The organism is Kitasatospora sp. NPDC048722 (assembly GCF_040650235.1).
Lineage (GTDB): Bacteria > Actinomycetota > Actinomycetes > Streptomycetales > Streptomycetaceae > Kitasatospora.
Genome location: NZ_JBEZGX010000066.1, coordinates 1 through 47,026, shown reverse-complemented (window position 1 = coordinate 47,026; position 47,026 = coordinate 1). Strand labels below are relative to the sequence as shown.

Here is a 47,026-nt window from a genome sequence, read left to right as displayed (position 1 = left end):
GAACCGAAGTGACCGTGTCAGACGTGGCCGAGAACGTCCCGGAGCTGGTGATCATCTCCGGCATGTCCGGAGCCGGCCGCTCCACCGCGGCCAAGGGTGGCCGGCCTCGATGCCGGGCGCCTGCGGTGCTGTGGCCCCGCTCCTGGTGGGAGGCGGGCCGGGCACCGGCCCCGAGACCGCGTCGTGCGCGGCTGAGTCTGCTGCCGTGCCCCCGAGTAGGACGGCTGCGATGACGGCAGGGGGTGCGGCCCCGCCGTCGGCGGGGCGTGACCGCCTCCGGGCGGGATCAGCTTTCGGCGAGGATGTGGGACAGCTCCCGGTCGAGGTCGAAGTGGCGGTGTTCGGTGCCGGGGGGCACCGCGGCGTCCGTCCGCTTGAGGAACGACTCAAGCGCCCGGGCAGGGGCCTCCAGCAGGGCTTCTCCTTCCGGAGAGCTCAGCGCGATGCAGACCACCCCTTGCCCGTGGCTGCGCGACGGCCACACCCGGACGTCGCCGGTACCGGTGGGTCGGTGCAGCCCCTCCGCGAGGAGATCTCGGGCGAACACCCACTCCACGGTCTCGTCGGCGCCCGTGTGGAACGTGGCGTGCACGGCGTAGGGGTCGGCGGTGTCGTAGCGCAGGCCCGCGGGGACGGGCAGTGAGGACTCGCTGGACACGATGAGGCGCAGGTGCAGCTCGCAGCTGACCGTGGTGTTCATAAGCGCCATGGCCTTTCGCTCAGTGTGCGCTCGGGGAATCGCACGTCGGCGAACGGACCATCCCACCTCCAAGCCCGATGTAAACCCCTCTGTCCCGATTCGGGGCCGAGTCGTACCCCTTACGGCGCATTGCGGAATCCTCCCCGAGCGCCCCGGCCCGGCATTACCGGGCCGCTTCTCGGATACTTTCCCCACAGGACTGTGCGAAACGACGAGACCGGCGGGAACACGGGAACGGGTGAATCGATCATGTCGAACGGCACGGCTCGCGGGACAACCCCCGAGGGCGGCCGGGTGCCCGGCTCGCGGGCGCCCGCGTTCATCCGCCGTTCCCGCCCGCTCCACCTCGCCTGGCGGGCGGTGATCTTCCTGGCCGGCCTCGCCGTCGTCGTCCTCGGCGTGGTCATGCTGCCGCTGCCCGGCCCCGGCTGGGTGGTCATCTTCCTGGGCATGGGTGTGTGGGCCACCGAGTTCGCCTGGGCCCAACTGGCCCTGCGGTGGACCCGCCGCAAGGTCCACGAGGCCGCCCAGCGCGCCCTGGACCCGCGGGTCCGCCGCCGGAACCTGACGCTCACCGTCCTCGGCCTGGCCGCGCTCGTCGGGATCGGCGGCTGGTACTTCGCGCGCTACGGCCTGGCCGTCCCCTGGGCGGCCGACGAGAGCTGAGCCGGTCCGGGGAGCGGCCCCCGCCGGGGAGCGTGTTCGGACCACCCCCCGGGATGCGGTAATGTTTTCCCTGCACCCGGGCGATTAGCTCAGCGGGAGAGCACTTCGTTCACACCGAAGGGGTCACTGGTTCGATCCCAGTATCGCCCACCGGAATGCATTGTGATATGTGAGGCCCAGCCGATTATCGGCTGGGCCTCACATGTATTTCCGGAATCCCGCCGGAAGTGCCCGGGTGAATGCACCTGAGCCCCAGTCACCTTCCGCGCGGAGCACCGGTTCTGCGGTTCGGCCAGGCCGGCTCCGGAAGGGGCGAGTTGTACGACCGGCTCCAAATGGTGCTACAGTTCTTCTCGTTGCCCGGGCGATTAGCTCAGCGGGAGAGCACTTCGTTCACACCGAAGGGGTCACTGGTTCGATCCCAGTATCGCCCACCGGACAGCACGCAGGCCCTGATCGGGATACCGGTCAGGGCCTGCGGCGCGTTCGGGGTCGGCCGCTACGCCGCCGCCTCGCAGCCGTGCTCCGGCTCCAAGCGCCTGCCGCAGCCGCACCTGGCCGGCCGGAGCGGCCAGGAGAGGTCCACCCGCTCCGGCGTTCCGGACCGGTCGAACCAGTTCTGCAGCCCCCGCGCCTGCGCCGCGTGCCAGATCGCCTGCCGCAGGTGCAGCTCGGCCGCCGTGAGCCCGCCCAGCGCCGCCGGGTAGCGGGCACCGATCGTCCGGGTCAGGGCCAGCGCCGCCGAGGCGTCCGCCGCCGCGTCGTGCGCGCCGGCCAGCTCGACGCCGTAGTGCGCGCACAGGTCGGTCAGCGTCCGGCGGCCCTTGCGGTAGCGGTCCACGTGCTTGTCCAGCACCCGCGGATCCAGCACCACCAGCCCGGCCGCGCCCAGTCCGCCCGTCAGCGGGAAGCCGTGGTGGCGGCGCAACTCCCGGTCCAGCAGCGTCAGGTCGTAGGGCGCGTTCATCACCACCACCGGCCGCCCGGCCCTGGCCTGCGCGGCCAGGGCCCGGGTTATCTCCGCCACGACGGCGCGGGCCGGACGGCCGTGCGCGCGCACGTGGTCGTCGGTGATGCCGTGCACCGCCCGGGCGCCGTCCGGGATCGGGACCCCCGGATCGGCCAGCCAGGTCTCGGTCTGCACGGGTGCGCCCGGGGCGAGTTGGACGACCAGGGCGGCCGAGACGATCCGGTCGTGCTCGACGTCCACGCCGGTGGTCTCGGTGTCGAAGGAGGCGAGTGGGCCGGTGTACCAGTAGTGCTGCATGACTGCCCCTCAGACGTGCGGTCCGCACCCCGGTGATACCCGGTTCTGACGCCTGCTCAACCGTTTGGCGCAGGCCGGGCCGGGGATCCTGGCCTTGGGCCGCTTCCCAGGGGTGGCGGGCCCGGGGGGAGGCTAGGGGCGATGGCGCTGACACAGCCGCAGCCCGACGAGGCGGCGGCGGTCCTGCGGGGGAACCTCGCGGTGACGGCCTGCATGGAGACGCTGCAGGTCGGCTACCTGCACGCGGTCGCCGCGGCGGCCGGCTGCTCGCTCTCCCAGCCCTTCCCGGACAACGGCATCGACTGGCAGGTCAGCCACGGCTCCCGGGCGCACGAGGTCGACGACGAGGTCACCATCAAGATCCAGCTCAAGGCGACCCAGCAGATCGCGCCCGACCCGGCCGGGCCGTTCTTCAGCTTCACCCTGGACAACGACCACCTGCGCAAGCTCGCCCGGGCACGCGTCGCGGTGCCCCGGATCCTGGTCGTCATGCTGCTGCCGCGCCGGGTCGACCACTGGCTGGCGGCCCGGCCGGACGCGCTCGAACTGCGGCACTGCTGTTACTGGGTCAACCTGGCCGGCCACCCCGTCACCGGGCAGCGCCGCACCAACGTCCGGGTGCCCACCACGAAGGTCTTCGACGACCGCGCGCTGTGCGACATTATGGCCAGGGTCGGCGCGGGCGGCAGCCCGTGACGGCCCGGCCCCGGCCAGGAGGAGCCGCACCCATGACATCACCCCACGCCCCGGGCGAGACCGACGGTGTCCTGCCCGACGGCGGCCTGCCGGACCCGGCCACCGTCGACCCGGCGGTGCTCGCCACCCTGCTCGCCCGGCACGGCTGGGTGCGGCGCGGCGGCCCCGCCGCCCGGTACGGCCGCTGGACGCCCCCGGACGACGACCCCGGGACCAGCCTGCTCGTCCCCGCCGGTGACGGCTTCGACGACGCGGTCGACCTCCTCGCCGACGCCGTCACCGCCCTCTCCCGCTCGCACAGCCCCTCCGCCCGCTCGATCCTGCTGGCCCTCGCCGTCCCCGGCGACGAACTGCGCTGGCACCGCGACGTGCCCGGACCGGCCGGCACCGCGCCCTGGGAGGACGCCGAACGGCTCGGGCAGGCGGCACGTGCCATGCTCGCCGCCGGGGCCAAGGCCGGACGGACCAGGGCCGCCTACTTCGGCGCCCGGCTGGACACCTGGGCCGACGACTTCCTGGACCGCGTCCTGGTCGTCGAACAGGGCGCCGGCCTCACCGCCTACACCCCCGCCCCCGAGGGGCGCGCCGCCGTCACCACCCTCGTCCGCGCGCTGGAGGCACTGCGCGACGCCGTCGACTACCGGCGGGTCAGCGGTGGGCCCGAGGCCTTCGAGAACGCCGTCCAGGCCGGGGTCAGCCGCGAGCTCGTGCAGTCCGTCGAGGAACTCGTGCGCGGCACGACCGCCGCGCGGCTCGCCGTCGCATGGTCGGCCGCCGCCGGCACGCCGGGCGGCTTCGGGGAGCGCCGCGTCGTCCTCGACTTCTCACCCGGTGACCTGCCGGCCCTCGCCGAGGCAGCCGAACTCCTGGAGCGCATCGAGCCCGCCGTCGCCGTCACCGTCGTCGGTGTCGTCGTCCGCCTCAAGCGCGCCGACCCGACCGGCCACGGCACCGTCCGCCTGCGGGTGCTCGGCGGCGCCGAGGTCCGCGAGCTCAAGGTCCGCCTCCCCGACCCCGACTACCGGCTCGCCGCCGAGGCCCACCTCGCGGGCGTCCCGGTGCGGGTCGCCGGCCGGCTGGAGAGCCGCGGCGGCTTCCGCCGGCTCACCCGGCCGCAGGGCCTGGAGCTGTGCGGATGGGACGAGGGCGACCGGGAGCGGCTGCTCAAGGGACTGACGGACGGGGGAGAAGGCGTCTAGATCGCCGTCGGTGGACGGTGGGGGCGGCGCTCTCGGTACCATCGTCACGCGCAGCGCAGTGTTGCGTCCTCTAATCCAGCACGTCAGGAGAGACCGGTGACGGACGTCCGGGTAATCATCAACCGCGAACCCGATCGGGAAGAGCGCGTGGTGACCACGGGCACTACGGCCGCCGAGCTCTTCGCCGACGACCGTTCGATCATCGCCGCCCGCGTCGGCGGCCAGCTCAAGGACCTCGCCTACGCCGTCCAGGACGGCGACGAGGTCGAGCCGGTCGCGATCGACAGCAAGGACGGCCTGGACATCCTGCGCCACTCCACCGCGCACGTCATGGCGCAGGCCGTGCAGCAGCTCTACCCCGAGGCCAAGCTGGGCATCGGCCCGCCGGTCAAGGACGGCTTCTACTACGACTTCGACGTCGAGAAGCCCTTCCACCCCGATGACCTCAAGGCCATCGAGAAGAAGATGCAGGAGATCATCAAGCGCGGGCAGAAGTTCTCCCGCCGCGTGGTCACCGACGAGTCCGCCCGCGAGGAGCTGGCCGCCGAGCCGTACAAGCTGGAGCTGATCGGCCTCAAGGGCTCCGCCGCCACCGCCGGCGAGGGCGCCGACGTCGAGGTCGGCGCCGGCGAGCTCACCATCTACGACAACCTGGACGCCAAGACCGGCGACCAGTGCTGGGGCGACCTCTGCCGCGGCCCGCACCTGCCCAGCACCCGGCACATCCCGGCGTTCAAGCTGATGCGCAACGCGGCCGCCTACTGGCGCGGCAGCGAGAAGAACCCCATGCTCCAGCGCATCTACGGGACCGCCTGGCCGAGCAAGGACGAGCTGAAGGCCCACCTCGACTTCCTGGCCGAGGCCGAGAAGCGCGACCACCGCAAGCTCGGCAACGAGCTCGACCTCTTCTCCATCCCCGAGGAGATCGGCTCCGGCCTCGCCGTCTTCCACCCCAAGGGCGGCATCATCCGCCGCGCCATGGAGGACTACTCGCGCAAGCGGCACGAGGAAGAGGGCTACGAGTTCGTCTACACCCCGCACGCCACCAAGGGGAAGCTCTTCGAGAAGAGCGGCCACCTCGACTGGTACGCGGACGGCATGTACCCGCCCATGCAGCTCGACGAGGGCGTGGACTACTACCTCAAGCCGATGAACTGCCCGATGCACAACCTGATCTTCGACGCGCGCGGCCGCTCGTACCGTGAACTGCCGCTGCGCCTGTTCGAGTTCGGGACGGTGTACCGGTACGAGAAGTCGGGCGTCGTGCACGGCCTGACCCGGGCCCGCGGCTTCACGCAGGACGACGCCCACATCTACTGCACCCGCGAGCAGATGGCGGAGGAGCTCGACTCCACGCTGACCTTCGTGCTCAACCTGCTCCGCGACTACGGTCTGACCGACTTCTACCTGGAGCTGTCGACCAAGGACCCGGAGAAGTTCGTCGGCAGCGACGAGACCTGGGAGGAGGCCACCGCCGTCCTCGCCAGCGTGGCCGAGAAGCAGGGCCTGCCGCTGGTTCCGGACCCGGGTGGCGCGGCCTTCTACGGCCCGAAGATCTCCGTCCAGGCCAAGGACGCGATCGGCCGCACCTGGCAGATGAGCACCATCCAGCTGGACTTCAACCTGCCGGAGCGCTTCGACCTGGAGTACACCGCGGCGGACGGCTCGCGCCAGCGGCCGGTCATGATCCACCGCGCGCTGTTCGGCTCGATCGAGCGCTTCTTCGCGGTGCTGCTGGAGCACTACGCCGGCGCCATGCCGCCGTGGCTGGCCCCGGTCACCGTCACCGGCATCCCGATCACCGACGAGCACGTGCCGTACCTGCTGGAGGTCGCGGCCGAGCTGAAGAAGCACGGGATCCGGGTCGAGGTCGACACCTCGGACGACCGCATGCAGAAGAAGATCAGGAACGCTCAGAAGAGCAAGGTTCCGTTCATGCTGATCGCCGGCAACGACGACATCGAGGCCGGGGCCGTCTCCTTCCGCTACCGCAACGGGGAGCAGAAGAACGGCGTGCTGGTCGCGGACGCCGTCGCGGAGATCGTGGACGCGGTGGAGAACCGCGTCCAGGTGTGACGTCGCAGCTCGGTTGACCCCGGCGCGGGGCAGGCTCCTGAGGAGTCTGCCCCGCGCGGCTTCGCACGGGGCGTCGGGCGAATATGCTGATCAGCATGACGACTGAGCCGGAACTGCAGCGGGGCGTCGGTGAGCCGGACGGCTTCCGCCGCCTGTGGACCCCCCATCGGATGGCGTACATCCAGGGTGAGAACAAGCCCACCGGCCCGGCTCCGGACGACGGTTGCCCGTTCTGCTCGATCCCGTCGCTGAGCGACGAGGACGGGCTGGTCGTCGCGCGCGGCACGTCCGTCTTCGCGGTGCTGAACCTCTACCCGTACAACGGCGGCCACTTGATGGTGGTCCCGTACCGGCACGTCGCGGACTACACCGACCTGGACGCGGCCGAGACCGCCGAGCTGGCCGGGTTCACCAAGAAGGCGATGACCGCGCTGCGGGCCGCCTCGGGTGCGCACGGGTTCAACATCGGGATGAACCAGGGCGCCGCGGCCGGTGCCGGGATCGCGGCGCACCTGCACCAGCACGTGGTGCCGCGCTGGGGCGGGGACACCAACTTCATGCCGGTGGTGGGGCACACGAAGGTGCTGCCGCAGCTGCTGGCGGACACCCGCAAGATGCTGGCCGAGGTCTGGCCGCAGGACTGAGCGGACGCACGCGATCGAAGGGGCCCGTCACCGGGAGTACCGGTGACGGGCCCCTTCGTCATGTCGCTCAGCCCGCGTCGAACTGGTCCACCCGGTACGGCCGGGTGCCCTGCGCCTCGGACTTGATGATCGAGGCGCGACTCTTGAAGAAGCGCTCGGTGTCGAGGTCGTGCTCCTCCAGGAACTCCAGCGTGGCGGCGTGGACCGCGCTGAGCACCGGGACGGAGGCGTTGAGCGCGTTGTCCGTCATGAAGCGGCTGCTCCACGGCGGGTTCGCCCAGGCGTGCCGGAAGCCGAAGGGCTCGGGCAGGCCGATGCCGCCGCCGAGCCAGGCGAGCAGCCCGGGGATGCGGACCAGGGGCGCGCGCAGGGCCTGGCGCACCACTTCGTCGTTGTCGATCAGGGGGAGCTGGACGGTCCGCTCCTCCCAGAACTTGCCGGTCTTCTGGATCGTCTTCTCCTTGGGGGCGGGCTTGTCCCCGAAGACGCCGGCGACCGGGCCGAGCGCGTAGCCGGCGACCGTCACGGTGAGGGTGTTGGCGAGCAGGGTGACGGTGACGGTGAAGGTGATGATCAGCTTGCCGTCGAAGGTGATGAACTGGGTGGCGAGGTAGTGCCGGGCGCCGCCGCCGGAGAAGGTCTGCTTGTCGGCGATGGTCTGGACGGCGAAGTCGCGCATCCGGTCGCCGTCCATGTCGGCGCCCGCGGGGCGGGAGATCTCGTCGGCGTTCTCGCCGACTTCGAGCACCGCCCACTGCTTGATCGAGACGTTGGTCATGCCGCTGTTGGCGACCTCGCTGATCGAGAGCCCCTTGAGGTGGGCGCCGATCTTGCGGACGAGGTCCCAGGGGTGGAAGGCGCGGAAGTCGCTGTGGCCCTCGGCGGGCCGCAGCACGTCGACGAGTCGCCATTCGCCCCAGCGGCGGCCGACGCCGAGGATGCCCTTGGGGCCGGCGTAGTGCTGGACGTTGGTCTCCTGCTCGGCTTCGAGGCGCCCGAGCTTGTCGCGCAGGTCGACGGCCTTCTTGTCGAGGTCGTCGCGGGGGACGGCCTTGGCGACGGTGGCGGCGACGGCGTTGCCCTCGACGAGGGCCTGCCAGCGTGCGCGCAGTTCGCGGGTGGAGCGCAGGACGATGCGTTTGGCGAGGAACCAGCCGATCACCGGGGCGATCATGGTGATGCGCAGGTAGAGGCCGAGGAGTCCGGCGGCCGGGGGACGCAGGGCGAGGAGGACGGCGACGGCGCCGGCGGCGAGGAGGGCGAGACCGCCGTAGACCTCGTTCTGGCGGGACTTGTCCTTGAGGAGCCAGGTGCGGAGGTAGAACGCGGCCAGCCAGATCAGGGTGCCGGGCAGCGCGAGGAGGCCGAACACCACGGTGATGGTGGTGAGCTGGCGGTCCCGGTTGGCCCGGAACTCCTGGGCGGCCAGGCAGTGTTCGACGATCTGGCGGGTGTCGGTGCCGAAGGAGGGCACGATGGGCTTGCGGGTCGCGCCGAGGGCGCGGGCGATGACGGCGGCGCTGAAGGCCTCGCCGAGATTGGCTCGGAACAGACGGAAGCGGGGCTTCTTGTAGGTGGCGGCGCCGACCTTCTCGACGAAGGGTTCGATCTCGCCGTCCCGGTAGGCGGCGGAGGAGAGCGCCTGGGTGACTGCGGTCTGCGGGCCGGCGTCGGTCCGGGGTATCTGCGCACCCGGGGTCATGTCGAGTGTGGTCACGGTGGCGTCCCCTCCTCCCCTTGTCAGCGGCAGGTTACCGTGCCGTGGCGGTGCTGCGCGGATGATCGTCTGAAGTACCGTCACGATCGGGCCGCGTTGGTTCGAGAGGCATGATGCCCAGCTTCGCCGGTGTCGATACCCGGTGGTCCCGGTCCGGTGGGGCGGGTGCAGGATGATCGTGACTGCGATGGAAGGAGTTGCCGTGAAGGATCCGGTGCTGGTCTTCGACGGGGACTGCGCGTTCTGCTCGTCGTGCCTGGGATGGGCGGAGCGGTACCTGCGGCAGACGCTGGCGTCGGGGGGCTGGGAGGCGGTGCCGTTCCAGTTCGCCGATCTGGCGGCGCTGGACGCACGGGCCGGTGGCGCGGGCGAGGTCACCCGGGAGCGCGCGGAGCGCGAGGTCCTGTGGGTGACTCCGGCGGGGCGGGTGTACGGAGGTGCGCAGGCGGTGGCGCGGCTGCTGATGCGGTCGGGCGGCGCGTGGGCGTACCTGGGTGCGCTGTTGACGCTGGCTCCGGTGCGGCCGGTGGCGGGCGTGGTGTACCGCTGGGTGGCGAAGAACCGGCACCGGATGCCGGGTGGTACGCCGGCGTGCGCGCTGCCGAACCGGCAGGCCGTTCAGTCGTCGTAGCGCTCGGCGACGGCGGGGGGCATGGGTTCGTGCCGCAGGTAGGCGCGGCTGAACTCGGCGGTGCCGTGGGTGAGGGAGCGCAGGTCGAGGGGGTAGCGGGTGAGTTCGAGCTCGGGGACCTCGGCGCGCAGGAGGGTGAGTCCCGGGCCGGCGTTGTCGCTGCCGAGGACGCGGCCGCGGCGTGCGGAGAGGTCCCCGAGGACGGCGCCGAGGTAGTCGTCGGGGAGCAGGACGCTGACGGCGGCGACGGGTTCGAGCAGGCGGATGACGGCGTGTTCGGCGGCGTCGCGCAGGGCGAGGGCGGCGGCGGTCTGGAAGGACGCGTCGGAGGAGTCGACGGAGTGGGCCTTGCCGTCGGTGAGGGTGACGCGGACGTCGACGAGCGGGTGCCCGGTGGCGACGCCCTTGGCGAGCTGGGCGCGGACACCCTTCTCCACGGAGGGGATGAAGTGCTTGGGCACGGCGCCGCCGACGACGTGTTCCTGGAACTCGAAGCCGGAGCCGGCGGGGAGGGGTTCGACCTCGAGGTCGCAGATGGCGTACTGGCCGTGGCCGCCGGACTGTTTGACGAGCCGGCCGTGGCCGGCGGCGGCGCTGCCGAAGGTCTCGCGCAGGGCGACCTTGGGTTCGACGGTGTCGACGTGGACGCCGTGGCGGGTGCGCAGGCGGTCGAGGACGACGTCGGCGTGGGCCTCTCCGGTACACCACAGGACGAGCTGGTGGGTGTCGGGGTTCTGTTCGAGGCGCAGGGCCGGGTCCTCGGCGGTGAGGCGGGTGAGGGCCTGGGAGAGCTTGTCGTCGTCGGCCTTGCTGTGGGCCTCGACGGCGATGGGCAGCAGGGGTTCGGGCAGGGTCCAGCCGTCGAGTTCGACGGGGTGGCCGGGGTCGTGGACGGTGTCGCCGGCGCGCGCGGTGGTGAGTTTGGCGGCGCAGACGAGGTCGCCGGCGACGGCGTGCGGGACGGGGCGCTGGAGCTTGCCGAAGGGGCTGCTGAGGCCGGTGACGCGTTCGTCGCCGTCCTGGTCGGCGGGGTGCGCGGGGCCGGTGAGGTGGATGCGGGTGTCGGGGCGCAGGGTGCCGGCGTAGACGCGCAGGAGGCTGACGCGGCCGACGTAGGCGTCGCCGGTGACGCGGACGACCTGGGCGGCGAGGGGGGCGTCGGGGTCGCAGGCGGGGGCGGGGCGGGTGCGTTCGGTGGGGTCGGGGAAGGTGTGGGCGATGAGGTCGAGGAGTTCGGCGGCGCCGAGGCCGTTCTCGCTGGTGGGGACGGCGGGGTGGAGGGTGCAGGCGAGGACCTCGCGGCGCATCCCGGCTTCGAGGGCGTCGGTGTCGAGGGTGTCGCCGGCGAGGTAGCGCTCCATGAGGGCGTCGTCCTGGCCGGAGATGGCCTCGACGAGGCTCTCGCGGGCGGGGGCGGTGTCGGGCAGGGGGGTGGCGTCGCCGTAGGTCTGTCCGGTGAGCAGGTCGACGCTGCCGTCGGGGTGGCCGTCGTGGTGGACGGGCAGGAACAGCGGGCGCAGGGTGTCGGGGCCGAGGTCGAAGGCGTCGTGGCAGGCGGTGAGGATGTCGTCGAAGCCGGTGCGGGCGAGGTCGAGCTTGGCGACGGCGACGGCGCGGGGGATGCCTTCGGCGGCGCACTCGCGCCAGAGGGCGCGGGTGGGGGCCGTGACGGGGTCGGTGGCGGAGACGACGAAGACGGCGGCGTCGGCGGCGTGCAGGGCCGCGCGCAGGTCGGCGGCGAAGTCGGGGTGGCCGGGCGGGTCGATCAGGTTGATCTTGGTGCCGCGCCATTCGAGGGGCAGCAGCGCCAGCTGGACGGAGCGCTGCTGCTGGTGCTCGATGTCCTCGTGGTCGGAGACGGTGGTGCCGTCGGCGACGCGGCCGGCCCGGCCGGTGGCGCCGGCGGTGAGGGCGAGGGCTTCGGCGAGGGTGGTCTTGCCCACACCGCTGCAGCCGATGAGGACGACGTTGCGCAGGTCGCGGGGGCCGGTGACGTTGGGAGCCTGGCCGGCTCGTGCGGTGCTGCGGTCGGGCATCGGGGTCTCCTCCCGTGGCGCCGAGGCTGTCTTTCGAAAGTCTAGGGTCGGGTCCCGCCGGGGCGCGTGTCGTGCGGGCGTCCGATTGTGGTGCGCGTGTGCGGGGCGGTGGGTGCGCCGTAGGGCGGTGCGTGCGCCGGAGCGTGTCGTCAGCGTGGCTACGATGGGTGCGCCGGGCGGGCTGATCCGTCCGGCCGTCTGCCGCGCGTGTTGCGCCAGGCGGGTACCAGGGAGATCGGAGCGGTCGGGAAGGCCATGCTCAACAAATACGCGCGTGCCTTCTTCACACGTGTCCTGACCCCGTTCGCCGCGTTCCTGATCCGGCTGGGCGTGAGCCCGGACGCCGTGACGCTGATCGGTACCGCCGGTTCGGTGGCCGGTGCGCTGGTGTTCTTCCCGCGCGGGGAGTTCTTCTGGGGCACCATCACGATCACGCTGTTCATCTTCTCGGACCTGGTGGACGGCAACATGGCGCGCCAGCTGGGCCGGAGCACCAAGTGGGGCGCGTTCCTGGACTCGACGCTGGACCGGGTCGCCGACGCGGCGATCTTCGGCGGTCTGGCGATGTGGTACGCGGGCAAGGGCGACAACAACCTGCTGTGCGCGGTGGCGATCGTGTGCCTGGCGAGCGGTCTGGTGGTGTCGTACACGAAGGCGCGGGCGCAGAGCCAGGGCCTGCCGTGCGACGTGTCGGGGCTGGTGGAGCGGGCCGAGCGGCTGGTGGCCAGCCTGGTGGCGGCCGGGGTCGCGGGCCTGCACGAGTTCGGGGTGCCGTACGTGGAGTGGCTGCTGCCGGTGGCGCTGTGGCTGGTCGCGGTGGGCAGCCTGATCACGGTGCTGCAGCGGATGCTGACCGTGCGCCGCGAGGCGTTCGAGGCCGACCGCGTGGCGGCCGGGAGCTGATGGGGGGCGTCCTGCGGTGACGGACAGACTGGTGTACTGGGCGTACGCGCTGGGCTGGGCGGTGCTGAAGCACCTTCCGGAGCGGGTGGCGCGGGCGCTGTTCGACCGGCTGGCGGACTACGCGTGGCGCAAGCGCGGCAAGCGGGTGCTGCAGCTGGAGGCGAACCTGCGGCGGGTCCGTCCCGGGCTGGACGAGGCGGCGCTGCGGGCGCTGTCGCGGGCGGGGATGCGCTCGTACCTGCGGTACTGGATGGAGTCGTTCCGGCTGCCGGTGTGGAGCCGGGAGCGGGTGGCCAGGGACGTGCGGGTGGACGGTTTCGAGCACCTGCGCGCGGCGCTGGAGGCCGGCCGGGGCGCGGTGATCGCGCTGCCGCACATGGGCAACTGGGACCTCGCGGGCACCTGGGTCGCGCAGCAGGGCCACCCGTTCACGACCGTCGCCGAGCGACTGAAGCCGGAACGGCTGTTCGACCGGTTCGTGGAGTTCCGGGAGGGGCAGGGCATGGAGGTCCTGGCGCTGACCGGCGGCGGGGTGAACGTGATCGGCACGCTGGCGCGGCGGCTGCGCGAGGGGCGGCTGGTGTGCCTGGTGGGGGACCGGGACCTGTCGGAGGCGGGCATCGAGGTGTCGTTCTTCGGCGAGGCGACGCGGATGCCGGCCGGTCCCGCGGCGTTGTGCCAGCGGACGGGGGCGGCGCTGCTGCCGGCGACGCTCTGGTACGACGGGCCGCTGCTGCGGGCGCTGATCCACCCGGAGGTGCCGGTGCCGGCGGAGGGCGACCGCAAGGAGCGGACGCTGGCGATGACGCAGGCGATGGCGGACGTGTGGGAGCGGGGTATCGCCGAGCACCCAGAGGACTGGCACATGCTGCAGCGCTTCTGGCTGGCCGACCTTCCCGTCCGTGAGACGGTTGGGGAGACAGCGGGGGAGCAGGCGGGGGAGCGGGTCCTGCCGGTGCGCGGGGACGCGCCGGAGCCGGCCGGTGAGCCCGCGGCGGAGGCGACCGGGTCCTGAGACGCCGGGCCCCTGCCGTACCGGAGCACGCGAAGGAGCATGAGGAACCCGTGAAGATCGGCATCGTCTGCCCGTACGACTGGGACGTCCCCGGCGGGGTGCAGTTCCACATCCGGGACCTGGCCGAGCACCTGATCGGCCTCGGACACGAGGTGTCGGTGCTGGCGCCCGCGGAGGACGACGAGGCGCTGCCGCCGTACGTGGTCTCGGCCGGGCGGGCGGTGGCGGTGCCGTACAACGGCTCGGTGGCGCGGCTGAGCTTCGGGATCCTGTCGGCGGCGCGGGTGCGGCGGTGGCTGCACGACGGGCGGTTCGACATCCTGCACGTGCACGAGCCTGCCTCGCCGAGCCTGTCGATGCTGGCCGCGTGGTCGGCGTCCGGGCCGATGGTGGGGACGTTCCACACGTCGAACCCCCGCTCGCGGGCGATGATCGCGGCCTCGCCGATCCTCCAGCCGGGGCTGGAGAAGATGCGGGCCCGGATCGCGGTGTCGGAGTACGCCCGGCGCACGCTGGTCGAGCACCTGGGCGGGGACGCGGTGGTGATCCCCAACGGCGTGGACGTCGGCTTCTTCGCGGAGGCCGAGCCGGACGAGCGCTGGACCGGCGGCGCGGCGGCCGGCCAGCCGGGCACGATCGGCTTCATCGGGCGGATCAACGAGCCCCGCAAGGGCCTGCCGACGCTGCTGGCGGCGTTGCCGCGGATCCTGGCCGAGCGGCCGGGGGTGCGGCTGCTGGTGGCGGGCAAGGGCGACGAGGAGGAGGCCGTGGCGGGCCTGGCGCCCGAGGTGCGGGCGCAGGTCGAGTTCCTGGGCATGGTGAGCGACCGGGAGAAGGCGCGGCTGCTGCGCAGCGTCGACCTGTACGTGGCGCCGAACACCGGTGGCGAGAGCTTCGGGATCATCCTCGTCGAGGCGATGTCGGCGGGCGCGCCGGTGCTGGCGAGCGACCTGGACGCGTTCAAGCAGGTGCTGGACGGCGGCGACGCGGGTGAGCTGTTCCCGGTGGAGGACGCGGACGCGCTGGCGAAGTCGGCGCTGCGGCTGCTGGGGGACCCGGCGCGGCTGGAGGAGCTGCGGAAGGCGGCCTCGCGGCACGTGCGGCGCTTCGACTGGGCGACGGTGGGCGCGGACATCCTCGCGGTGTACGAGACGGTGACGGCGGGCGCCGCGGCGGTCGTCGAGGAGGACGTGCGCAGCGGGCGGCGGGGCCGTTTCGGGCTGGCCAGGGACTGACCCGGGTGTGAGCGGGGTTAGGGTCGGTCGTCCGTATTGCCGTGACCCATGGGGGCAACGATGCCGCAGATCTCCGTCGACTACTCGGCCGGCCTGGCCGGTTCCTTCGACCCCCGGGCGCTGGGCCTCGCGATCAACCGGCTCGCGGTGAGCACGATCGACGCGAAGCCGGAGGCGTGCAAGACGCTCTTCCGGGCCAACGACGAGTTCGTGGTGGGGGAGAGCGAGGGCGCCGACGCCCAGGTGTACGTCCAGTTCCAGATCTTCCCGGGCCGCACGCCGGAGGCGAAGGCGGCGCTCAGCGAAGGCGTCCTGGCGCTGCTGGCCTCGCACGTCACGCCGCCGGCCGGCACCCGGCTGTTCACCGCGGTGAACGTCGAGGACATCGACCGCGGGAGCTACCGCAACGCCACCGCCGGCTGACGGACCGGTGACACCCGGTAACGTAGCGGCCCGTGACTACGTGGATCTGGGCCGGCGTGGCCGTGGTGCTGTTCGGCATGTACCTGAGTTGGACGGCCGGTCGGCTGGACCGGTTGCACGCCCGGATCGACGCCGCACGGGCGGCGCTGGACGCGCAGCTGGTCCGCCGGGCCTCGGTGGCGATGGAGCTGGCGACGTCGTCACTCCTGGACCCGGCGGCGTCGCTGCTCCTGCTGGACGCGGCGCACGCGGCCCGGCAGGCGGACGACGAGCAGCGCGAGGTGGCGGAGAGCCAGCTGAGCCTGGCGCTGCGGGCGGTGCTGGCCGAGCCGGAGCAGGTGGCGGTGCTGGTGGCGGAGCCGGGCGGCGAGGAGGCCGTGAGGGACCTCACGGCGGCGGTGCGGCGGGTGCCGATGGCGCGCCGGTTCCACAACGACGCGGTGCGGGCGGCCCGGGCGGTGCGCCAGCACCGGCTGGTGCGGTACTTCCGGCTGGCGGGCAAGGCGCCCTTCCCGATGGCCTTCGAGATGGACGACGCGCCGCCTCCGGCACTCACCCCGGAAGGTGCTCCGGCCTGACGCCCGGATAGGGCCTGTTTGTCGCATCCGGTGGGGCGGGCTGGACTTGGTGGCGCATGGATGCGTCAATTCATGCGCCTACCATAGGGCGATAGCACTGGTTCATCTTCGAGTGAGGTCTCACGTGTCCACCACCCCCACCACCGCAGACCAGCCGCAGATCGGCACCGCCCGGGTGAAGCGCGGCATGGCCGAGCAGCTCAAGGGCGGTGTGATCATGGACGTGGTCAACGCCGAGCAGGCCAAGATCGCCGAGGACGCCGGCGCTGTCGCCGTCATGGCGCTGGAGCGGGTGCCGGCCGACATCCGCAAGGACGGCGGCGTCGCCCGCATGTCGGACCCCAACATGATCGAGGAGATCATCGAGGCGGTCTCGATCCCGGTCATGGCCAAGTCCCGCATCGGCCACTTCGTCGAGGCCCAGGTCCTGCAGTCGCTCGGTGTCGACTACATCGACGAGTCCGAGGTCCTGACCCCGGCCGACGAGGTCAACCACTCCGACAAGTGGGCCTTCACCACCCCCTTCGTCTGCGGTGCCACCAACCTGGGCGAGGCCCTGCGCCGCATCGCCGAGGGCGCGGCCATGATCCGCTCGAAGGGCGAGGCCGGCACCGGCAACGTCGTCGAGGCGGTCCGCCACCTGCGCCAGATCAAGAACGAGATCGGCCACCTGCGCGCCCTGGACCACAACGAGCTGTACGCCGCCGCCAAGGAGCTGCGCGCCCCGTACGAGCTGGTCAAGGAGGTCGCCGAGCTCGGCAAGCTGCCGGTCGTGCTGTTCTCCGCCGGTGGCGTGGCCACCCCGGCCGACGCCGCGCTGATGCGCCAGCTGGGCGCCGAGGGCGTCTTCGTCGGCTCCGGCATCTTCAAGTCGGGCGACCCGGCCAAGCGCGCCGCCGCCATCGTGAAGGCCACCACCTTCTTCGACGACCCGAAGATCATCGCGGACGCCTCCCGCAACCTCGGCGAGGCCATGGTCGGCATCAACTGCGACACCCTGCCGGAGACCGAGCGCTACGCCAACCGCGGCTGGTAATCGCTTCCCCCCGCACCACCGAGCCGGCCCGCCGCAGCGCCTCGGCGCGCGGCGGGCCGCGCCACGCATTCCCCCAGAAGATCGAACGAGGTTGAAGACCGTGAGCACTCCCGTCATCGGCGTCCTCGCCCTGCAGGGCGACGTCCGCGAGCACCTGGTGGCGCTGGCCGAGGCCGACGCGCTCGCCCGTCCGGTGCGCCGCGCCGAGGAGCTGGCCGAGGTCGACGCGCTGGTCATCCCCGGCGGTGAGTCCACCACCATGTCCAAGCTGGCCCTGCTGTTCGACGTGATGCAGCCGCTGCGCGAGCGGGTCGCCGCCGGGATGCCGGTGTACGGCACCTGCGCGGGCATGATCATGCTGGCGGACAAGATCCTGGACGGCCGTGAGGACCAGGAGACCGTGGGCGGCATCGACATGACCGTGCGGCGCAACGCCTTCGGCCGCCAGAACGAGTCCTTCGAGTCCGGGGTCGCCTTCGACGGCCTGGGCGACACGCCGGTGCACGGCGTGTTCATCCGCGCGCCCTGGGTCGAGGCCGTCGGCGCCGGCGTCCGGGTGCTGGCCGAGCTCCCCGCCGCGGACGGCCCGGAGAGCCGGATCGTCGCGGTGCGCCAGGGGAACCTGCTGGCCACGTCGTTCCACCCGGAGCTCACCGGCGACCACCGGGTGCACGCCTACTTCGTACGGATGGTCGAGGAGCACCTCGCCGCGTAGCCCGCGGGGCCGTGTGCTGACCGTGTGCTCCTCACCGGTGACGACACCGGTAAGATCTCATCTGTTTCATTTCCATTTGGCGACGTAAAGGAGCTGGCGATGTCCGGCCACTCTAAGTGGGCTACCACCAAGCACAAGAAGGCCGTGATCGACGCCAAGCGCGGCAAGCTCTTCGCCAAGATGATCAAGAACATCGAGGTGGCGGCGCGCACCGGTGGTCCCGACCCGCAGGGCAACCCGACCCTCTACGACGCCATCCAGAAGGCGAAGAAGAGCTCGGTCCCGATCGACAACATCAACCGCGCCGTCAAGCGCGGTGGCGGTCTGGAGGCCGGCGGCGCCGACTACCAGACCATCATGTACGAGGGCTACGGCCCGAACGGCGTCGCGGTCCTGATCGAGTGCCTCACCGACAACCGCAACCGCGCCGCCTCCGACGTGCGCGTCGCGATGACCCGCAACGGCGGCTCGATGGCCGACCCGGGCTCGGTGTCCTACCTGTTCACCCGCAAGGGCGTCGTGATCGTCCCCAAGGCCGACGGCGTGGACGAGGACAAGCTCTTCGAGGTCGTCCTCGACCAGGAGCCCGAGGAGATCAACGACCTCGGCGACTCGTTCGAGATCGTCTCCGAGGCCTCCAAGATGGTCGCCGTGCGCACCGCGCTGGTGGACGCCGGCGTCGACTACGACTCGGCCGAGGCCAACTTCCTCCCGAGCATGCAGGTCGAGCTGGACGTCGACGGCGCCCGCAAGATCCTCAAGCTGATCGACGCGCTGGAGGACAGCGACGACGTGCAGAACGTCTTCGCCAACTTCGACATCTCCGACGAGGTCGGCGCGCAGCTCGACGCCGAGTGAGTCGCCCGGTGACCGGTCCGGCGTGACCGTTCTCACTTCCCGGCCCGGTGGTCCCTGGACCACCGGGCCGGTGTCGTCGGTCGGGTTGTCCGACCGGGACGGTAGCCTTCGCAGGTCGAGGACGAGAGGCGGGGCGTGACGTGCGGGTACTGGGCGTGGACCCGGGGCTGACCAGGTGCGGTGTCGGTGTGGTCGAGGGCACGCCGGGGCGGCCGCTGCGGATGGTCGGGGTCGGCGTGGTGCGCACGCCCGCGGACGCCGAGATCGGGCCGAGGCTGCTGCTGGTCGAGCAGGGCATCGAGGCCTGGCTCGACGAGCACCGGCCCGACCTGGTCGCCGTCGAGCGGGTCTTCGCCCAGCACAACGTGCGGACGGTGATGGGCACCGCCCAGGCCAGCGCGGTCGCGATGCTGTGCGCCACCCGGCGCGGCATCCCGGTCACCCTGCACACCCCGAGCGAGGTCAAGGCCGCCGTCACCGGCTCGGGCCGGGCCGACAAGGCACAGGTCACCGCCATGGTGCAACGCCTGCTGCGGCTGGACGCCCCGCCGAAGCCGGCCGACGCCGCCGACGCGCTGGCGCTGGCCATCTGCCACATCTGGCGCGGCCGGACGACGAACCGGCTGGAGGCCGCGATCCAGGCGGCCCGCGCCACCCCCCAGAGAGGAAGCATCCGGTGATCGCCTTCGTGCAAGGACCCGTGGCGGCCATCTCCACCGGGCTCGCGGTCGTCGAGGTCGGCGGGGTCGGCATGGCCGTGCAGTGCACGCCGAACACGCTGGCCGGCCTGCGGCTGGGCGAGCCGGTCCGGCTCGCGACCTCGCTGGTCGTCCGGGAGGACTCCCTGACGCTGTTCGGCTTCGCGGACGACGACGAGCGGGCCGTGTTCGAGATCCTGCAGGCCGCGCCGGGCGTCGGGCCCAAGCTGGCGCAGGCGATCCTCGGCGTGCACAGCCCGGACGCGCTCCGGCTGGCGGTGGCGAGCGGGGACGAGAAGGCCCTGGTGGCGGTGCCCGGCATCGGCAAGGCCAAGGCGGCCAAGCTGCTGCTGGAGTACAAGGACAAGCTGGGCGCCCCGCACGGCAGCGTTCCGGCGCAGAAGCCGCTCGCCGCCGGGCCCGCGCCGTGGAGCGAGCAGCTGCACTCCGCGCTGGTCGGCCTCGGGTACGCGCCGCGGGAGGCGGACGAAGCGGTCGCCGCCGTCGCGCCGGAGGCGCAGGCGCAGGCCGTCACCGATGTCGGTGCCCTGCTGAAGGCCGCGCTGCGCACCCTGAACCGCGCCCGCTGAAGCCCACCTGACGATCTGTCCGTTTGTCGACATTGGAGCCCCCGCTGATGACCCCGTACGACTCCGACCCGGCGGCCGACCGGCTGGTCACGGCCGCCGCCGACGGCGAGGACCAGGCGGTCGAGGCGGCGCTGCGGCCCAAGCTGCTGGAGGAGTTCATCGGCCAGGAGCGGGTGCGCGAGCAGCTGTCCCTGGTGCTCCAGGCCGCCCGAAAGCGCGGCGCCGCGCCGGACCACGTCCTGCTGAGCGGCCCGCCCGGGCTCGGCAAGACGACCCTGTCGATGATCATCGCGGCCGAGCTGGGCGCGCCGATCCGGATCACCTCCGGGCCGGCCATCCAGCACGCGGGCGACCTCGCGGCGATCCTCTCCTCGCTCACCGAGGGGGAGGTGCTCTTCCTCGACGAGATCCACCGGATGTCCCGGCCGGCCGAGGAGATGCTCTACATGGCGATGGAGGACTTCCGGGTCGACGTGATCGTCGGCAAGGGCCCGGGGGCCACTGCCATCCCGCTGGAGCTGCCGCCCTTCACCCTGGTCGGCGCCACCACCCGGGCCGGCCTGCTGCCGCCGCCGCTGCGGGACCGCTTCGGCTTCACCGGGCACATGGAGTTCTACGCGCCGGCCGAGCTCCAGCGGGTGGTGCACCGCTCGGCCGCGCTGCTGGACGTCGAGATCGACCCGGCCGGCGCGGCCGAGATCGCCGGGCGCTCGCGCGGCACCCCGCGCATCGCCAACCGGCTGCTGCGCCGGGTGCGCGACTACGCCCAGGTCCGGCACGACGGCGTGGTCGACGTCGGGATCGCGGCCCAGGCGCTGGACGTCTACGAGGTCGACGCCCGCGGCCTGGACCGGCTGGACCGCGCGGTGCTGGACGCGCTGCTGCGGCTGTTCGGCGGCGGACCGGTCGGCTTGTCGACATTGGCGGTCGCGGTCGGCGAGGAGGCCGAGACGGTCGAGGAGGTCGCCGAGCCGTTCCTGGTGCGCGAGGGCCTGCTCGCCCGCACCCCGCGCGGCCGGATCGCCACCCCGGCCGCCTGGCAGCACCTCGGGATGACCCCGCCGGTCCAGACCACTCGCGGTGCCGTCCCGGCCCAGACCGAACTCTTCCGGTCCGACGAGGGCTGAACGGGTGATGGGCGGCCCCCGGTTCCCGCAGGGCCCCGGTGCCGCGCCGGGCGGAGATGCCGGGGGAGACGTCCGGGGAAACTGTGCAGGCGGAGGGTCGCCACTTTCGGCGGCAGGATGCGATGCTTGGCGTTGTCCGATCAGTTCGGGGTCGCCTAGACTCCGCCGGACCGCCCCTCTCACCTGACGGGCCGACCAATACCACACAGGCCGCCGTCCGGCGACCCGTAAAGGACCCTGGCTGCAGTGAACTTCATCATCCTTCTCCTCCCGATCATCGCGATCGTGCTCATGTTCCGGTCGCAGAAGAAGCGCCAGCAGCAGATGCAGAGCATGCAGACCTCGCTGGAGCCCGGAGCGGGAGTGCGCACCATCGGCGGTCTGTACGCCCAGGTGAAGGCGGTCCACGACGAGACCGTCGAGCTGGAGATCGCGCCCGGCGTGTTCACCCACTTCACCAAGAGCGCGGTCGCGGCCGTCCTGGACCCCCAGGAGTACGACGCGATCATCAACGGCCGCCCCGCCGAGGACGAGCTGTCCGAGCCGGAGGACGCGGACGCCGACGCCGCGCCGGCCGAGGACAAGCCGCTGACGCTCACCAAGGACAGCGCCGAGAAGGGCGATGTCGAGGGCGGGGCTCCCGCGAGCAAGTAGTACGGACGGGCAACCCGCCCGGCCGCGCGGCGCAGTGCCGCGAGCCCACAGGACCTCAGGGCCGCAGAACCGCCATGCCCCCGTTCCGCCACGAGCCGGACGGGGGTCCGGTCGGCGAAGTGGCATGGACAGGGAGAAACGAGCAAGGTGGCAACACCCAAGTCGCGCCCGCGCGACGGCTACCCAGGGCGGGCGCTGGCCCTCATCCTGGTCGTCACCGTCGGACTGGTCGCCCTCATGTTCGGGACGGGCAACACCAAGCCCCGCCTCGGGATCGACCTCGCCGGCGGTACCAGCATCACGCTGACCGCGAGGTCGACCGACCCCAAGGCGATCAGCAAGTCCAACATGGACATCGCCACCGGGATCATCGAGCGCCGGGTCAACGGGATGGGTGTCTCCGAGGCGGAGGTCCAGACCCAGGGCTCGGACACGATCATCGTGAACATCCCCAAGGGCGGGGACAAGGAGAACGCGGCGGACCAGATCGGTACCACCGCGAAGCTCTACTTCCGCCCGGTCCTGGCCGTGGCGCCCAGCGGTCTCCAGGTCCCGGCGCCCACCGCCACCCCGTCCGCCGGCACCTCCGGCACCCCGGCCGCGGCTCCCTCGGCCACCGGTTCGGCCGCTCCCGGTGCCGCAGCCTCCGGCACGCCGTCCGCGGCCGCCGGCACCCCCAGCGCGAGCGCGAGCGCCACCAAGCAGGGCCGCGCGGTCGGTGAGGCCCTCGCGGCCGACGCGAGCCCCTCCACCGCCGCCACCGGCGTGACCGCCGCCGCGAGCGGTGCCGCGAGCGCCCCGGCCTCCGGCGCGCCCTCCGCGGCCGCCTCCGGCGCCCCGAGCGCCCCCGCCACGGCCCCGAACCCCGCGGACCTCTCCGCCGCGATGACCCAGGGCACCGTGCCGCCGGAGCTCCAGGACGCGTTCGCCAAGATCGACTGCACCAACCCCAGCGCGCGCCAGCAGCTGGGCGTGGCGCAGCCCGAGGACAAGGCGGTCGTCGCCTGCTCCCAGAAGCCCGAGAAGGGCGGCGCCTACTCCAAGCTCGTCCTCGGCCCGGTGGCCGTGAAGGGCTCGGACGTCTCGAAGGCCTCGCCCAGCCTGGACACCCAGCAGGGCAACGGCTGGCAGGTGCAGCTCCAGTTCAACGGCAAGGGCACCGACGACTTCGCCGCCGTCACCGGCAAGCTGGCCGCCCTGCCGGACCCGACCAACCAGTTCGCCATCGTGCTGGACAACGAGGTCGTCTCCCACCCGTACGTGCGCAGCGCCATCCCCGGCGGCACCGCCGTCATCTCCGGCACCTTCAGCCAGGCCGAGGCCCAGGACCTGTCCAACGTCCTGAGCTACGGCGCCCTGCCGCTGGAGTTCAACAAGGGTGACGTCACCACCGTCTCCCCGCAGCTCGGCTCCGACCAGCTCAAGGCCGGTCTGGTCGCCGGCGCGATCGGCATGCTGCTGGTGGTCGCCTACTCGGTGATCTACTACCGCGGCCTCGGCCTGGTCTCGATCGCCGGTCTGATCGTCTCGGCGATCCTGACCTACTCGATCATGAGCCTGCTCGGCGGCGGGATCGGCTTCGCGCTGAACCTGCCGGCGGTCTGCGGTGCGATCGTCGCGATCGGCATCACCGCGGACTCGTTCATCGTGTACTTCGAGCGCATCCGCGACGAGGTCCGCGAGGGCGCCCCGCTGCGCCCGGCGGTCCAGCGGGCCTGGCCGCGCGCGCGGCGCACCATCCTGGTGTCGGACTTCGTGTCGTTCCTCTGTGCCGCGGTGCTCTACATCGTCTCCGTCGGCAAGGTGCAGGGCTTCGCCTTCACCCTGGGTCTGACCACCGCGCTCGACGTCGTCGTGATCTTCCTCTTCACCAAGCCGCTGATCACCCTGCTGGCCCGCCGGAAGTTCTTCTCCGACGGCCACCCGTGGTCCGGCCTGGACCCGAAGCGGCTGGGCGCCCGCCCGCCGCTGCGCAGCAGCCGTCGCCGTAGCCCCTCCTCTGCCGCCGTGAAGGAGGCCTGACACCGTGTCACGCTTCTCCAATCTGGGCCACCGGCTCTACCAGGGCGAGATCAGCTTCGATTTCGTCGGCCGCCGCAAGATCTGGTACTCGATCTCCGGCGTGATCGTGCTGGTCGCGGCGATCGGCCTGGCCATGGGCCTGCACCTGGGCATCGAGTTCAAGGGCGGCTCGGTCTACACCGTGACCAAGCCGGGCCTGACCGTCTCGCAGGCGCAGACCACGGCCGATGAGGTCGTGGCCTCGCACCCGTTGGTGCAGTCCACGGACAACAACAAGATCCGCATCCAGGTCAGCACCGACGAGGCGAAGAGCTCGGACGAGATCCGCTCGCAGCTCGCCCAGAAGTTCTCCGTGCCGCTGGACACCGTCGAGGCCCAGGTGATCGGCCCCAGCTGGGGCAAGCAGATCTCCCAGAAGGCGCTCACTGGTCTGATCGTCTTCATGATCCTGGTGACGATCTACCTGGCGATCGCGTTCGAGTGGCGGATGGCGGTGGCCGCCCTGGTCGCCCTCATCCACGACCTCCTGATCACCATCGGCGTGTACGCCCTGGTGGGCTTCGAGGTCACCCCCGGTACGGTGATCGGCTTCCTGACGATCCTCGGGTACTCGCTCTACGACACGGTCGTCGTCTTCGACACCGTGAAGGAGAACACCAAGGGGCTCACCAAGCAGAACAAGCTCACCTACAGCGAGGCGGCCAACGCGGGCCTCAACCAGACCCTGGTGCGGTCGCTCAACACCACCGTGGTCGCCCTGCTGCCGGTCGCCGCGCTGCTGTTCATCGGTGGCGGCATCCTGGGTGCCGGCACGCTGAACGACATCTCGCTCGCGCTGTTCATCGGCCTCGCGGCCGGTGCGTACTCCTCGATCTGCGTCGCCACCCCGCTGCTGGCGCAGCTCAAGGAGGAGCAGCCGCAGATGAAGGCGCTGCGCAAGCGGGTCCTGCAGCACCGCGCCAGCCAGGCGGCCAAGGCCGAGGCGGCCGGGGGCGTCGAGGACGCGCAGGGGGAGGAGCCCGCGGACGAGCCGGCCGGTATGGTCGGTCAGCGCGGCCGGTCGGCCGGCACCCCGCGTGCCAAGGGCCGTCCGTCCACCAAGCGCTGAGCCCCGACCCGAAGGACAGGACACCGTGACCACCGCCGACACCGCACTGGCCGAGCTGCTGAACAGCCGGATCCGGGACGTCCCGGACTACCCGAAGCCGGGTGTGCTGTTCAAGGACATCGCGCCGCTGCTCGCCGACGCCGAGGCCTTCGGCGCCCTCACCCAGGCCCTCGCGGACCGGGCGAAGGAGCTGGGGGCGACGAAGGTGGTCGGCCTGGAGGCGCGCGGCTTCGTGCTGGCGGCTCCGGCGGCCTTCGCGGCCGGGCTGGGCTTCGTGCCGATCCGCAAGGCCGGCAAGCTGCCCGGCGAGGTGTTCCGGCGCTCGTACGAGCTGGAGTACGGCTCGGCGACGCTGGAGGTGCAGTGCGACGCCTTCGCGCCCGGTGAGCGGGTGCTGGTGGTGGACGACGTGCTGGCCACCGGCGGGACCATCGGCGCCTCGCTGGACCTGGTGAAGGAGGCGGGCGCCGAGGTGGCGGGCGTCGTCGTCCTGATGGAGCTGGGCTTCCTGGACGGCCGCGAGCGGCTGGCCGGGCACCTCGGCGGGGCTCCGCTGGAGACCCTGGTCACGGTCTGAGGGGCCTGCGGGACCTGAGTGACAGGCGGCGGTCGGATCATCCGACCGCCGCCTTCGCGTGTCCCCACCCGGGCGGCTGAACACCGGAGCTCCCGGCTCGGTACCATGAAGATTCATCCCCTCCCGGTTGTGCGCTGGTGGCGCGGCCCGCGAGGGGCCGGCCCGGTGCCCCGAGGAGTGTCCTTGCCCGACGAGGTTGTGCCCACGGCCGCAGCGGCCGCCCCCGAAGACCGTCCCACGCCCTCGGGGGCCACCCCGGCACGCCCGGCGCCGACCTCCTCGCGTTCGTTCCCGCCCACCGGACGGGGCTCCGCCGCCGGCGGCATGCGCGCCCGCCTGGCCCGCCTCGGCGGCCAGCGCTCCAGCGTGCTCAACCCCGTCCTGGAGCCGCTGTTCCGTTCGATCCGGGCGAACGACCCGAAGGCCGACCCGGCGCTGCTGCGCGACATCGAGCGCGCCTACGCGGTGGCCGAGAAGTGGCACCGCGGCCAGAAGCGCAAGAGCGGCGACCCGTACATCACCCACCCGCTGGCCGTCGCGACCATCCTGGCCGAGCTCGGCATGGACGCCCCGACCCTGATGGCCGGGCTGCTGCACGACACCGTCGAGGACACCGACTACGGCCTGGAGACCCTGCGCAAGGACTTCGGCGACTCGGTGGCCCTGCTGGTGGACGGCGTCACCAAGCTCGACCGGGTCAAGTTCGGCGAGGCCGCGCAGGCCGAGACCGTCCGCAAGATGGTCGTCGCGATGGCCAAGGACCCGCGCGTCCTGGTGATCAAGCTGGCCGACCGCCTGCACAACATGCGCACGATGCGCTACCTCAAGCGGGAGAAGCAGGAGAAGAAGGCCCGCGAGACGCTGGAGATCTACGCCCCGCTGGCACACCGGCTGGGCATGAACACCATCAAGTGGGAGCTGGAGGACCTCGCCTTCGCGATCCTCTACCCCAAGATGTACGACGAGATCGTCCGGCTGGTCGCCGAGCGCGCCCCCAAGCGGGACGAGTACCTGGCGACCGTCATCGACCAGGTCCAGGGCGACCTGCGCGGCGCCCGGATCACCGCCTCCGTCACCGGCCGGCCGAAGCACTACTACTCGGTCTACCAGAAGATGATCGTGCGGGGCCGGGACTTCGCCGAGATCTACGACCTGGTGGGCATCCGGGTCCTGGTCGACACCGTCCGCGACTGCTACGCGGCGCTGGGCACCATCCACGCGCGGTGGAACCCGGTGCCGGGGCGGTTCAAGGACTACATCGCCATGCCCAAGTTCAACATGTACCAGTCGCTGCACACGACGGTGATCGGGCCCGGCGGCAAGCCCGTCGAGCTCCAGATCCGCACCTTCGACATGCACCGGCGGGCCGAGTACGGCATCGCCGCGCACTGGAAGTACAAGCAGCGCGCGGTGGCCGGCGCCTCCAAGGTCCGCACCGACACGCCGACCCAGGTCCGCAAGGACGACAAGGCCGGCGCCGTCAACGAGATGGCCTGGCTGCGGCAGCTGCTGGACTGGCAGAAGGAGACCGCCGACCCGGGCGAGTTCCTGGAGTCGCTGCGCTTCGACCTGGCCAGCAACGAGGTCTTCGTCTTCACCCCCAAGGGCGACGTGATAGCCCTGCCCGCCGGTGCGACCCCGGTCGACTTCGCCTTCGCGGTGCACACCGAGGTCGGTTACCGGACCATCGGAGCCCGGGTGAACGGCCGGCTGGTGCCGCTGGAGTCGACCCTGGAGAACGGCGACGCCGTCGAGGTGTTCACCTCCAAGGCGGAGAACGCCGGCCCCTCCCGGGACTGGCTGGGCTTCGTCAAGTCGCCGCGCGCCCGCAACAAGATCCGCGCCTGGTTCTCCAAGGAGCGCCGCGAGGAGGCGATCGAGCACGGCAAGGAGGCGATCGTCCGGGCGATGCGCAAGCAGGGCCTGCCGATCCAGCGGATCCTGACCGGCGACTCGCTGGTCACGCTGGCCCACGAGATGCGTTACCCCGACATCTCCTCGCTCTACGCCGCGATCGGCGAGGGGCACGTCGCCGCGCAGAACATCGTCCAGAAGCTGGTCCAGGCGCTCGGCGGCGAGGAGGGTGCCACCGAGGACCTGGCCGAGACCGCGACGCCGACGCACGACAACCGGCGGGCCGTGCGCCGCCGGGCCAAGGGCGACCCGGGCGTGATCGTCAAGGGCGTCGAGGACGTCTGGGTCAAGCTGTCCCGCTGCTGCACCCCGGTGCCGGGCGACCCGATCGTCGGCTTCGTGACCCGCGGCAACGGCGTCTCGGTGCACCGCGCCGACTGCGTCAACGTCGAGGCGCTGAGCCAGCAGCCCGAGCGGATGATCGACGTCGAGTGGGCCGCCACCCAGTCCTCGGTCTTCCTGGTCGCGATCCAGGTCGAGGCGCTGGACCGCTCGCGCCTGCTCTCGGACGTCACCCGGGTGCTCTCGGACCAGCACGTCAACATCCTGTCGGCGGCGGTGCAGACCTCGCGCGACCGGGTCGCGATGAGCCGCTTCACCTTCGAGATGGGCGACCCGAAGCACCTCGGCCACGTGCTCAAGGCCGTCCGCGGCGTGGAGGGCGTCTACGACGTCTACCGCGTCACCTCGGCCCGCAAGTGACGTAGGCCGCGCACGCGCCGCGGGCAGGAGGAAGGCCCCCGAGGCTCTTGGAATCCAAGAGCCCCGGGGGCCTTCGCCGTTCAGCGGGCCGAGGGGATCAGCCGCTGAACTCCTCCTGGCTCTTGTGGGCCTGCTCCAGCAGCTCCTGGACGCCGGCCAGCTCCTTCTCCAGCTTGGTGACCTTGGAGGCGTTGCCGGCGGCGCGGGCCTTGTCCAGGTCGGCCTGGATCTTGTCGGCCTTGGCCTGGAAGAGGCCGACCATGCCGGCCGCGCGGGCCTTGGCCTCCGGGTTGGAGCGCTTCCACTCGCTGTCCTCGGCCTCGCGGATCGCCCGCTCGACCGCGTTCAGCCGGCCGTCCAGCTTCGGACGGGCGTCGCGCGGCACGTGCCCGATCGCCTCCCAGCGCTCGTTGATCTCGCGCAGCGCGGCCTTGGCGGCCTTGAGGTCGGTGATCGGCAGGATCGCCTCGGCCTCGACGGCCAGCGCCTCCTTGAGCTTCTGGTTCTCCACCTGCTCGGCGTCCCGCTCGCTGAACACCGCGGAGCGGGCCTGGAAGAAGACGTCCTGCGCGCCGCGGAACCGCGCCCACAGCTCGTCCTCGACGTCCCGCTGGGCGCGGCCGGCGGCCTTCCAGCGCGCCATCAGGTCGCGGTAGCGGGCCGCGGTGTCGCCCCACTCGGTGGACGAGGACAGCGCCTCGGCCTCGGTGACCAGCGCCTCCTTGGTCTGGCGGGCCTGCTCGCGCTCGTTGTCCAGCGCCGCGAAGTGCGACTTGCGGTGCTTGGAGAAGACCGAGCGGGCGTGCGAGAAGCGGTGCCACAGCTCGTCGTCGCTCTTGCGGTCCAGGCGGGGCAGGCCCTTCCAGGTGTCCACCAGGGCGCGCAGCCGGTCGCCGGCCTCCCGCCACTGGGTGGACTCGGCGAGCTGCTCGGCCTCCGCGACCAGCGCCTCCTTGGCGGTGCGGGTCTCGTCCTGGGCCTTGGCCCGGGCGGCCTTGCGCTCCTCGCGCCGGGTCTCGATCTCACCGGCCAGCGTGTCCAGCCGCTTGGCCAGGGCCTCCAGGTCGCCCACCGCGTGCCCCTCGGTCACCTGCGCGCGCAGGTGATCCAGGGCGGTCTGGGCGTCCTTGGCGGCCAGGTCGGTGGTGCGCACCCGCTTCTCCAGCAGGCCGATCTCCACCTCGATGCCCTGGTACTTGCGCTCGAAGTAGGCCAGGGCCTCCTCGGGCGAGCCGGCCTGCCAGGAACCCACGACGCGTTCGCCGTCGGCGGTCCTGACGTAGACCGTGCCCTGCTCGTCGACACGGCCCCACGGGTCGCTGCTCATAGCGCGTCCTCCACATGACGTCGCGCCCGCGCCGGGGCGGCGCGCGTCCGTCGTCCACAGTTGATGTGCGGCGGACCGAAGAAGTCCGCCGTCCCCGTCCGCCGTGTCCTGCTCGCCGAGGGTGACGGCTAAGGCGGGTCCGGGCACCCTACACAACGCCAACATAGGCGACCAGGCCCGGTGCTGTCCGCATCCGGGCCGGGCGATTTCGGGCCGGGGCCGCGCCGGAGCGCGCTCGGGAGCGCGCGGGGGCGGGCCCCGGGGTCTGTCAACCCTTGGCCGTGGTCACCGAGTTGAGGGTGACGTCGGCCATCGGGTGACCGTCCGGGCGGCCCTCCAGGGTGCCCGCGGCGGCGATCTTCTGCAGCACGTCCAGGCCCCCGGTGATCTTGCCGAAGGGGGTGTACTTCGGGTCGAGCTGGGTGTCCTTGTAGACCAGGAAGAACTGGCTCCCGTTGGTCCCCGGGCCGGAGTTGGCCATCGCCACGGTGCCGGCCGGGTAGGTCGCGCCGGTCAGGTTCTCGTCGGCGAACTTGTAGCCGGGGTCGCCCGTGCCGCCCGGCACGGTCGCGCTGGCGGTCGGGTCGCCGCACTGGAGCACGAAGATGCCGCTCGTGGTGAGGCGGTGGCACTTGGTGTGGTCGAAGTACTGCTGGCCGGACAGGAAGGCGAAGGAGTTCGTCGCGTGCGGGGCCTTGGCCGCGTCCAGCGCGATCGTCACCTTGCCGCAGTTGGTGTCCAGCGTCGCGGTGTAGGTGCCCGAGGCGTCGATCGTCATGGCGGGCTCGGCCTGCCACTGCTTGCCGTTCGGCTTGCCCGGCGCCGGGTCCGTGCAGCCCTCGACCGGCTTGCGGGTCGGCGCGGGCGGCTCGCTGGCGCCGGTCGCCGCCGACTGCGTCGGCGCGGCCTGGGCGGTGCTCGACTTGTCCTTGTCGTCCGAGCTGAAGGCGCCCGTGGCGAAGAGGGTGCCGCCGCCGGCCAGGACCACCACGGCGAGCGAGGCGCCCAGGATCGTGTTGCGGCGCTTGCGGGCAGCCGCCGCCGCGACGCGGCGCTCCATCTGGCGCTCGTACTTCTCGCGGGCGAGCTGCCGCCGCCGCTGTTCGCTGCTGACCACCGGCCGTGTCTCCTGAACGATGTGCGCTGGACCTCCCCCGCCCGATCGCGGGCGAGGAGGGATGGTGAAGGGTTCCGGAGCGGATCATCGCATCCATCGGCGGCCAAGTGTAGGGACCCGGCCCGTAAGAAGGCGGTGAACCTGTCAGGCGAACCGCGCCCGGCACCCCAATCTGGTTCGCAACCGGACCCGCACCGCCGGTAGGCTGCCCCTAAATCACTCTTGGCAGCATCCGTACTGGCAGCCGTCACAGCCTGTCGCCGCACACCGAAGGACGCGCGTGTTCATCGCCGGATTCCCCGCTGGAGCCTGGGGCACCAACTGCTACCTGGTCGCACCGGGACCCGGTGAGGAGTGCGTCATCGTCGATCCCGGCCACCAGGCCGCCGCCGGCGTCGAGGAACTGGTCCGCGAGCACCGTCTGAAGCCCGTCGCCGTGCTGCTCACCCACGGCCACATCGACCACGTCGCCTCGGTGGTCCCGGTCTGCGGCGCCCGCGGCGTCCCGGCCTGGATCCACCCCGAGGACCGGTACATGATGGCCGACCCGGAGAAGGCGCTCGGCCGCTCCCTGGGCACCCAGCTGATGGGCGAGCTCACCGTCGGCGAGCCCGACGACGTGCGCGAGCTCACCGACGGCAGCGTGCTGGAGCTGGCCGGCCTGCAGCTCACCGTGGACCACGCCCCGGGCCATACCGGGGGGTCGGTGACCTTCCGGACGCCCGGTGCCGAGGACCTCCCCCCGGTGCTCTTCTCGGGCGACCTGCTGTTCGCCGGCTCCATCGGGCGTACCGACCTCCCGGGCGGGGACAGCGAGGCGATCATGCGATCGCTGGCCCGGGTGTGCCTGCCCCTCGACGATTCCACCGTGGTCCTCTCCGGCCACGGCGGTCAGACCACCATCGGCCGCGAGCGCGCCACCAACCCCTACCTCCGACAGGCAGCGGGGGCGGCCGGCGCCCCGGCTTTCCCGCGACGAGGAATGTGACGGAAGAGAAGTTGAGCACCTTCACCGCCCCCAAGGGCACCTACGACCTGCTGCCCCCCAGCTCCGCGACCTTCCTGGCGATCCGCGAGCGCATCGCCGCGCCCGCCCGCCGGGCCGGTTACGGCTACGTCGAGACCCCGGTCTTCGAGGACGTGAAGCTGTTCTCCCGCGGCGTCGGCGAGTCCACCGACATCGTGACCAAGGAGATGTTCTCCCTCACCAAGCGCGGCAAGGAGGACCTCGCGCTGCGCCCCGAGGGCACCGCCTCGGTGCTGCGCGCCGCGCTCCAGGCCAACCTGCACAAGCTGGGCAACCTGCCGGTCAAGCTCTGGTACTCCGGCTCGTACTACCGCTACGAGCGTCCGCAGGCCGGCCGCTACCGCCAGTTCTCCCAGGTCGGCGCCGAGGCGATCGGCGCCGAGGACCCGGCGCTGGACGCCGAGCTGATCATCCTCGCCGACGACGCGTTCCGCTCGCTGGGCCTGTCGAACTACACGCTGCTGCTCAACAGCCTCGGCGACAAGCAGTGCCGCCCGGTCTACCGCGCCGCCCTGATCGAGTTCCTCTCCGGCCTCGACCTGGACGAGGACACCCGCCGCCGTGCCGAGATCAACCCGCTGCGCGTCCTCGACGACAAGCGCGAGTCCGTCCAGGAGCAGCTCGTCGGCGCGCCGATGCTGCGCGACTTCCTGTGCGAGGACTGCAAGGCGTACGACGAGAAGGTCCGCGAGCTGCTCACCGCCAACGGCGTGGCGTTCACCGACGACCCGAAGCTCGTGCGCGGCCTGGACTACTACACCCGCACCACCTTCGAGTTCGTGCACAACGGCCTCGGCGCCCAGTCCGCGATCGGCGGCGGCGGCCGCTACGACGGCCTGTCCGAGATGATCGGCGGCCCGGCGCTGCCGTCCGTCGGCTGGGCCCTCGGCGTGGACCGCACCTACCTCGCGCTGGAGGCCGAGGGCGTCGTCCTCGACCTGCCGGCCGCCACCTCCGTCTACGCCGTCGCGCTCGGTGAGGAGGCCAAGAACCTGCTGTTCGCCAAGGTGGTCGAGCTGCGCCGGGCCGGCGTCGCCACCGACCTCGCCTTCGGCGTCAAGAGCATCAAGAACGCCATGAAGTCCGCCGACCGGTCCGGCGCCCGCTTCGCCCTGATCGCCGGGGACCGGGACCTCGCCGAGGGCGTCGTCCAGCTCAAGGACATGAGCACCGGCGAGCAGTCCCCCGTCGCCCTTGACGCACTCGTCACCACCCTGAAGGAGAAGCAGCTGTGATCCGCACGCACGACGCGGGCACGCTCCGCCCGGAGCACGCAGGCACCACCGTCACCCTGGCCGGCTGGGTCGCCCGCCGCCGCGACCACGGCGGCGTGGCCTTCATCGACCTGCGCGACGCCTCCGGCACCGTGCAGATCGTGGTCCGCGACCTGGACTCGGTGCACGGCCTGCGCGCCGAGTACTGCGTCAAGGTCGTCGGCGACGTCCGGGTGCGCCCCGAGGGCAACGAGAACCCCGACATCCCGACCGGCGCCGTCGAGGTCGTGGTCAGCGACATCGAGGTCCTCTCCGAGGCCGCGCCGCTGCCGTTCCCGGTCGCCGAGTACGAGCCGGGCACGGTCAACGAGGAGGTCCGGCTGCGCTACCGCTACCTGGACCTGCGCCGTGAGGGCCCGGCCAAGGGCCTGCGGCTGCGCTCGAAGGTCAACAACATCATCCGCCGGGTGATGGAGGAGAACGACTTCCTCGACATCGAGACGCCGTACCTGACCCGCTCCACACCCGAGGGCGCCCGCGACTTCCTCGTCCCGGTCCGCCTGCAGCCCGGCCACTGGTACGCCCTGCCGCAGTCGCCCCAGCTGTTCAAGCAGCTGCTGATGGTGGCCGGCATGGAGCGCTACTACCAGATCGCCCGCTGCTTCCGCGACGAGGACTTCCGCGCCGACCGGCAGCCGGAGTTCACCCAGCTGGACATCGAGGCCTCGTTCGTCGACCAGGAGGACATCCTGGCCCTCGGCGAGAAGATCGTCGGCGCCATCTGGCGCGAGGTGCACGGCTACGAGGTCCCGAACCCGCTGCCGCGGATGACCTACGCCGACGCCATGTCCCGCTACGGCTCCGACAAGCCGGACGTCCGCTTCGGCCAGGAACTCACCGACCTCACCGAGTACTTCAAGGGCACCGAGTTCCGCGTCTTCCAGGCCCCGTACGTCGGCGCCGTGGTCATGCCGGGCGGCGCCTCGCAGCCCCGCAAGGCCCTCGACGCCTGGCAGGACTGGGCCAAGGCCCGCGGCGCCCGCGGCCTCGCCTACGTCGTGATCGACGCCGAGACCGGCGAGCTGCGCGGCCCGGTCGCCAAGAACCTCTCCGAGGAGCACCTGGCCGGCCTGGCGGCCGCCGCCGGCGCCAAGAACGGCGACGCGATCTTCTTCGCCGCCGGCAAGGAGCGCGCCTCGCAGGAGCTGCTCGGCGCCGCCCGTCTGGAGATCGGCCGCCGCTGCGAGCTGATCGACGAGTCGCAGTGGGCGTTCCTCTGGGTCGTCGACTTCCCGATGTTCGAGCCGATCGAGGACGACAAGGGCGAGTTCCAGGGCTGGCACGCGGTGCACCACCCGTTCACCGCCCCGACCGCGGAGTCGCTGGCCACCTTCGACACCGACCCGGGCTCGGCGCTGTCCAACGCCTACGACCTCGTGCTCAACGGCTCGGAGCTGGGCGGCGGTTCGATCCGTATCCACCAGCGGGACGTCCAGAAGCGCGCGTTCGACGCGATCGGCCTGTCCGAGGAGGAGGCGGCCTCGCAGTTCGGCTTCCTGCTGGACGCCTTCAACTACGGCCCGCCGCCGCACGGTGGCGTCGCCTTCGGCCTGGACCGGATCGTCACCCTCCTCGGCGGGTACGACACCATCCGGGACGTCATCGCGTTCCCGAAGACGTCCACCGGTGGCGACCCGCTGACCGGCGCCCCGACCCCGATCACCCCGGCGCAGCGCCGCGAGGCCGGCGTGGACGCCCAGCCCAAGGTCCGCGAGGACGCCAAGTCCGAGGCGCAGCCCAAGGGCTGACGCGCCATCGGCTAACCTGCAACGGCCCCGGACGGTCCACCCACCGTCCGGGGCCGGTCCACAAGGACGTGTGACACAGGGAGGGTTGACCACCCATGAAGGTCAGTACCAGGGTCGAATGTCCGGACGACGCGCCGGCCACCCGGCGGGTTCACATGGCGGCGTTCCCGGGCCCGGACGAGGCGGACCTCGTCGACGCGCTGCGGCGCGATCCGGCCTGGCTGCCCGGGCTCTCGGTGGTGGCGGTCGACGACGGCGGGCTGGTGATCGGGCACGCCCTGCTGACCCGGTTGCGGGTCGGCACGGACGGCGAGGGCCTCGCGCTCGCGCCGGTCGCGGTCGCGCCGGAGTGGCAGCGCAAGGGCGTCGGCGAACTCGTCGTGCGCGCGGCGCTGTCGGCGGCCGAGGAGGCGGGGGAGAAGCTCGTGGTCGTCCTCGGCGACCCGGCCTACTACCGCCGGTTCGGTTTCGCGCCGGCCCGGCTGCACGAGGTGACCGGCCCGTTCGAGGTGCCGGAGGCGTACTTCCAGGCGCTCGCGCTGCCCGCGTACGACGGCGCGCCGCGCGGGCTGTGCCGCTACCCCGAGCCGTTCGAGGTCGCAGCCTAGTCCCGGCCCGCGGAGCCGAACGTGGCCCGGCAGCTGTGCACGAACGCGGCCATCGCCGGGGTGAGCTGGCGGTCCCTGGGCCAGTAGAGCCCGACCTGGCTGGGACTCAGGTCCGCCACCGGCCGGTACGCGACGTCCTCGCGCGGCGCCAGCCGGCTCATGGTCTCCGGTGCGATCCCGATGCCCTGGCCGCACACCACCGCGGCCAGCCACTCGTCGGTGTTGTGCGCCACCGCGCCGATCCGCACCGGACGACCGCGCCGTTCCTCGCCGGCGAGCCAGTACTCGCGCCAGTGCCCGGCCTCGTGCGGGATCGCGACGAACGGCTCGTCCAGCAGGTCCGCCAGGCGCAGCTCCGCCAGTGCGGCCAGCCGGTGCCCGGCGGGCATCGCCACCACCCGCGGCTCCTCGCCCAGCACGGCGACGTTGTACTGCGAGGACAGGTAGGGCGGCGCGTGCCAGAGGGTGAGGTCGATCTCCCCGGTGGCCAGGCCCGAGGTCGGGTCGAACCAGTTGTTCTGCCGCAGCTCCACCTGCCAGCCGGGCATCCGCCGGGAGAAGTCGGCGACCGTGCTGCGGGTCATCAGGTTGATGATGCCGCCCTCGAACCCCACCCGCAGCGTGGCCACCTGCTCGGCGGCGGCCGCCCTGGTGGCGCGCAGCGCCTCGTCCCAGCCCGCCAGCATCGCGCCGGCGTGCTCGGCGAGCGCGCGGCCGGCCGGGGTGGGGGCCATGCCCCGGCGGGAGCGCTCGAAGAGTTCGACCCCGAGCAGCGTCTCCAGCTGGCGGATCTGCTTGGTCAGCGTCGGCTGGGAGACGAACAGCCGGGCCGCGGCGGCCGTGAGCTGTCCCTCCTCGCAGACCGCGGCGAAGCTGCGCAGCAGACGGGTGTCGATATCCATGCCCCAAGGTTATGGAACCGGAAATTGGACCGGTCCGGCAGGTCTGGGCGAAGGTTGATCGTTCGGTCTCGCGACCGGTGATCGGGGGAGTGCGGCAGCGGCGGTTCAGGGGGCCGCCGCTGCCGCCCGCGTCCGCCCAGGACCTGCGAATCCGGCCTTCAGCGCCTACCGTGAGGGATCATCAGCGGTTGGACGGAGGATCCCGGGTGGCCAAGGTGCAGCGGCTGGCGAAGCGGCCGTACGAGCGGGAACTGCTGCGGCTCCAGCAGGAACTGGTGAAGCTCCAGGAGTGGGTGCGGGTCGAGGGCGCCCGGCTGGTCGTCGTCTTCGAGGGCCGCGACGCGGCGGGCAAGGGCGGCGCGATCAAGCGGGTGACGGAGTATCTGAACCCCCGCATCGCCCGGGTCGCGGCGCTGCCGATGCCGACCGAGCGGCAGAAGAGCCAGTGGTACTTCCAGCGGTACGTCGAGGAACTGCCGGCGGCCGGGGAGATCGTGCTGTTCGACCGCAGCTGGTACAACCGGGCCGGGGTCGAGCGGGTGATGGGCTTCTGCACCGACGAGGAGTACTGGCAGTTCCTGCACCAGTGCCCGACCTTCGAGCGGATGTTGATCGAGGCGGGCATCCTGCTGCGCAAGTACTGGTTCTCGGTGAGCGACACCGAGCAGGAGCGGCGTTTCTGGGACCGCCTGGAGGACCCGATGAAGCGCTGGAAGCTCTCCCCGATGGACGTCGAGTCGCTCACCCACTGGGAGGACTACTCGCGGGCCAAGGACGAGATGTTCATCTACACCGACACCCCGGACTCGCCGTGGAACGTGGTGGAGAGCGACGACAAGCGGCGGGCCAGGATCAACATGATCGCCCACCTGCTGTCCACCGTGCCGTACCACGAGGTGGCCGCGCCGAAGATCGACCTGCCGCCGCGCCCGGCCCCGCGAGGCTACCAGCGGCCCCCGCGCGACCTCCAGAAGTACGTTCCGGACCACGCTGCCAGACTGGAGTAGACGGGGCTACTCCGGGCGCCGCACTCCTGCGATCGGGCCCTCGTGGCGCCCGGGCGAGGTCAGGAGGCGTGCTCATGTTCGTCCGCACCGTTTATGCCACCGGGCACCCCGACCGGATCGACCGGACCCTCGACGGGCTCCGCACCGAGGCCGTCGGGCTGCTCGCCCCGCAGCCGGGCTACCTCGGCTACGGGCTGTACGCCGACCGGGCGCTGGGCAAGATCACCATGGGCTCGTGGTGGGACACCGCGCAGGCCGAGCGGGACAGCGACCAGGAGCTCGGCGAGCGCCGGGCCGAGCTGCTCGCGCCGCTGGCCGGCACCGTGGCCACCGACGTGTGGGAGGCCGTCGCGGCGGCGCCGCCCGGAGACGCCGGGCCGGGGGCCGGGTTCCGCCTGGTGCGGGCCGAGGTCGACCCGGGCAAGCTGGATCGTCTGGCGGAGGTCTTCCGGGAGCGGGCGCTGCCCGTGCTGGAGAAGAGCGAGGGGTTCGTCACCGGCGCGATGCTCGTCGACCGGGCGCGCGGCCGGGCCGTCGTGGGAACGATCTTCGCCGACCGGGCGAGCCTGGAGGCCTCCCGCGGGCCGCAGGCCGACGCCCGGGCGCAGGCCTCGGCCGCCGTCGGCGCCACCATCGTGTCGGTGGAGGAGTTCGACGTCGTGCTGCTGGACCGCCGCAAGAGGTGAACCCGGCGGGCGTGTCGGCACCCTCGCATAGGCTTCCGGTGTGGACGAACCGGACCTCTTCACCGCCGCCGCCGAGGAACGCCAGGCCAAGGAGCCCGGCCGGGCCCCACTGGCCGTGCGGATGCGCCCGCGCACCCTGGACGAGGTCGCCGGGCAGCGCCAGCTGCTCAAGGCCGGCTCACCGCTGCGCCGGCTGGTGTCCGGCTCGCGCGGGCCGGCGGCGACCAGCTCGGTGATCCTGTGGGGCCCGCCCGGCACCGGCAAGACCACGCTCGCGCACGTCATCAGCCAGGCCGTCGAGGGGCGTTTCGTCGAACTGTCCGCGATCACCGCCGGCGTGAAGGAGGTGCGCGCGGTCATCGACGGCGCCCGGCGGGCGGTCGGCATGTCCGGCCGCGAGACGGTGCTCTTCCTGGACGAGATCCACCGCTTCTCCAAGGCCCAGCAGGACTCGCTGCTGCCGGCCGTCGAGAACCGCTGGGTCACCCTGATCGCGGCGACCACCGAGAACCCGTACTTCTCGGTGATCTCGCCGCTGCTGTCACGCTCGCTGCTGCTCACCCTGGAGTCGCTCACCGACGACGACGTCCGCGCGCTGCTGCGCCGCGCGGTGGCCGACGAGCGCGGCCTGGAGGGCGCGCTGGAACTGACCGAGGAGGCCGAGGACCACCTCGTGCGGCTCGCCGGCGGGGACGCCCGGCGGGCGCTCACGACACTGGAGGCGGCGGCCGGGGCGGCGCTGGAGAAGGGCGAGCCGAGCATCACGCTGGCCACCACCGAGACGGCCGTCAACCAGGCGGCGGTGCGCTACGACAAGGACGGCGACCAGCACTACGACGTGGCGAGCGCCCTGATCAAGTCGATCCGCGGCAGTGACGTCGACGCCACGCTGCACTACCTGGCCCGGATGATCGAGGCGGGGGAGGACCCCCGCTTCATCGCCCGGCGGCTGATGATCTCGGCCAGCGAGGACGTCGGCCTGGCGGACCCGACGGCGCTGCCGACGGCCGTCGCGGCGGCCCAGGCGGTGGCGCTGATCGGCTTCCCGGAGGCGCGGATCATCCTGTCCCAGGCGGCGATCGCGCTGGCCCTGGCGCCCAAGTCGAACGCGGCCTACCTGGCGATCGACGCGGCGCTGGCGGACGTCCGGCAGGGTCTTGCGGGCGCGGTGCCACCGCACCTGCGGGACGCGCACTACGGCGGCGCGGGCAAGCTCGGCCACGGCCAGGGCTACCAGTACCCGCACGACCTGCCGGAGGGCATCGCGGCCCAGCAGTACGCGCCGGACGCGGTGCACGGCAAGGACTACTACCAGCCGACCCGGCGCGGCGGCGAGGCCCGCTACGCGGACGTCGTGGAGTGGACGAGGGGCCGGCTCAGGGGCGAGTGAACACCCCGTCGGTGCGCCGGTATACTCGATCGGAGTGCCACGTCCCGGGACGGCGGCGGGGGAGACCCCACCGACCGGCCGCACCAGCGGGACGCCGGCCGTAGGCCCCTTCCGAGGGGTCCGCACCAGGAGCGTCGCGCACCGTTTCGGTGTCGCGGGCGGCCCAGTTCACTGGATCGTCCGTGTGACAAGCACGTCCGTGCCCGGCTCCGGAGAGCGGCTGATCCCACCGCGCAGGCGGCGGGGTTTTCTCCGGGTCGCGAGATGCGACCTCCGTCAACACCTGGTGAAGCCGTATTCGAAAGCAAGGAAGGTTTGGTTCATGGCGAACCAGAAGCGTCCCAAGGTCAAGATCGCGCGTGCGCTCGGCGTGCCGCTGACCCCGAAGTCCGTCAAGTACTTCGAGGCCCGCCCGTACCCGCCCGGCCAGCACGGCCGTGGCCGCAAGCAGAACTCGGACTACAAGGTCCGTCTGCTCGAGAAGCAGCGTCTTCGCGCCCAGTACGACCTGAGCGAGAAGCAGCTGTCGCGTGCGTTCGACCGCGCGAAGAAGGCCGAGGGCAAGACCGGTGAGGCGCTCGTCGCCGAGCTGGAGACCCGTCTGGACTCGCTGGTGCTGCGTTCGGGCATCGCCCGCACCATCTACCAGGCCCGCCAGATGGTCGTCCACGGCCACATCGAGGTCAACGGCGGCAAGGTCAACAAGCCGTCGTTCCAGATGAAGCCGGGCTACGTGGTGACCGTCCGCGAGCGCAGCAAGGAAAAGGTCCCCTTCCAGGTCGCCCGTGAGGGTGGCTACGCGGGTGAGGGCCAGACCCCGAAGTACCTCGAGGTCAACCTGAAGGCCCTGGCCTTCCGCCTGGACCGTGCGCCGCAGCGCAAGGAGGTCCCGGTGATCTGTGACGAGCAGCTGGTCGTCGAGTACTACTCGCGCTGACCCGCGACGGTTCCGCACTCCGCGGAGCCACGGCGAGCCCCCACCGCCCCTCGGGGTGGTGGGGGCTCGCCCCTTTCCGGCGCCCTTTCCGGGAGCGGCGCCCGGCTCAGGCGCTCTCGCCGGCCATCGCGGCGGCCAGCCGCAGGTGCGGGCGGGCCTCAGCCGCGCGGCCCTGGCGCTCCAGGGTGCGGCCGAGCATCAGCCGGGCGTAGTCCTCGGCCGGGTCGGCCTCCAGGATCCGGAGCAACTCGGCCTCGGCGTTGCGGAGTTGGGCGGAGTGGTAGTAGCTGCGGGCGAGCAGCAGGCGGACCGAGAGGTTGGCCGGCTCCTCGGCGAGCACGCCCGCCAGGATGTGGGCGGCCTCGCTGTACGCCTTGGACTCGAAGTAGAGCTTCGCCCGGCGGTACTCGTCGGCGGCGGTGTGGACGGCCACGGTGGCTCCTTCCGGCTTGGTACTTGCCTCCTCAAGCAATCCGCAAGCTTCAGCTATTCCGCACCGGCGCGGGCGCCGGGGCCGGCGGGACGGAGTGCGGGGTCGGCCCCGGCCCGGGCCCGCCGGGGGAGCCGCCGGCACCGAGGGCCCGGGACACCGCCGCGTCGAGGCCGAGCCGGGTGCCCGCCGCGAAGCAGTCCTCGTACTCCTGCTCGGTCAGCCCGGCACGGGCCCGTTCGGCGCACTGCCGGTGCGGGCCGAAGAAGAACCGCGAGCCGAGGAAGGGCGTGCCGACCGTGCGCCAGATCCGGTGCGCCGCGCCCTGGAGCAGCCGGGCCTCGTGCAGGTCGCCCGGGACGTCCGGCCCGGCGGGCTCGGTCTCCAGCAGCGCCAGCAGGTCGATGCCGAGGACGATGCCCAGCAGGTCGTGGAACAGGTGGTTGAGCCGCACGCTCTCCCGGGCGAGGACCCGGGCCGGGCGGACCTCGCCGTCCAACCAGTGCGAGAAGGCCATCGCGTACAGCACGTACGCGTACGCCCACTGCTCGCCGTGCTCCTCGCACACCTCGCGGGCCTGGCCGAACCACAGCTCGCCGCTCTCCCGGTCGCCCTGGAAGACGTAGGCGAGGCCGAGTTCGAGCATGGCCATCAGGACGTTGCTGTTGAGCTCGCCGATCGTCCGGTAGTGCCACAGCGCCTCCTCGAACAGCTCGGCGGCGCGGTCGGGTTCGTCGCCGATCAGGGCCGCGCAGCCCTGCCGGTGGACGGCGTAGGCGAGCGCGCGGTCGTCGCCGGTGGCCAGCGCCTGGCGGCGGCACTCCTCCAGCGCCGGACGGGCGGCGGACAGATCGCCCTGGAGCGTCGCCATGTAGCCGGTCACCCAGAGCGCCTTGGCGCGCGCCTCGGTCGGCTCGCCGTCCAGGGCGAGCGCGCGGTCCAGCCAGTGCCGGCCCTCACCGAGGTGGCCGCTGCCGACCCAGTAGAACCAGAGCGTGCCGGCCATCAGCAGGGCGAGCTGCTCCTCGCCGGGCTCGGAGAGGCAGAACTCCAGCGCGGCCCGGAGGTTGGTGTGGGCGAGCCCGGTGCGTTCGGCGGTCTCCGCCTGCCGGGGGCCGAACCACTCGACCTCGCCCCAGGTGGCGACCCCCAGGTACCAGTCGCGGTGGCGGCGCAGCAGCCGCTGCTCGTCGCCGGCGGCGCGCAGCCAGTGGCCGCCGTACTCGCGCAGGGTGTCGAGCAACCGGAAGCGGATGCCGTGGGCGGTGTCCTCGCGCAGGACGACGGACTTGGCGACGAGCTCGGAGAGCAGGTCGAGGACGTCCTCGGCGTCGATGCCCTCGGCGGCGCACACGTACTCGGCGGCCTCCAGGTCGAAGCCGCCGGCGAAGACCGAGAGGCGGGCCCAGAGTAAACGTTCCTGCACCGTGCAGAGCTCGTGACTCCAGCCGATCGTCGTGCGCATCGTCTGGTGTCTGGGCAGGGCCGTTCTCGCGCCGCCGGTCAGCAGTCGGAAGCGGTCGTCCAGCCGGGCCGTGATCTGCTCGACGGACAGCGCACGCAGCCGTCCGGCCGCCAGCTCCACGGCGAGCGGGATGCCGTCCAGCCGACGGCACAGCACGCCCACCGCCTCGGCGTTCGCCTCCGTCACGGCGAAGGACGGCAGCACGGCGCGCGCCCGCTCGGCGAACAGCTGCACCGCGTCCGGCAGTGTGCCCGGCCCCGGCCGCCCGTCCGCCACCGGGCCGACCGGCAGCGGCGCCACCGTGAACAGGTGCTCGCCGCCGACCCGCAGCGGCGCCCGGCTGGTGGCCAGCACCCGCAGGCCGGGCACCGCCCGCAGGAGGGTGTCCGCGAGGTCCGCGCAGGCCTCCACCAGGTGCTCGCAGCCGTCCAGCAGGAGCAGCGGCCGGCGGCCGGCCAGCTGCTCGGTCAGCACCTCCAGCGGCGGCCGGGCGGCGCCGTGCGGCAGCCGCAGCGCCTCCAGGACGGCGTGGCCGAGCAGGAGCGGGTCCTGCACGGGGGCGACGTCGACCAGCCAGGTGCCGTCCGGGAACGCGCCCGCCGCCCGGGCCGCCGCGCGCAGTGCCAGCCTGCTCTTGCCGACCCCGCCCGGCCCGGTGACCGTCACCAGCCGGGCGTTCGCCAGCAGTCCGGCCAGCTCGGTCAGCTCCCGCCGCCGCCCGACGAAGCCGGTGACCTCGGCCGGCAGCCGACCGGGCTCCGCCGCGCGCCGGCGAGGACCGGCCTCCCGAGGCTGTCCTGTCCAGTCGCCGGCCAAGCGCTGCTCCCCGTGCTCCGGGCCCGGACCGTACGGGCCCGGACGTGCGTCGGGCCGTGCGGGCGACGACCCGCCTGGCAGAACGAGGTGACCGGCCGGTAGGTTACGCGGGCGGTTCGCACACCCGACCGGATCACGAGGCCGTCTTCGGACTCCCGTCGTCCGCCCGGAGGGCGGGCGCGGCGCGCACCCGGGCGACGGCACGCGGGAGGGGGTCCGGAAACGGGCCCCGAGGCCCGCTGCGCCATCGCGGACCCGGTCCGGAAACCGGGCGTGAGCGCGATAGGGTTCCGTTCTGGAGAACAGCAAGGCGAGGGAGCGCGCAAAGGTGTCCGTGGGAGAGCTGGCCGGGTTGCTCGTCGCCGTGTTCTGGGCGGTCCTGGTCACCCTGCTCGCCGTGGTGCTGGTCCGCCTCTCGCGGGTGCTCAAGGAGGCCACCGTCCTGGTCTCCGCCGTCACCGAGCAGGCCGTGCCGCTGCTGACCGAGGCGGGCGCCGCCGTGCGCAGCGCCAACGAGCAGCTGGAGCGGGTCGACGAGATCACCGCGAACGTCCAGGACGCCGCCGCCAACGCCAACGCGCTCTCCTCCACCGTCGCGGCCACCCTGGGCGGGCCGCTGGTGAAGGTCGCGGCCTTCAGCTACGGCGTCCGCAAGGCCGTCGCCAGGCAGCAGGGCGGCAACCCGTCCGTGCCCGCCCAGCCGGGCGAGCGCGAGGAGCTGGCCCGGCTGATCCGGGCCGAGGTGCGCGCCGCGACCGCCCCGCGCGGCGGCCTGCTGTCCCGGGTCCGGCGCGCGGTGAGGGGCTGACGCCGTGGTGCGACGCATCTTCTGGATGGCGGTCGGCGCCGGCGCCACCGTCTGGGCCATGAACAAGGCCAACGAGGCCGTGCACCGGCTCACCCCGGACAGCCTCTCCGGCACCGCCGCGCGCGGCGCGCTGCACCTGGGCGACCTGGCCAAGCAGTTCGCCCAGGACGTGAAGGCCGGCATGGCCGAGCGCGAGGACCAGCTGCGCGACGACCTCGGACTCCACGGCACCGCCGTCGTCGAGCCCCGGCGCGAGCGCCGGGTCCTGCGGGGCGAACCGCAGTACCGAGCTATCTCGGCGGCGCCCGGCAGTCCGGCCGCCGCCCTGCCTCCGTCCAGCAGTGCCCGCAAGACCCCCAGAGCCATTGAAGAAACGCCCCGCCGCGCCCTGCCGCCGCGGGGTGGCACCCCGAACCGGAAGGACCACTAATGGAGTCGGCTGAGATCCGCCGCCGCTGGCTGCGCTTCTTCGAGGAGCGCGGCCACACCGTCGTTCCGTCGGCGTCCCTGGTCGCCGACGACCCCACCCTGCTGCTGGTCAACGCCGGCATGGTGCCGTTCAAGCCCTACTTCCTGGGCGAGGTCAAGCCGCAGTTCTCGCGCGCCACCAGCGTCCAGAAGTGCGTGCGCACCCTGGACATCGAGGAGGTCGGGAAGACCACCCGGCACGGCTCCTTCTTCCAGATGTGCGGCAACTTCTCCTTCGGCGACTACTTCAAGGAAGGAGCCATCAAGTTCGCGTGGGAGCTGCTCACCACTCCCGTCGCGGACGGCGGCTACGGCCTGGAGAAGGAGAAGCTCTGGATCACCGTCTACAAGGACGACGACGAGGCCGAGCAGATCTGGCGCGACGTCATCGGCGTGCCCTCGGAGCGCATCCAGCGCCTGGGCATGAAGGACAACTTCTGGTCGATGGGCGTCCCCGGCCCGTGCGGCCCGTGCTCGGAGATCAACTACGACCGCGGCCCCGCGTACGGCGAGGAGGGCGGCCCGGCCGTCAACGGCGAGCGCTACCTGGAGATCTGGAACCTGGTCTTCATGCAGTACGAGCGCGGCCACGGCGACGGCAAGGACGGCTTCGAGATCCTCGGCGACCTGCCGAGCAAGAACATCGACACCGGCCTCGGCCTGGAGCGCCTCGCGGCCATCCTGCAGGACGTCGACAACCTCTTCGAGATCGACACCAGCCGGATGATCCTCGACCGCGCCGCCGAGCTCACCGGCCACACCTACGGCGCCGACCACAAGTCGGACGTGTCGCTGCGCGTGGTCACCGACCACATCCGCACCGGCCTGATGCTGGTCGGCGACGGCGTCACCCCCGGCAACGAGGGTCGCGGCTACGTGCTGCGCCGCATCCTGCGCCGCGCCATCCGCAACATGCGCCTGCTGGGCGCCACCGGTCCGGTCGCCAAGGACCTGATCGACATCGCGATCAAGGCGATGGCCCCGCAGTACCCGGAGCTGGAGGCCGACCGCAAGCGCATCGAGACGGTCGTCGTCGGCGAGGAGTCGGCGTTCCTGCAGACCCTGAAGGCCGGCACCAGCCTGCTGGACGCCGCGGTCACCGAGACCAAGCAGGCCGGCGGCGCCGTCCTCTCCGGAGACCAGGCGTTCAAGCTGCACGACACCTACGGCTTCCCGATCGACCTGACCCTGGAGATGGCCGAGGAACAGGGCCTCCAGGTCGACGAGGCCGGCTTCCGCCGCCTGATGCAGGAGCAGCGGGACCGCGCCAAGGCGGACGCCAAGGCCAAGAAGATGGGCCACGCCGACGTCGCCGCGTACCGCGAGGTGGCCGACAAGTCCGGCGCGAGCCTGTTCACCGGCTACACCCTCACCGAGGGCGAGGCCACCGTGGTGGGCCTGCTGGTGGACGGCGTCCCGTCGCCGGCCGCCTCCGAGGGCGACGAGGTCGAGATCATCCTCGACCGCACCCCGTTCTACGCCGAGGGCGGCGGCCAGCTCGCCGACCACGGCCGGATCCGGCTGGAGTCCGGCGCGGTCGTCGAGATCCGCGACGTGCAGCAGCCCGTCCCGGGCGTGATCGTCCACTCCGGCGGGGTGCTGTTCGGTGAGGTCGTGCTCGGCGCGTCCGCGTACGCCACGATCGACACCGACCGCCGCCGCGCGATCGCCCGCGCCCACTCGGCCACCCACCTGACCCACCAGGCGCTGCGCGACGCGCTCGGCCCGACGGCCGCCCAGGCCGGCTCCGAGAACGCCCCGGGCCGCTTCCGCTTCGACTTCGGCTCGCCGGCCGCCGTGCCGGGCAGCGTGCTGACCGACGTCGAGCAGAAGATCAACGACGTGCTGACCCGCGAGCTGGAGGTCACCGCCGAGGTCATGACGATGGACCAGGCCCGCAAGGCCGGCGCCATCGCGATGTTCGGCGAGAAGTACGGCGACGAGGTCCGGGTCGTCACCATCGGCGACTTCTCCAAGGAGCTGTGCGGCGGCACCCACGTCGGCAACACCGCCCAGCTGGGCCTGGTGAAGCTGCTCGGCGAGTCCTCGATCGGCTCCGGCGTGCGTCGCGTCGAGGCGCTGGTCGGCGTCGACGCGTACAGGTTCCTGGCCCGCGAGCACACCGTGGTCTCCCAGCTCACCGAGCTGGTCAAGGGCCGCCCGGAGGAGCTGCCGGAGAAGATCTCGGGCATGCTCACCAAGCTCAAGGACGCCGAGAAGGAGATCGAGCGCTTCCGCGCCGAGAAGGTGCTGGCCGCCGCGGCGGGCCTGGCCGACTCGGCCGAGGACGTGCACGGCATCTCCGTGGTGGCCGCCCAGGTCGCCGACGGGGTCGGCGCGGACGAGCTGCGCAAGCTGGTCCTCGACGTGCGCGGCCGCCTCGGCTCGCGCCCGGCCGTGGTCGCCGCCTTCACCGTGGCGAACGACCGCCCGCTGACCGTGATCGCCACCAACGAGGACGCCCGCGGCCGCGGCATCAAGGCCGGCGAGCTCGTCCGCGTCGCCGCGAAGACCCTCGGCGGCGGCGGTGGCGGCAAGGACGACGTCGCCCAGGGCGGCGGGTCCAACCCGGCCGCGGTCGGCGAGGCCATCGCCGCGGTGCGCGGCCTGGTCGCGGAGCGCGCCTCCTGATGGAGTTCGAGGAGAGGCCCTTCAGGCGTGGGCGGCGGATCGCCGTCGACGTCGGTGACGCCCGGATCGGGGTCGCGTCCTGCGACCCCGACGGGGTGCTCGCCACTCCGGTGGAGACCGTCCCGGCCGGCGTGAAGTCGCAGGCCAGGATCGCCGCGATCGTCGACGAGTACGGGGCGATCGAGGTGGTCGTCGGGCTGCCGCGCTCCCTCAGCGGCAAGGAGGGCCCGGCGGCGGAGAAGGTCCGCGCGTACGCGGCGCGGCTGGCCAACCGGGTCTACCCGGTGCCGGTCCGGCTGGTCGACGAGCGGATGTCCACCGTCACCGCGACCCACGGGCTGCGGGCCTCGGGCGTCAAGGCGAAGAAGGGGCGCTCGGTGGTCGACCAGGCCGCCGCGGTGGTGATCCTCCAGTCCGCCCTTGAGTCCGAACGGGTGAGCGGACGCCCGCCCGGTGAGAGCGTCGAGGCGGCGGGCTGACCGGCCTGCTCTAACGTCCCGGAGAGGGGTCCGTGCGGACGCGTCGGACGGCTCGTCGGCGTTGTCGAAGATCAGCAGCCAGCGCGGGGTGGGCACGCCGCGCCGCAGCGCCTCGCGGG

General features: G+C 72.3%; 43 protein-coding genes and 2 tRNA genes. 36 read left to right on the top strand and 9 right to left on the bottom strand.

Translation table 11 applies throughout. The features are described from left to right. Positions 1-286: 286 nt before the first annotated feature. The gene (locus AB0C76_RS34510; protein WP_030056266.1) at positions 287-700 is read right to left on the bottom strand and encodes an SsgA family sporulation/cell division regulator; all 414 of its coding nucleotides are present in this window, start codon (positions 698-700) and stop codon (positions 287-289) included. 249 nt (positions 701-949) lie between these two features. Here AB0C76_RS34510 and AB0C76_RS34505 point away from each other — a divergent pair, with 249 nt between their 5' ends. The 3 genes from AB0C76_RS34505 (at position 950) to AB0C76_RS34495 (ending at position 1,800) form a co-directional block, all read left to right on the top strand. Beyond that, positions 950-1,366 (top strand): TIGR02611 family protein, encoded by a 417-nt coding sequence (locus AB0C76_RS34505; protein WP_359973252.1) that lies wholly within the window; start codon positions 950-952, stop codon positions 1,364-1,366. A gap of 78 nt (positions 1,367-1,444) precedes the next feature. Beyond that, positions 1,445-1,516, top strand: a tRNA-Val gene (locus tag AB0C76_RS34500). A gap of 212 nt (positions 1,517-1,728) precedes the next feature. Beyond that, positions 1,729-1,800: transfer RNA gene (locus AB0C76_RS34495), tRNA-Val, on the top strand. A 65-nt stretch (positions 1,801-1,865) separates the two neighbouring features. On the opposite strand, the gene AB0C76_RS34490 is transcribed toward AB0C76_RS34495, so the two are convergent. Beyond that, a complete protein-coding gene (locus AB0C76_RS34490; protein WP_359973250.1) occupies positions 1,866-2,633 on the bottom strand; it encodes an exonuclease domain-containing protein in 768 nt (255 codons plus the stop codon). A gap of 141 nt (positions 2,634-2,774) precedes the next feature. On the opposite strand from AB0C76_RS34490, the gene AB0C76_RS34485 reads away from it, so the two are divergent. From AB0C76_RS34485 to AB0C76_RS34470, 4 genes are all read left to right on the top strand, one after another. Next, on the top strand, positions 2,775-3,329 hold the full coding sequence (locus tag AB0C76_RS34485; RefSeq protein WP_359973248.1) for a DUF4365 domain-containing protein: 555 nt from the start codon (positions 2,775-2,777) through the stop codon (positions 3,327-3,329). A gap of 32 nt (positions 3,330-3,361) precedes the next feature. Continuing rightward, the gene (locus AB0C76_RS34480; RefSeq protein ID WP_359973247.1) at positions 3,362-4,528 is read left to right on the top strand and encodes a hypothetical protein; all 1,167 of its coding nucleotides are present in this window, start codon (positions 3,362-3,364) and stop codon (positions 4,526-4,528) included. Between the two features lie 96 nt (positions 4,529-4,624). Next, positions 4,625-6,604 carry a threonine--tRNA ligase gene (gene thrS, locus AB0C76_RS34475; RefSeq protein WP_359973245.1) on the top strand — a complete coding sequence of 660 codons (1,980 nt, stop codon included), beginning with the start codon at positions 4,625-4,627 and terminating at the stop codon, positions 6,602-6,604. An 83-nt stretch (positions 6,605-6,687) separates the two neighbouring features. Then, positions 6,688-7,248, top strand: a complete 561-nt coding sequence (locus tag AB0C76_RS34470) for an HIT domain-containing protein (RefSeq protein WP_359973242.1) — start codon at positions 6,688-6,690, stop codon at positions 7,246-7,248. A gap of 67 nt (positions 7,249-7,315) precedes the next feature. On the opposite strand, the gene AB0C76_RS34465 is transcribed toward AB0C76_RS34470, so the two are convergent. Next, a complete protein-coding gene (locus AB0C76_RS34465; protein WP_359973239.1) occupies positions 7,316-8,965 on the bottom strand; it encodes a hypothetical protein in 1,650 nt (549 codons plus the stop codon). 187 nt (positions 8,966-9,152) lie between these two features. On the opposite strand from AB0C76_RS34465, the gene AB0C76_RS34460 reads away from it, so the two are divergent. Then, positions 9,153-9,596: a DUF393 domain-containing protein gene (locus AB0C76_RS34460; RefSeq protein ID WP_359973238.1), complete on the top strand. Its 444-nt coding sequence runs from the start codon at positions 9,153-9,155 to the stop codon at positions 9,594-9,596. On the opposite strand, the gene AB0C76_RS34455 is transcribed toward AB0C76_RS34460, so the two are convergent. Next, positions 9,584-11,632, bottom strand: coding sequence for an elongation factor G-like protein EF-G2 (locus AB0C76_RS34455; protein ID WP_359973235.1), 2,049 nt, complete (start codon positions 11,630-11,632; stop codon positions 9,584-9,586). The genes AB0C76_RS34460 and AB0C76_RS34455 overlap by 13 nt on opposite strands. A 255-nt stretch (positions 11,633-11,887) precedes the next feature. Here AB0C76_RS34455 and pgsA point away from each other — a divergent pair, with 255 nt between their 5' ends. The 16 genes from pgsA (at position 11,888) to AB0C76_RS34375 (ending at position 27,787) form a co-directional block, all read left to right on the top strand. Beyond that, positions 11,888-12,535, top strand: a complete 648-nt coding sequence (gene pgsA, locus AB0C76_RS34450; RefSeq protein WP_329925087.1) for a phosphatidylinositol phosphate synthase — start codon at positions 11,888-11,890, stop codon at positions 12,533-12,535. Positions 12,536-12,551: 16 nt separating this feature from the next. After that, complete coding sequence (locus AB0C76_RS34445; RefSeq protein WP_359973233.1) at positions 12,552-13,550, top strand: phosphatidylinositol mannoside acyltransferase; 999 nt, start codon at positions 12,552-12,554, stop codon at positions 13,548-13,550. A 50-nt stretch (positions 13,551-13,600) separates the two neighbouring features. Beyond that, on the top strand, positions 13,601-14,785 hold the full coding sequence (locus AB0C76_RS34440; RefSeq protein ID WP_359973231.1) for a glycosyltransferase family 4 protein: 1,185 nt from the start codon (positions 13,601-13,603) through the stop codon (positions 14,783-14,785). Between the two features lie 60 nt (positions 14,786-14,845). Beyond that, a complete protein-coding gene (locus tag AB0C76_RS34435) occupies positions 14,846-15,208 on the top strand; it encodes an isomerase (protein ID WP_359973229.1) in 363 nt (120 codons plus the stop codon). Positions 15,209-15,285: 77 nt separating this feature from the next. Next, positions 15,286-15,786 carry a hypothetical protein gene (locus tag AB0C76_RS34430; protein ID WP_359973257.1) on the top strand — a complete coding sequence of 167 codons (501 nt, stop codon included), beginning with the start codon at positions 15,286-15,288 and terminating at the stop codon, positions 15,784-15,786. A 124-nt stretch (positions 15,787-15,910) separates the two neighbouring features. After that, positions 15,911-16,822: a pyridoxal 5'-phosphate synthase lyase subunit PdxS gene (pdxS, locus tag AB0C76_RS34425; RefSeq protein ID WP_030286348.1), complete on the top strand. Its 912-nt coding sequence runs from the start codon at positions 15,911-15,913 to the stop codon at positions 16,820-16,822. A 100-nt stretch (positions 16,823-16,922) separates the two neighbouring features. Then, a complete protein-coding gene (gene pdxT / locus AB0C76_RS34420; protein WP_359973227.1) occupies positions 16,923-17,537 on the top strand; it encodes a pyridoxal 5'-phosphate synthase glutaminase subunit PdxT in 615 nt (204 codons plus the stop codon). Positions 17,538-17,636: 99 nt separating this feature from the next. Further along, on the top strand, positions 17,637-18,395 hold the full coding sequence (locus AB0C76_RS34415) for a YebC/PmpR family DNA-binding transcriptional regulator (RefSeq protein ID WP_196952243.1): 759 nt from the start codon (positions 17,637-17,639) through the stop codon (positions 18,393-18,395). A gap of 140 nt (positions 18,396-18,535) precedes the next feature. Further along, on the top strand, positions 18,536-19,075 hold the full coding sequence (ruvC, locus tag AB0C76_RS34410) for a crossover junction endodeoxyribonuclease RuvC (protein ID WP_329925093.1): 540 nt from the start codon (positions 18,536-18,538) through the stop codon (positions 19,073-19,075). Further along, positions 19,072-19,683, top strand: coding sequence for a Holliday junction branch migration protein RuvA (gene ruvA / locus AB0C76_RS34405; protein ID WP_359973224.1), 612 nt, complete (start codon positions 19,072-19,074; stop codon positions 19,681-19,683). The genes ruvC and ruvA overlap by 4 nt, the downstream gene beginning before the upstream one ends. A 47-nt stretch (positions 19,684-19,730) precedes the next feature. Continuing rightward, the gene (gene ruvB, locus AB0C76_RS34400) at positions 19,731-20,810 is read left to right on the top strand and encodes a Holliday junction branch migration DNA helicase RuvB (RefSeq protein WP_359973222.1); all 1,080 of its coding nucleotides are present in this window, start codon (positions 19,731-19,733) and stop codon (positions 20,808-20,810) included. A gap of 246 nt (positions 20,811-21,056) precedes the next feature. Next, positions 21,057-21,464, top strand: coding sequence for a preprotein translocase subunit YajC (yajC, locus tag AB0C76_RS34395; RefSeq protein ID WP_359973220.1), 408 nt, complete (start codon positions 21,057-21,059; stop codon positions 21,462-21,464). Positions 21,465-21,701: 237 nt separating this feature from the next. Continuing rightward, entirely contained in the window at positions 21,702-23,486 is a 1,785-nt protein-coding gene (secD, locus tag AB0C76_RS34390) for a protein translocase subunit SecD (RefSeq protein WP_359973255.1), read from the top strand. Between the two features lie 4 nt (positions 23,487-23,490). Further along, complete coding sequence (gene secF, locus AB0C76_RS34385) at positions 23,491-24,594, top strand: protein translocase subunit SecF (protein ID WP_359973218.1); 1,104 nt, start codon at positions 23,491-23,493, stop codon at positions 24,592-24,594. Positions 24,595-24,619: 25 nt separating this feature from the next. Beyond that, on the top strand, positions 24,620-25,171 hold the full coding sequence (locus tag AB0C76_RS34380) for an adenine phosphoribosyltransferase (RefSeq protein WP_359973215.1): 552 nt from the start codon (positions 24,620-24,622) through the stop codon (positions 25,169-25,171). Positions 25,172-25,354: 183 nt separating this feature from the next. Next, complete coding sequence (locus AB0C76_RS34375) at positions 25,355-27,787, top strand: bifunctional (p)ppGpp synthetase/guanosine-3',5'-bis(diphosphate) 3'-pyrophosphohydrolase (protein ID WP_359973213.1); 2,433 nt, start codon at positions 25,355-25,357, stop codon at positions 27,785-27,787. 97 nt (positions 27,788-27,884) lie between these two features. Here AB0C76_RS34375 and AB0C76_RS34370 read toward each other — a convergent pair whose 3' ends face one another. Together AB0C76_RS34370 and AB0C76_RS34365 are read right to left on the bottom strand one after the other, a co-directional pair. Beyond that, positions 27,885-29,114, bottom strand: a complete 1,230-nt coding sequence (locus AB0C76_RS34370) for a DUF349 domain-containing protein (RefSeq protein WP_359973211.1) — start codon at positions 29,112-29,114, stop codon at positions 27,885-27,887. Positions 29,115-29,382: 268 nt separating this feature from the next. Next, positions 29,383-30,231 carry a peptidylprolyl isomerase gene (locus AB0C76_RS34365; RefSeq protein WP_359973209.1) on the bottom strand — a complete coding sequence of 283 codons (849 nt, stop codon included), beginning with the start codon at positions 30,229-30,231 and terminating at the stop codon, positions 29,383-29,385. 280 nt (positions 30,232-30,511) lie between these two features. On the opposite strand from AB0C76_RS34365, the gene AB0C76_RS34360 reads away from it, so the two are divergent. The 4 genes from AB0C76_RS34360 (at position 30,512) to AB0C76_RS34345 (ending at position 34,888) form a co-directional block, all read left to right on the top strand. Next, positions 30,512-31,219, top strand: a complete 708-nt coding sequence (locus AB0C76_RS34360) for an MBL fold metallo-hydrolase (protein ID WP_329925101.1) — start codon at positions 30,512-30,514, stop codon at positions 31,217-31,219. Between the two features lie 11 nt (positions 31,220-31,230). Continuing rightward, on the top strand, positions 31,231-32,493 hold the full coding sequence (hisS, locus tag AB0C76_RS34355; RefSeq protein WP_359973207.1) for a histidine--tRNA ligase: 1,263 nt from the start codon (positions 31,231-31,233) through the stop codon (positions 32,491-32,493). Beyond that, on the top strand, positions 32,490-34,280 hold the full coding sequence (gene aspS, locus AB0C76_RS34350) for an aspartate--tRNA ligase (RefSeq protein ID WP_359973205.1): 1,791 nt from the start codon (positions 32,490-32,492) through the stop codon (positions 34,278-34,280). The genes hisS and aspS overlap by 4 nt, the downstream gene beginning before the upstream one ends. Positions 34,281-34,375: 95 nt before the next feature. After that, positions 34,376-34,888 (top strand): N-acetyltransferase, encoded by a 513-nt coding sequence (locus AB0C76_RS34345; RefSeq protein ID WP_359973203.1) that lies wholly within the window; start codon positions 34,376-34,378, stop codon positions 34,886-34,888. Here AB0C76_RS34345 and AB0C76_RS34340 read toward each other — a convergent pair. Continuing rightward, positions 34,885-35,790 carry a LysR family transcriptional regulator gene (locus tag AB0C76_RS34340; protein ID WP_359973201.1) on the bottom strand — a complete coding sequence of 302 codons (906 nt, stop codon included), beginning with the start codon at positions 35,788-35,790 and terminating at the stop codon, positions 34,885-34,887. The two genes, AB0C76_RS34345 and AB0C76_RS34340, sit on opposite strands and share 4 nt — an antisense overlap. Positions 35,791-35,996: 206 nt before the next feature. Here AB0C76_RS34340 and ppk2 point away from each other — a divergent pair, with 206 nt between their 5' ends. The 4 genes from ppk2 to rpsD all read left to right on the top strand — a co-directional run bounded on the left by ppk2 (position 35,997) and on the right by rpsD (position 39,810). Then, the gene (ppk2, locus tag AB0C76_RS34335; protein WP_359973200.1) at positions 35,997-36,797 is read left to right on the top strand and encodes a polyphosphate kinase 2; all 801 of its coding nucleotides are present in this window, start codon (positions 35,997-35,999) and stop codon (positions 36,795-36,797) included. Between the two features lie 74 nt (positions 36,798-36,871). After that, positions 36,872-37,483: a hypothetical protein gene (locus tag AB0C76_RS34330; protein ID WP_359973198.1), complete on the top strand. Its 612-nt coding sequence runs from the start codon at positions 36,872-36,874 to the stop codon at positions 37,481-37,483. A 40-nt stretch (positions 37,484-37,523) separates the two neighbouring features. Further along, complete coding sequence (locus AB0C76_RS34325; RefSeq protein WP_359973196.1) at positions 37,524-38,873, top strand: replication-associated recombination protein A; 1,350 nt, start codon at positions 37,524-37,526, stop codon at positions 38,871-38,873. A gap of 322 nt (positions 38,874-39,195) precedes the next feature. After that, positions 39,196-39,810 (top strand): 30S ribosomal protein S4, encoded by a 615-nt coding sequence (rpsD, locus tag AB0C76_RS34320; protein WP_270148363.1) that lies wholly within the window; start codon positions 39,196-39,198, stop codon positions 39,808-39,810. Positions 39,811-39,916: 106 nt separating this feature from the next. Here rpsD and AB0C76_RS34315 read toward each other — a convergent pair whose 3' ends face one another. Together AB0C76_RS34315 and AB0C76_RS34310 are read right to left on the bottom strand one after the other, a co-directional pair. Next, positions 39,917-40,243: a tetratricopeptide repeat protein gene (locus AB0C76_RS34315; protein WP_359973193.1), complete on the bottom strand. Its 327-nt coding sequence runs from the start codon at positions 40,241-40,243 to the stop codon at positions 39,917-39,919. A 49-nt stretch (positions 40,244-40,292) separates the two neighbouring features. After that, positions 40,293-42,521 (bottom strand): regulator, encoded by a 2,229-nt coding sequence (locus tag AB0C76_RS34310; protein ID WP_359973191.1) that lies wholly within the window; start codon positions 42,519-42,521, stop codon positions 40,293-40,295. 328 nt (positions 42,522-42,849) lie between these two features. Here AB0C76_RS34310 and AB0C76_RS34305 point away from each other — a divergent pair, with 328 nt between their 5' ends. The 4 genes from AB0C76_RS34305 to ruvX are packed head-to-tail and all read left to right on the top strand — an operon-like array spanning position 42,850 to position 46,907. Further along, positions 42,850-43,329, top strand: coding sequence for a DUF948 domain-containing protein (locus tag AB0C76_RS34305; RefSeq protein WP_359973189.1), 480 nt, complete (start codon positions 42,850-42,852; stop codon positions 43,327-43,329). A gap of 4 nt (positions 43,330-43,333) precedes the next feature. Further along, positions 43,334-43,759 carry a DUF6167 family protein gene (locus AB0C76_RS34300; RefSeq protein WP_329925112.1) on the top strand — a complete coding sequence of 142 codons (426 nt, stop codon included), beginning with the start codon at positions 43,334-43,336 and terminating at the stop codon, positions 43,757-43,759. Continuing rightward, positions 43,759-46,428 carry an alanine--tRNA ligase gene (gene alaS / locus AB0C76_RS34295; protein ID WP_359973187.1) on the top strand — a complete coding sequence of 890 codons (2,670 nt, stop codon included), beginning with the start codon at positions 43,759-43,761 and terminating at the stop codon, positions 46,426-46,428. Before AB0C76_RS34300 ends, alaS begins: the two co-directional genes overlap by 1 nt. Beyond that, positions 46,428-46,907, top strand: coding sequence for a Holliday junction resolvase RuvX (ruvX, locus tag AB0C76_RS34290; protein WP_359973184.1), 480 nt, complete (start codon positions 46,428-46,430; stop codon positions 46,905-46,907). The genes alaS and ruvX overlap by 1 nt, the downstream gene beginning before the upstream one ends. Positions 46,908-47,026 lie beyond the last annotated feature (119 nt).

Coding starts and splice junctions, on each gene's coding strand:
- AB0C76_RS34510 (WP_030056266.1), bottom strand. CDS start 700: ATGAACACCACGGTCAGCTGCGAGCTGCACCTGCGCCTCATCGTGTCC.
- AB0C76_RS34505 (WP_359973252.1), top strand. CDS start 950: ATGTCGAACGGCACGGCTCGCGGGACAACCCCCGAGGGCGGCCGGGTG.
- AB0C76_RS34490 (WP_359973250.1), bottom strand. CDS start 2,633: ATGCAGCACTACTGGTACACCGGCCCACTCGCCTCCTTCGACACCGAG.
- AB0C76_RS34485 (WP_359973248.1), top strand. CDS start 2,775: ATGGCGCTGACACAGCCGCAGCCCGACGAGGCGGCGGCGGTCCTGCGG.
- AB0C76_RS34480 (WP_359973247.1), top strand. CDS start 3,362: ATGACATCACCCCACGCCCCGGGCGAGACCGACGGTGTCCTGCCCGAC.
- AB0C76_RS34470 (WP_359973242.1), top strand. CDS start 6,688: ATGCTGATCAGCATGACGACTGAGCCGGAACTGCAGCGGGGCGTCGGT.
- AB0C76_RS34460 (WP_359973238.1), top strand. CDS start 9,153: ATGGAAGGAGTTGCCGTGAAGGATCCGGTGCTGGTCTTCGACGGGGAC.
- AB0C76_RS34455 (WP_359973235.1), bottom strand. CDS start 11,632: ATGCCCGACCGCAGCACCGCACGAGCCGGCCAGGCTCCCAACGTCACC.
- pgsA (WP_329925087.1), top strand. CDS start 11,888: ATGCTCAACAAATACGCGCGTGCCTTCTTCACACGTGTCCTGACCCCG.
- AB0C76_RS34435 (WP_359973229.1), top strand. CDS start 14,846: ATGCCGCAGATCTCCGTCGACTACTCGGCCGGCCTGGCCGGTTCCTTC.
- AB0C76_RS34430 (WP_359973257.1), top strand. CDS start 15,286: ATGTACCTGAGTTGGACGGCCGGTCGGCTGGACCGGTTGCACGCCCGG.
- AB0C76_RS34415 (WP_196952243.1), top strand. CDS start 17,637: ATGTCCGGCCACTCTAAGTGGGCTACCACCAAGCACAAGAAGGCCGTG.
- ruvB (WP_359973222.1), top strand. CDS start 19,731: ATGACCCCGTACGACTCCGACCCGGCGGCCGACCGGCTGGTCACGGCC.
- secD (WP_359973255.1), top strand. CDS start 21,702: ATGTTCGGGACGGGCAACACCAAGCCCCGCCTCGGGATCGACCTCGCC.
- AB0C76_RS34370 (WP_359973211.1), bottom strand. CDS start 29,114: ATGAGCAGCGACCCGTGGGGCCGTGTCGACGAGCAGGGCACGGTCTAC.
- AB0C76_RS34345 (WP_359973203.1), top strand. CDS start 34,376: ATGAAGGTCAGTACCAGGGTCGAATGTCCGGACGACGCGCCGGCCACC.
- AB0C76_RS34340 (WP_359973201.1), bottom strand. CDS start 35,790: ATGGATATCGACACCCGTCTGCTGCGCAGCTTCGCCGCGGTCTGCGAG.
- AB0C76_RS34330 (WP_359973198.1), top strand. CDS start 36,872: ATGTTCGTCCGCACCGTTTATGCCACCGGGCACCCCGACCGGATCGAC.
- rpsD (WP_270148363.1), top strand. CDS start 39,196: ATGGCGAACCAGAAGCGTCCCAAGGTCAAGATCGCGCGTGCGCTCGGC.
- alaS (WP_359973187.1), top strand. CDS start 43,759: ATGGAGTCGGCTGAGATCCGCCGCCGCTGGCTGCGCTTCTTCGAGGAG.
- ruvX (WP_359973184.1), top strand. CDS start 46,428: ATGGAGTTCGAGGAGAGGCCCTTCAGGCGTGGGCGGCGGATCGCCGTC.